Source organism: Flavobacterium sp., assembly GCF_965262375.1.
GTDB lineage: Bacteria > Bacteroidota > Bacteroidia > Flavobacteriales > Flavobacteriaceae > Flavobacterium.
Genome location: NZ_OZ253527.1, coordinates 2,020,344 through 2,077,712, shown reverse-complemented (window position 1 = coordinate 2,077,712; position 57,369 = coordinate 2,020,344). Strand labels below are relative to the sequence as shown.

At 34.0% G+C, this 57,369-nt stretch carries 61 protein-coding genes and 1 pseudogene (2 of these 62 running past the window's edge); 43 read left to right on the top strand and 19 right to left on the bottom strand.

The window, feature by feature from the left end; genetic code table 11:
* The 3 genes from ACQY29_RS09660 to ACQY29_RS09650 form a co-directional block, all read right to left on the bottom strand.
* Window positions 1-744 carry the 5' portion of an ABC transporter ATP-binding protein gene (locus ACQY29_RS09660; protein ID WP_428224987.1) on the bottom strand. 195 nt of this gene lie to the left of the window's left edge, so 744 of the gene's 939 nt are visible here — the first part of the coding sequence; its start codon is at window positions 742-744; its stop codon lies beyond the left edge, outside the window.
* A 158-nt stretch (window positions 745-902) separates the two neighbouring features.
* Entirely contained in the window at window positions 903-1,763 is an 861-nt protein-coding gene (prmC, locus tag ACQY29_RS09655; RefSeq protein ID WP_428225902.1) for a peptide chain release factor N(5)-glutamine methyltransferase, read from the bottom strand.
* Window positions 1,764-1,861: 98 nt separating this feature from the next.
* Window positions 1,862-2,338: a GNAT family N-acetyltransferase gene (locus ACQY29_RS09650; RefSeq protein WP_428224986.1), complete on the bottom strand. Its 477-nt coding sequence runs from the start codon at window positions 2,336-2,338 to the stop codon at window positions 1,862-1,864.
* A 57-nt stretch (window positions 2,339-2,395) separates the two neighbouring features.
* Here ACQY29_RS09650 and ribD point away from each other — a divergent pair, with 57 nt between their 5' ends.
* The 3 genes from ribD to ACQY29_RS09635 all read left to right on the top strand — a co-directional run bounded on the left by ribD (window position 2,396) and on the right by ACQY29_RS09635 (window position 4,742).
* Entirely contained in the window at window positions 2,396-3,403 is a 1,008-nt protein-coding gene (ribD, locus tag ACQY29_RS09645) for a bifunctional diaminohydroxyphosphoribosylaminopyrimidine deaminase/5-amino-6-(5-phosphoribosylamino)uracil reductase RibD (RefSeq protein WP_428224985.1), read from the top strand.
* Window positions 3,396-4,004, top strand: a complete 609-nt coding sequence (locus ACQY29_RS09640) for an HAD family hydrolase (protein ID WP_428224984.1) — start codon at window positions 3,396-3,398, stop codon at window positions 4,002-4,004. Before ribD ends, ACQY29_RS09640 begins: the two co-directional genes overlap by 8 nt.
* Before the next feature lie 129 nt (window positions 4,005-4,133).
* The gene (locus ACQY29_RS09635) at window positions 4,134-4,742 is read left to right on the top strand and encodes an IMPACT family protein (RefSeq protein WP_428225901.1); all 609 of its coding nucleotides are present in this window, start codon (window positions 4,134-4,136) and stop codon (window positions 4,740-4,742) included.
* Here ACQY29_RS09635 and ACQY29_RS09630 read toward each other — a convergent pair.
* On the bottom strand, window positions 4,739-5,140 hold the full coding sequence (locus ACQY29_RS09630; RefSeq protein WP_428224983.1) for an acyl-CoA thioesterase: 402 nt from the start codon (window positions 5,138-5,140) through the stop codon (window positions 4,739-4,741). The genes ACQY29_RS09635 and ACQY29_RS09630 overlap by 4 nt on opposite strands.
* Window positions 5,141-5,326: 186 nt before the next feature.
* Between ACQY29_RS09630 and dnaA the strand changes: the two genes are divergently transcribed.
* From dnaA to ACQY29_RS09610, 4 genes and pseudogenes are all read left to right on the top strand, one after another.
* Complete coding sequence (gene dnaA / locus ACQY29_RS09625) at window positions 5,327-6,754, top strand: chromosomal replication initiator protein DnaA (RefSeq protein WP_428225900.1); 1,428 nt, start codon at window positions 5,327-5,329, stop codon at window positions 6,752-6,754.
* 1 nt (window position 6,755) lies between these two features.
* A pseudogene (locus ACQY29_RS09620) lies at window positions 6,756-7,207 on the top strand (low molecular weight protein-tyrosine-phosphatase).
* Between the two features lie 47 nt (window positions 7,208-7,254).
* Window positions 7,255-7,845, top strand: coding sequence for a Uma2 family endonuclease (locus tag ACQY29_RS09615; RefSeq protein ID WP_428224982.1), 591 nt, complete (start codon window positions 7,255-7,257; stop codon window positions 7,843-7,845).
* A gap of 148 nt (window positions 7,846-7,993) precedes the next feature.
* Complete coding sequence (locus tag ACQY29_RS09610; RefSeq protein ID WP_428224981.1) at window positions 7,994-8,719, top strand: SAM-dependent methyltransferase; 726 nt, start codon at window positions 7,994-7,996, stop codon at window positions 8,717-8,719.
* A gap of 72 nt (window positions 8,720-8,791) precedes the next feature.
* Here the strand turns inward: ACQY29_RS09610 and ACQY29_RS09605 are convergent, their stop codons facing one another.
* On the bottom strand, window positions 8,792-11,422 hold the full coding sequence (locus tag ACQY29_RS09605) for a valine--tRNA ligase (protein WP_428224980.1): 2,631 nt from the start codon (window positions 11,420-11,422) through the stop codon (window positions 8,792-8,794).
* 309 nt (window positions 11,423-11,731) lie between these two features.
* On the opposite strand from ACQY29_RS09605, the gene ACQY29_RS09600 reads away from it, so the two are divergent.
* On the top strand, window positions 11,732-12,109 hold the full coding sequence (locus ACQY29_RS09600) for a DUF1573 domain-containing protein (protein ID WP_428224979.1): 378 nt from the start codon (window positions 11,732-11,734) through the stop codon (window positions 12,107-12,109).
* Window positions 12,110-12,264: 155 nt separating this feature from the next.
* On the opposite strand, the gene ACQY29_RS09595 is transcribed toward ACQY29_RS09600, so the two are convergent.
* Both ACQY29_RS09595 and ACQY29_RS09590 read right to left on the bottom strand, forming a co-directional pair.
* Entirely contained in the window at window positions 12,265-13,725 is a 1,461-nt protein-coding gene (locus ACQY29_RS09595) for an aminoacyl-histidine dipeptidase (protein ID WP_428224978.1), read from the bottom strand.
* Window positions 13,726-13,802: 77 nt separating this feature from the next.
* Entirely contained in the window at window positions 13,803-14,564 is a 762-nt protein-coding gene (locus ACQY29_RS09590) for a response regulator transcription factor (protein WP_428224977.1), read from the bottom strand.
* 85 nt (window positions 14,565-14,649) lie between these two features.
* On the opposite strand from ACQY29_RS09590, the gene ACQY29_RS09585 reads away from it, so the two are divergent.
* The 4 genes from ACQY29_RS09585 to ACQY29_RS09570 all read left to right on the top strand — a co-directional run bounded on the left by ACQY29_RS09585 (window position 14,650) and on the right by ACQY29_RS09570 (window position 17,761).
* On the top strand, window positions 14,650-15,366 hold the full coding sequence (locus ACQY29_RS09585; RefSeq protein ID WP_428224976.1) for a DUF3667 domain-containing protein: 717 nt from the start codon (window positions 14,650-14,652) through the stop codon (window positions 15,364-15,366).
* 18 nt (window positions 15,367-15,384) lie between these two features.
* Complete coding sequence (locus ACQY29_RS09580) at window positions 15,385-16,248, top strand: DUF5694 domain-containing protein (RefSeq protein WP_428224975.1); 864 nt, start codon at window positions 15,385-15,387, stop codon at window positions 16,246-16,248.
* A 72-nt stretch (window positions 16,249-16,320) separates the two neighbouring features.
* The gene (locus ACQY29_RS09575) at window positions 16,321-16,569 is read left to right on the top strand and encodes an FUSC family protein (protein ID WP_428224974.1); all 249 of its coding nucleotides are present in this window, start codon (window positions 16,321-16,323) and stop codon (window positions 16,567-16,569) included.
* 130 nt (window positions 16,570-16,699) lie between these two features.
* Complete coding sequence (locus tag ACQY29_RS09570; RefSeq protein WP_428224973.1) at window positions 16,700-17,761, top strand: DUF3810 domain-containing protein; 1,062 nt, start codon at window positions 16,700-16,702, stop codon at window positions 17,759-17,761.
* Between the two features lie 33 nt (window positions 17,762-17,794).
* Here the strand turns inward: ACQY29_RS09570 and ACQY29_RS09565 are convergent, their stop codons facing one another.
* From ACQY29_RS09565 to ACQY29_RS09555, 3 genes are all read right to left on the bottom strand, one after another.
* Window positions 17,795-18,385, bottom strand: coding sequence for an NAD(P)H-dependent oxidoreductase (locus ACQY29_RS09565; RefSeq protein WP_428224972.1), 591 nt, complete (start codon window positions 18,383-18,385; stop codon window positions 17,795-17,797).
* A gap of 69 nt (window positions 18,386-18,454) precedes the next feature.
* On the bottom strand, window positions 18,455-19,015 hold the full coding sequence (locus ACQY29_RS09560) for a Crp/Fnr family transcriptional regulator (RefSeq protein ID WP_428224971.1): 561 nt from the start codon (window positions 19,013-19,015) through the stop codon (window positions 18,455-18,457).
* A gap of 37 nt (window positions 19,016-19,052) precedes the next feature.
* Complete coding sequence (locus ACQY29_RS09555; protein ID WP_428224970.1) at window positions 19,053-20,357, bottom strand: NAD(P)/FAD-dependent oxidoreductase; 1,305 nt, start codon at window positions 20,355-20,357, stop codon at window positions 19,053-19,055.
* A gap of 172 nt (window positions 20,358-20,529) precedes the next feature.
* Here ACQY29_RS09555 and ACQY29_RS09550 point away from each other — a divergent pair, with 172 nt between their 5' ends.
* Complete coding sequence (locus ACQY29_RS09550; protein WP_428224969.1) at window positions 20,530-21,024, top strand: RNA polymerase sigma factor; 495 nt, start codon at window positions 20,530-20,532, stop codon at window positions 21,022-21,024.
* A 19-nt stretch (window positions 21,025-21,043) separates the two neighbouring features.
* Window positions 21,044-21,688: a hypothetical protein gene (locus ACQY29_RS09545; RefSeq protein WP_428224968.1), complete on the top strand. Its 645-nt coding sequence runs from the start codon at window positions 21,044-21,046 to the stop codon at window positions 21,686-21,688.
* Between the two features lie 37 nt (window positions 21,689-21,725).
* Here ACQY29_RS09545 and ACQY29_RS09540 read toward each other — a convergent pair whose 3' ends face one another.
* Window positions 21,726-22,547, bottom strand: a complete 822-nt coding sequence (locus ACQY29_RS09540) for a lysophospholipid acyltransferase family protein (protein WP_428224967.1) — start codon at window positions 22,545-22,547, stop codon at window positions 21,726-21,728.
* Window positions 22,548-22,586: 39 nt separating this feature from the next.
* On the bottom strand, window positions 22,587-23,228 hold the full coding sequence (locus ACQY29_RS09535) for an NUDIX hydrolase (protein WP_428224966.1): 642 nt from the start codon (window positions 23,226-23,228) through the stop codon (window positions 22,587-22,589).
* Between the two features lie 99 nt (window positions 23,229-23,327).
* On the opposite strand from ACQY29_RS09535, the gene ACQY29_RS09530 reads away from it, so the two are divergent.
* The 7 genes from ACQY29_RS09530 (at window position 23,328) to ACQY29_RS09500 (ending at window position 28,874) form a co-directional block, all read left to right on the top strand.
* Window positions 23,328-23,771, top strand: coding sequence for a DUF4268 domain-containing protein (locus ACQY29_RS09530; protein WP_428224965.1), 444 nt, complete (start codon window positions 23,328-23,330; stop codon window positions 23,769-23,771).
* A gap of 289 nt (window positions 23,772-24,060) precedes the next feature.
* A complete protein-coding gene (locus ACQY29_RS09525; RefSeq protein ID WP_428224964.1) occupies window positions 24,061-24,525 on the top strand; it encodes a DUF4870 domain-containing protein in 465 nt (154 codons plus the stop codon).
* Window positions 24,525-25,013: a hypothetical protein gene (locus tag ACQY29_RS09520; protein ID WP_428224963.1), complete on the top strand. Its 489-nt coding sequence runs from the start codon at window positions 24,525-24,527 to the stop codon at window positions 25,011-25,013. The genes ACQY29_RS09525 and ACQY29_RS09520 overlap by 1 nt, the downstream gene beginning before the upstream one ends.
* 78 nt (window positions 25,014-25,091) lie before the next feature.
* Window positions 25,092-25,421: a PadR family transcriptional regulator gene (locus ACQY29_RS09515; RefSeq protein WP_428224962.1), complete on the top strand. Its 330-nt coding sequence runs from the start codon at window positions 25,092-25,094 to the stop codon at window positions 25,419-25,421.
* 5 nt (window positions 25,422-25,426) lie between these two features.
* A complete protein-coding gene (locus ACQY29_RS09510) occupies window positions 25,427-27,166 on the top strand; it encodes a PspC domain-containing protein (protein WP_428224961.1) in 1,740 nt (579 codons plus the stop codon).
* A 70-nt stretch (window positions 27,167-27,236) separates the two neighbouring features.
* Window positions 27,237-27,962 carry a head GIN domain-containing protein gene (locus tag ACQY29_RS09505; RefSeq protein ID WP_428224960.1) on the top strand — a complete coding sequence of 242 codons (726 nt, stop codon included), beginning with the start codon at window positions 27,237-27,239 and terminating at the stop codon, window positions 27,960-27,962.
* Between the two features lie 78 nt (window positions 27,963-28,040).
* Window positions 28,041-28,874: a GIN domain-containing protein gene (locus ACQY29_RS09500; RefSeq protein WP_428224959.1), complete on the top strand. Its 834-nt coding sequence runs from the start codon at window positions 28,041-28,043 to the stop codon at window positions 28,872-28,874.
* Window positions 28,875-28,923: 49 nt separating this feature from the next.
* On the opposite strand, the gene yaaA is transcribed toward ACQY29_RS09500, so the two are convergent.
* The gene (gene yaaA, locus ACQY29_RS09495; RefSeq protein ID WP_428224958.1) at window positions 28,924-29,682 is read right to left on the bottom strand and encodes a peroxide stress protein YaaA; all 759 of its coding nucleotides are present in this window, start codon (window positions 29,680-29,682) and stop codon (window positions 28,924-28,926) included.
* A 700-nt stretch (window positions 29,683-30,382) separates the two neighbouring features.
* Between yaaA and ACQY29_RS09490 the strand changes: the two genes are divergently transcribed.
* The 6 genes from ACQY29_RS09490 to ACQY29_RS09465 all read left to right on the top strand — a co-directional run bounded on the left by ACQY29_RS09490 (window position 30,383) and on the right by ACQY29_RS09465 (window position 37,920).
* Complete coding sequence (locus tag ACQY29_RS09490) at window positions 30,383-31,597, top strand: RsmB/NOP family class I SAM-dependent RNA methyltransferase (RefSeq protein WP_428224957.1); 1,215 nt, start codon at window positions 30,383-30,385, stop codon at window positions 31,595-31,597.
* 12 nt (window positions 31,598-31,609) lie between these two features.
* The gene (locus tag ACQY29_RS09485) at window positions 31,610-32,731 is read left to right on the top strand and encodes an endonuclease (protein WP_428224956.1); all 1,122 of its coding nucleotides are present in this window, start codon (window positions 31,610-31,612) and stop codon (window positions 32,729-32,731) included.
* 54 nt (window positions 32,732-32,785) lie between these two features.
* Complete coding sequence (locus ACQY29_RS09480) at window positions 32,786-33,844, top strand: endonuclease (RefSeq protein WP_428224955.1); 1,059 nt, start codon at window positions 32,786-32,788, stop codon at window positions 33,842-33,844.
* Between the two features lie 100 nt (window positions 33,845-33,944).
* Window positions 33,945-36,779, top strand: coding sequence for an endonuclease (locus tag ACQY29_RS09475; RefSeq protein ID WP_428224954.1), 2,835 nt, complete (start codon window positions 33,945-33,947; stop codon window positions 36,777-36,779).
* 74 nt (window positions 36,780-36,853) lie between these two features.
* Window positions 36,854-37,423 carry a pentapeptide repeat-containing protein gene (locus ACQY29_RS09470; RefSeq protein ID WP_428224953.1) on the top strand — a complete coding sequence of 190 codons (570 nt, stop codon included), beginning with the start codon at window positions 36,854-36,856 and terminating at the stop codon, window positions 37,421-37,423.
* Between the two features lie 5 nt (window positions 37,424-37,428).
* Window positions 37,429-37,920, top strand: a complete 492-nt coding sequence (locus tag ACQY29_RS09465; RefSeq protein ID WP_428224952.1) for a GNAT family N-acetyltransferase — start codon at window positions 37,429-37,431, stop codon at window positions 37,918-37,920.
* A gap of 430 nt (window positions 37,921-38,350) precedes the next feature.
* On the opposite strand, the gene ACQY29_RS09460 is transcribed toward ACQY29_RS09465, so the two are convergent.
* The 3 genes from ACQY29_RS09460 to ACQY29_RS09450 form a co-directional block, all read right to left on the bottom strand.
* Window positions 38,351-38,935 (bottom strand): tetratricopeptide repeat protein, encoded by a 585-nt coding sequence (locus tag ACQY29_RS09460; RefSeq protein ID WP_428224951.1) that lies wholly within the window; start codon window positions 38,933-38,935, stop codon window positions 38,351-38,353.
* Complete coding sequence (gene prfH, locus ACQY29_RS09455; protein ID WP_428224950.1) at window positions 38,928-39,677, bottom strand: peptide chain release factor H; 750 nt, start codon at window positions 39,675-39,677, stop codon at window positions 38,928-38,930. The genes ACQY29_RS09460 and prfH overlap by 8 nt, the downstream gene beginning before the upstream one ends.
* Before the next feature lie 151 nt (window positions 39,678-39,828).
* Window positions 39,829-41,220 (bottom strand): RtcB family protein, encoded by a 1,392-nt coding sequence (locus ACQY29_RS09450; RefSeq protein WP_428224949.1) that lies wholly within the window; start codon window positions 41,218-41,220, stop codon window positions 39,829-39,831.
* Window positions 41,221-41,626: 406 nt separating this feature from the next.
* Between ACQY29_RS09450 and ACQY29_RS09445 the strand changes: the two genes are divergently transcribed.
* The 16 genes from ACQY29_RS09445 to ACQY29_RS09370 all read left to right on the top strand — a co-directional run bounded on the left by ACQY29_RS09445 (window position 41,627) and on the right by ACQY29_RS09370 (window position 55,385).
* Window positions 41,627-42,445 carry an alpha/beta fold hydrolase gene (locus ACQY29_RS09445; RefSeq protein WP_428224948.1) on the top strand — a complete coding sequence of 273 codons (819 nt, stop codon included), beginning with the start codon at window positions 41,627-41,629 and terminating at the stop codon, window positions 42,443-42,445.
* A gap of 12 nt (window positions 42,446-42,457) precedes the next feature.
* A complete protein-coding gene (locus ACQY29_RS09440) occupies window positions 42,458-43,048 on the top strand; it encodes a GNAT family N-acetyltransferase (RefSeq protein WP_428224947.1) in 591 nt (196 codons plus the stop codon).
* A gap of 39 nt (window positions 43,049-43,087) precedes the next feature.
* Complete coding sequence (locus ACQY29_RS09435; RefSeq protein WP_428224946.1) at window positions 43,088-43,699, top strand: hypothetical protein; 612 nt, start codon at window positions 43,088-43,090, stop codon at window positions 43,697-43,699.
* A gap of 73 nt (window positions 43,700-43,772) precedes the next feature.
* Complete coding sequence (locus tag ACQY29_RS09430; protein WP_428224945.1) at window positions 43,773-44,675, top strand: AraC family transcriptional regulator; 903 nt, start codon at window positions 43,773-43,775, stop codon at window positions 44,673-44,675.
* Window positions 44,676-45,089: 414 nt separating this feature from the next.
* A complete protein-coding gene (gene hemN, locus ACQY29_RS09425) occupies window positions 45,090-46,454 on the top strand; it encodes an oxygen-independent coproporphyrinogen III oxidase (protein WP_428224944.1) in 1,365 nt (454 codons plus the stop codon).
* Window positions 46,455-47,510: 1,056 nt separating this feature from the next.
* Window positions 47,511-48,371, top strand: a complete 861-nt coding sequence (locus ACQY29_RS09420; RefSeq protein WP_428224943.1) for an alpha/beta hydrolase — start codon at window positions 47,511-47,513, stop codon at window positions 48,369-48,371.
* Between the two features lie 30 nt (window positions 48,372-48,401).
* Window positions 48,402-48,815 (top strand): hypothetical protein, encoded by a 414-nt coding sequence (locus tag ACQY29_RS09415; RefSeq protein ID WP_428224942.1) that lies wholly within the window; start codon window positions 48,402-48,404, stop codon window positions 48,813-48,815.
* A gap of 285 nt (window positions 48,816-49,100) precedes the next feature.
* Complete coding sequence (locus ACQY29_RS09410; protein WP_428224941.1) at window positions 49,101-49,781, top strand: Crp/Fnr family transcriptional regulator; 681 nt, start codon at window positions 49,101-49,103, stop codon at window positions 49,779-49,781.
* Between the two features lie 80 nt (window positions 49,782-49,861).
* On the top strand, window positions 49,862-50,452 hold the full coding sequence (locus ACQY29_RS09405) for a peroxiredoxin-like family protein (RefSeq protein ID WP_428224940.1): 591 nt from the start codon (window positions 49,862-49,864) through the stop codon (window positions 50,450-50,452).
* Between the two features lie 216 nt (window positions 50,453-50,668).
* A complete protein-coding gene (locus ACQY29_RS09400) occupies window positions 50,669-51,058 on the top strand; it encodes a thioredoxin family protein (RefSeq protein ID WP_428224939.1) in 390 nt (129 codons plus the stop codon).
* Window positions 51,059-51,062: 4 nt separating this feature from the next.
* A complete protein-coding gene (locus tag ACQY29_RS09395; RefSeq protein ID WP_428224938.1) occupies window positions 51,063-51,521 on the top strand; it encodes a YHS domain-containing (seleno)protein in 459 nt (152 codons plus the stop codon).
* The gene (locus tag ACQY29_RS09390) at window positions 51,512-51,922 is read left to right on the top strand and encodes a DoxX family protein (RefSeq protein WP_428224937.1); all 411 of its coding nucleotides are present in this window, start codon (window positions 51,512-51,514) and stop codon (window positions 51,920-51,922) included. The genes ACQY29_RS09395 and ACQY29_RS09390 overlap by 10 nt, the downstream gene beginning before the upstream one ends.
* Window positions 51,919-52,407: a DinB family protein gene (locus ACQY29_RS09385; protein WP_428224936.1), complete on the top strand. Its 489-nt coding sequence runs from the start codon at window positions 51,919-51,921 to the stop codon at window positions 52,405-52,407. The genes ACQY29_RS09390 and ACQY29_RS09385 overlap by 4 nt, the downstream gene beginning before the upstream one ends.
* Entirely contained in the window at window positions 52,395-53,105 is a 711-nt protein-coding gene (locus tag ACQY29_RS09380) for an NRDE family protein (RefSeq protein WP_428224935.1), read from the top strand. Before ACQY29_RS09385 ends, ACQY29_RS09380 begins: the two co-directional genes overlap by 13 nt.
* A complete protein-coding gene (locus ACQY29_RS09375; RefSeq protein WP_428224934.1) occupies window positions 53,106-54,140 on the top strand; it encodes a D-alanine--D-alanine ligase in 1,035 nt (344 codons plus the stop codon).
* Between the two features lie 537 nt (window positions 54,141-54,677).
* Window positions 54,678-55,385 (top strand): hypothetical protein, encoded by a 708-nt coding sequence (locus ACQY29_RS09370; RefSeq protein WP_428224933.1) that lies wholly within the window; start codon window positions 54,678-54,680, stop codon window positions 55,383-55,385.
* On the opposite strand, the gene msrA is transcribed toward ACQY29_RS09370, so the two are convergent.
* From msrA to ACQY29_RS09355, 3 genes are all read right to left on the bottom strand, one after another.
* Window positions 55,325-55,927, bottom strand: coding sequence for a peptide-methionine (S)-S-oxide reductase MsrA (msrA, locus tag ACQY29_RS09365; protein ID WP_428224932.1), 603 nt, complete (start codon window positions 55,925-55,927; stop codon window positions 55,325-55,327). The genes ACQY29_RS09370 and msrA overlap by 61 nt on opposite strands.
* A 5-nt stretch (window positions 55,928-55,932) precedes the next feature.
* Entirely contained in the window at window positions 55,933-56,448 is a 516-nt protein-coding gene (gene msrB / locus ACQY29_RS09360; protein ID WP_428224931.1) for a peptide-methionine (R)-S-oxide reductase MsrB, read from the bottom strand.
* A 132-nt stretch (window positions 56,449-56,580) separates the two neighbouring features.
* Window positions 56,581-57,369, bottom strand: partial view of a hypothetical protein gene (locus ACQY29_RS09355; RefSeq protein ID WP_428224930.1) — the 3' portion only. The gene runs 591 nt beyond the window's last position; the window shows 789 of its 1,380 coding nt (coding positions 592-1,380); its start codon lies off the right edge, out of view — the gene reads right to left on this strand; the stop codon is at window positions 56,581-56,583.

Genomic DNA, 57,369 nt, shown 5'->3' with positions numbered 1-57,369 from the left:
AACTCCATCTCTATTAATCACTAACTCATTTACTTCTCCAAACAAAGAAGCAACGTATTTATGTTTCGGATTAGTATAAATATCTTTTGAAGGTGCTTTTACAATCATAGCACCATCTCGTAGTACAATAGTTTCATCAGCAAAAGCAAGTGCATCTGTACTGTCATGAGTAGCAACCACAACCGTTATTCCTTTAGACTTTAAATAAGCAAAAAGATTTCTTCTTAATGCATTTTTTCTAAAATTATCAATATGACTAAATGGTTCATCTAACAATAAAACTTCAGGTTCTAAAGCTAACACACGTGCTAAAGCTACACGCTGCTGTTGTCCTCCACTTAGCTCACTTACTTTTCTACGCGAAAAATCCGCCATTTCAACAATATCTAATAACTCTTGAATACGCAATCTTTTAATTGCCAATAGCTGGTTAGATAAAAACTTACCCACACTCTCAGAAACTGTTTCATAAGGCATCAATCCAAAATCCTGAGCCATATATTTCATAAAAGGCATTCCTGGAACTAAATTAAATTTAGGTCCTAAAACCTGGGTATTATTCCAAAAAATTTCTCCTTCATTTAAGTTATATAACCCGTAAATCAATTTCAGAAGTGTACTCTTTCCACAACCACTTTCTCCAATCAAAGCAATATTTTGTCCTTGCTGAACTTCAAAATCTATCGATTTAATAATTGGATTTTCTGTAGTATATCCGAATGAAATATTTTTTACTTGAAGCATTCTTTCTATTTAAGGGATGCAAAATTAATAAGTTTATCTCACAATAGCGCAAAACTACTGTAGAAAGGATTGAAAATAATTGGATTTATCTCATTTTAACACTCCTAAAAAATAAATAAAACGAATAAATCGCATCACTTTTTTTTAAGCTGTATCAATCAACATTTTTTAACACCTAAAATCATTCTATCATTACCATAAATATCCTTGCGCAATTCAATGGCATCAAAATTCATAGATTCCAAAAGCGCAATCATTTCCTTTCCTAAATATTGATTGATTTCAAAAAACAACTGCCCGTTTTCTTCTAAATTTATTTGTGCTAATTGTGCTATTTTTCTGTAAAACAACAAGGCATCGGTATCTTCTACAAACAAGGCCAAATGAGGTTCATAAGCCAATACATTTTTTTTGATTTCTTGTTTTTCTAGATTCCGAACATAAGGCGGATTCGAAACAATTATATCAAACGATTGATTCAAAATAGCTATATCCAATACACTTTGATGCAAAAACGTAATAGAAACCTCATTGAGCTTAGCATTTCTTCGAGCTACTTCTAACGCTTTAGCAGAAACATCCATTGCATACACTTCTGCGTGCGGAAGATTTTTGGCTAAGGCAATAGCAATACACCCTGTTCCTGTACCTATATCTAGAATTTTAACTTTCTCCTTCGAAGACTTTTCTTTTACAGTTTGAAGAATCCACTCAACTAATTCTTCCGTTTCCGGTCTTGGGATTAAGGTATTTTCATTAACATAAAAAGGCAAACCATAAAACTCAGTTTCACCCAGAATATATTGAATCGGTTTTTCCTGTTGTAATTGTCCAAGTACAGTTTCCCATTGAAAAAGTTGCATTGCATCTAATTCAAAATCAGACTGCAACGCTAAATCGATTCGTTTCATTTGATGAAAAGCATCTAATACTAAAATAAAGAAACTTTCTATTTCTTTTTCATCATAAATAGGCAATAGCGCTTCAGTAAATTGAACTTTGTATTCTCTTAACAACATGTCGTTTTTCTTATTCAATCAAAAGTAGTCAGTTTACAATAAAAGTCAATAGCTTTCCTTAAATATCTTTTTTACAAAAAGACATATTACAAACAAAACTACAGTTCTTTAAGCATCCACACTGGACAAGCCCCATGACCTGTACACCCCATAGGCGCCTCTAAATACGCAAACCCTGACTTTACATATAATTTTTGCGCGCTTTCCATATACGGCATGGTTTCTAAATAACATTTTTCATAACCAAAAACTTTAGCTTGTTCCAAACAAATCTGCATCATAGCAGAGCCCAAACCTAAACCTCTAGTTTCAGTTAAAAAGTACATTTTTTGCAACTCGCACACCTCAAAACTTCCATTAGCTAAAGGTGCAATTCCGGCACAGCCTACAATTTTCCCTTCCTTTTCAATTACAAAATAAGCCGAACGCGCTTCTTGATACGTTTCATACATACGGTCTAATTGCGGGTCAGCATAAGCGGTTCCAACTTTAGGCACATTAAATTCTTCCAAAACAGTTCGAATAACTTGTGCTACTTGTTCATTATCTGAGGGAGCAATTTTTCTAATTTCCATTTAAATCCAAATTATAAAACAACTTCAAAACTAATTCCTTTTAATTATTTTTGTACGGTGAAGATACATGAAAAATACATCGCTCGTTGCATAGAACTTGCTAAAAATGGTTTAGGCAACACCTTTCCTAATCCTTTAGTAGGCAGTGTCATTGTTCATAACGACCAAATCATTGGAGAAGGTTGGCATCAAAAAGCAGGCGAACCCCATGCAGAAGTGCATGCGATAAATTCTGTTAAGGACAAATCACTTTTAAAGAAGGCTACCATTTATGTTAGTTTAGAACCGTGTAGTCATTTTGGCAAAACACCTCCTTGTGCAGATTTAATTATAACCCATCAAATTCCAAAAGTAGTTATAGGCACGATTGACCCTTTTGCTAAGGTGTGTGGCGCAGGAATTCAAAAATTAAAAGATGCAGGCTGTGAAGTAACTATTGGCGTTTTAGAACAAGAAAGCCAACAATTAAACAAACGTTTTTTCACTTTTCATCAAAAAAAACGCCCTTACATTATTTTGAAATGGGCAGAAACCGCTGATGGCTTTATCGCTCCAGCATCAAAAGAAGAAAACAAACCTGTTTGGATAACTAACACTTATTCTAGACAACTAGTTCATAAGTGGCGCACCGAGGAACAAGCCATCCTCATCGGCACTCAAACAGCTATATACGACAACCCACAATTAAACGTACGAGATTGGACGGGGAATAATCCTACAAGAATAGTTTTAGACCGAAATTGTAAAATTTCAAAAGAAAATCATATATTTGATACATCAGCTCCAACTTTCATAATGGATGCATCCATTATTGACCTAACAAAAAACAGTGTACATCAAATAACGCAATGGTTATTTGACAACAATATACAATCGGTCATTATCGAAGGAGGAAGCCGTACCTTACAACATTTTATTGAAGAAAACACTTGGGATGAAGCACGAATTTTCAAAGGAAAAAACACCTTTGGTACAGGAATTCAAGCCCCAAAACTTTCAGGACATGTTGTAGCAAAAAAGCAATTACTAGATGACGAACTTTTAATTATTTCGAATTATGATTAACAGCATTATTTTCGATTTCGGCAATGTTTTTATGAATCTTGACAAAAATGCTTCCCTTGAAGCATTAAAAAATCTTGGATTGGCTTCATGGGATGAGAATGTTGATAAAATCAATCAAGAATTTGAAAAGGGAAAAATGACCGAAGTACATTTTATGATTGAAATGAAAAAACTAATGCCAGGGGCTTCTATCGATGACATCCGCGCGGCTTGGAATGCGGTCATCCTAGATTTTCCCTTATCAAGACTCGAATTTCTTCAAAAACTCTCTCATAAATACAACTTATTTTTACTGAGTAATACCGATGAAATCCATATTGCTAAATTTGAGCACCGTGTAGGAATGACCTTTGCACGCGAATTCTATCAATGTTTTGAAAAAGTTTATTTTTCCTCAGAAATTGGTTTCAGAAAACCTGAAAAGCAAGCTTTTGAATTCATCTTAAAAAAACATGAATTAAACCCTAAACGCACCCTTTTTATTGACGACCAAAAAGCCAATACCGATATGGCCGCCTCTTTAGGAATGCACGTATGGAATATTCAAATTGACAAAGAGGATGTAACCGATTTGTTTTCTAAAAAAGAATTCCCTTTTTAAATAAATATTACAAAAAAAACTACCCGATGATTCCAATACATCGGGTTTTTTATTAGAATCTAAACACGCCACAACTTGCTGCACCTCTGTTTTTAAAAAATAATACTATTTTTGCGTCAAATTTTGATTTTGGACACTAAAGACACTTATAAAACCTTAGCCGAAGCTTCTCCCGAAGTACTTTTTAAAGAAAAAAACAGTAAGTTTTATGGCTATGCTTTTCCCGTTAGTTCAGAAGAGGAAATCAAATTACACTTAGAAGAACTTAAAAAGCAACATTATAGCGCCAGACATTGGTGTTATGCTTGGCAAATAGGCACTACAAAAATCCAATACCGCGCCAACGATGACGGAGAACCTAACAATAGCGCAGGAATGCCTATATACGGTCAAATTCAATCTTTTGAAGTAACCAACACTTTGGTTGTAGTTGTTCGTTATTTCGGGGGGGTAAAATTAGGGGTTGGCGGATTGATTTCGGCCTATCGCGAGGGGGCAAAACTCGCCTTAGATGCTTCACACATCATAGAAAAAACAATCGATATTCATTTTCATGTAACATTTGACTACAAAAACATGAATAAAGTGATGCGCATTATCAAAGAGAAAAATTTAACTATCGTTAAACAAGAAATGAACGAAAGCTGTTTGATAGAAATTGCCACTAGAAAGAAAAATGCCGAAATGGTTTTCGACATTTTTTCAAATTTATTTGAAGTAGAAATTAAAGAAATCTAGATTTTACTCATTAACTCTACAAAATAATCTGGAGGCATCACGGGACGTCCCGTTTCAATAGACACAAACACCAAAACTGAGTTCGCCGTTGTTAATAACTCTCCTAATTCATTGTACACTTCATAATCAAATTCAAGCCTTACAGACTTCTGAGATTTCAAAAAAGTTTTAACAGTAAGTACTTCATCATACTTCGCGGGTTTTTTGTATTGCATACTTAAAGAAACCACAGGAAGCATTACACCTTTTTTTTCCATACTTTTATAGGAAACCCCCAGATTTCTAAGCCATTCCACGCGTCCCATCTCAAAATATTGCGCATAATTACCGTGATACACCACTCCCATTTGGTCAGTTTCTGCATAGCGCACACGTATTTCTATATCATGATTATTCATAGTTTTTTTCTTACTTTTTCAATACTTAATTTCTATTCTTACAATAAAATTTCTACAAAATCAATAGCATAAAAATTTTTTTTAAACGTTTTTATCAACCATATTTGCCATTCCAATCTACCCAAAATCTTGACCTCAAAATTGTCAAGTAAAACCATAAAAAATTAACATTTAAGAATGCATACAATGAATAAAACTGCGGAATCGGTGTGGGAAAATTGTCTCTCTTTCATAAAAGACAATATTCAGGAGCAAGCTTACAAGACTTGGTTTGAACCCATCAAGGCTGTTGAGCTAACTGATAGCGCATTATACATTCAAGTACCGTCTAAATTCTTCTACGAATGGTTAGAAGAGCATTATGTTAAATTATTAAAGGTTGCATTACAAAAAGAACTTGGAAAAAGTGCGAAGTTACTATATAAAATTAAAATGGAAAATCCATATGGTAACAAGCTCCCTTTTACAGAACAAATCCCCAGTGCGGACAAAGCACCTGTAAAAACACAAGAGATTGATGTTCCAGTACAACAAAAAAATCCAGAGTTAAAAAATCCGTTTATTATCCCTGGCATTAGAAACATCAAAATCGAATCGCAATTAAATTCGAACTATAGTTTTGATAACTTTTTAGAAGGTGATTCAAACCGTTTGGCTCGTAGTGCTGGTATGGCTGTTGCTAACAAACCTGGAGGAACTTCATTCAATCCTTTATTGATTTTTGGTGGTGTAGGTCTTGGAAAAACACACTTAGCACACGCTATTGGTGTAGAAATCAAAGAAAAATACCCAGACAAAACCGTATTATATATATCTGCGGAAATTTTCACGCAACAATACATCGAATCAGTTAAGAAAAATACACGTAACGATTTTATCCACTTCTATCAATTGATAGATGTACTTATCATCGACGACGTACAATTCTTATCGGGTAAAGCAGGAACTCAGGATGTATTTTTCCACATTTTCAACTATTTACATCAAAACGGCAAACAAGTTATCTTAACTTCTGACAAAGCACCTGTTGACATGCAAGATATCGAACAACGTTTGTTATCTCGCTTCAAATGGGGACTTTCAGCCGAATTGAATCAACCGGATTACGAAACACGAGTAGCTATTGTAAAAAGTATTCTATTCCGTGATGGTGTTGAAATGCCCGAGGATATTATTGAATATGTAGCTCGCAATATTAAATCTAACGTAAGAGAATTAGAAGGCGCTATCATTTCGTTAATTGCTCAATCTTCTTTTAACAAAAAAGAGGTAACGATTGAATTAGCAAAACAAGTCGTTGAGAAATTCGTTAAAAATGTAAAACGAGAAATCTCTATCGATTATATACAGAAAGTAGTTTCTGATTATTTCCAATTGGATGTATCTACACTACAATCGTCAACACGCAAACGCCACGTAGTTCAAGCACGTCAATTAGCTATGTTCTTTGCTAAAAAGTTCACCAAAGCTTCCTTAGCAAATATCGGTTCGCAAATAGGTGACCGCGACCATGCAACGGTATTACACGCTTGCAAAACGGTTGACAATTTAATTACCACAGACAAACAATTCAAAAAGTTTGTCGATGACATTCATAAAAAACTTTCGTTATAATATGTCCAAAAAAATCTTGATGGTATGCTTGGGGAATATTTGCCGTTCCCCTTTAGCGGAAGGAATCATGCGTTATAAACTTCCTCAAGATTTCATTGTAGATTCCGCAGGAACTGGTGGTTGGCATGCTGGCGAACAACCTGATAAGCGCTCCATCACAACGGCTCGCAATCGAGGAATCGACATTACACAACAAAGAGCAAGAAAGTTCAAAAAATCTGATTTTGATACTTTTGACCTCATCTATGTGATGGACAACCAAAATTATAAAGATGTACTCGCTTTAGCCGAATCGGAAAATCAAAAAAATAAAGTACAAATGATTTTGGAAGAAATTTTCCCAGGCGAACGTGTAGATGTCCCAGACCCATATTATGGTGGTTCAGAAGGTTTCGAAAATGTATTTGACAGCTCGATGAAGCTTGCGAGAATATTGCAAGGAAATTACTTTAAAACATTTTTAATCTATAAATTTCTTATTTTTGTAAAAAGGCACTCTAATGAAGACCGTTACAAAATTTGAAGATTTAGACCTCACGAAACAGTACACCTACAGTGATTACTTATTGTTTCAGTTTCAAGAACGCGTAGAATTGATAAAAGGTTTTATCAAGAAAATGAGTCCTGCACCCAGCAGAAATCACCAAACCATCTCTCAAAACATAAATAAATACTTTTTAAATTTCTTTAACGACCATTCTTGCAGTGTTTATGTAGCTCCATTTGATGTTAGACTTCCTATAAAGTCTGCAAAAAAAGACACCACTGTAGTACAACCAGATTTATGTATCATTTGCGATGAAAACAAATTAGACGACAAAGGGTGTAATGGCGCTCCAGACCTAATCGTTGAAATTCTACCACAAAACAACTCCAAACACGACATAGATACTAAATTTAATCTATATCAAGAAAGTGGCGTATTAGAATACTGGATAGTAGAATCAGTTGACAAAATTGTTTTGGTTTACACGCTTCAAAACGGAAGTTATATTGGACTAAAACCTTTTGGCGAAGGTGAAATTATACAAAGTAAAATCTTTCCCACTATGAAAATCTCTATTGATGAAGTTTATGCTAAAATAGTTTAAACAAAAAAGGGCTTTTTTTAGAAGCCCTTGAATACCATCGCATAAATAAAAAGCAATACCAAAAAACCTATTGCTATACTTCTACCTATTTCTTTTATTCTATCTTTGTTCATAGTTAAAACATTTTAGACAAAAGAATACAAAATCTATGAAACCAACAAGTTTTCTTGGAAAATTATACCTTATCCCAACCACTTTAGGCGAAATGACACCTGAAGATGTATTACCTCATACGGTCAAAAGAACCATAGACTTCATAGACCATTATATCGTTGAAAACGAAAAAACAGCGCGTCGTTTTATCAAATCAGTTCATCCTGAAAAGAAACAACCCGAACTTAAAATCAGTGTTTTAAACAAGCATACCGAAGACCACGAACATTTAAGTTTCATACAGCCTTTATTAGAAGGGCAAAACATCGGTTTGATGAGTGAAGCAGGTTGCCCCGGTGTAGCAGACCCAGGAGCGGTAATTGTAAAATTAGCCCACGAAAAAGGCATACAAGTAGTACCGCTGGTAGGCCCAAGTTCTATCTTATTAGCCTTGATGGCTTCAGGCATGAACGGACAAAGTTTTGCTTTCAACGGTTATTTACCAATTGATAAAGGCGAGAAAAAATCGGCATTAAAAAACTTCGAAAAACTTTCTTTTGAGAAAAAACAATCACAGTTGTTTATCGAAACGCCGTATCGGAACAACAAACTCCTAGAAGATGTATTACAAATTTTACAACCTAACACTAGTGTTTGTATTGCTTGCGACATTACGCTACCTACAGAATACATCAAAACTATGACGGTAAAAGAGTGGAAAAAACAAAAGGTCGATTTACACAACCGACCTTGCATTTTCATTATTCATAAATTTTATTAATATTCACAAAAAAGTCGGTAATTTCAAAATACCGACTTTTTTTATTTAAATAACAAACTACATTTATTTCATTTACGATTGCAGCCCAGCTAAACTTTCCTCTAAAGTGGTAATTTTAGCTAAAGCATCTGCTTCTTTTTTACGTTCGTTAGCAATTACTTGTTCTGGTGCTCCCGAAACAAACTTTTCGTTAGCTAACTTACCTTGAACCGATTTTAAGAAACCTTTAGTATAATTCAATTCCTCTGTTAATTTCTTGATTTCTGCCTCAAGATCAATCCCCTCACCTACAGGAATGAAATATTCATTTGATTTAACACGATACGATAAAGCGCCATTTACTTTTTCAGAAACATAATTTAGAGTAGCTATATTCCCTAATTTAACAATAACACTATCAAAAGCAGCGGAAGCCTTTTCGTTATTCACTACGTTTAAATCGATAGTTTCTTTAAATGAAATATTTTTATCTTTTCTTATAGTTCTTATTCCAGAAATTACTTCAGTTGCAAAATCAAAATCTGCGATTAATTTCTCGTCATACGATTTGATTTCTGGCCATTGCGCTACAATCAAGGCTTGCTCTGGAGTTCTCTCAGCAATGTACTGCCAAATTTCCTCTGTTAAGAACGGCATGAATGGATGTAGTAACTTCAAGTTCGCTTCTAACATTTCGATAGCTTTATCAAAAGTAACGCTATCAATAGGCTGTTGATATCCTGGTTTAATCATTTCAAGGAACCAAGAACAGAAATCGTCCCAAACCAATTTATAAATCGCCATTAACGCATCAGAAATACGGTATTTATCGAAATTATCTTCGATTTCCGCTAATGCTTTTTGCAGTTTTGCTTCGTACCATTCGATAGCTACTTTAGAAGATTCAGGTTGCGCAATGTCAGCTACTTCCCAACCTTTAATCAAACGGAACGCATTCCAAATTTTGTTCGCAAACCCTTTACCTTGGTTACATAATTCTTCATCAAATAAAATATCATTTCCTGCAGAAGAACTCAATAATAATCCTACACGAACACCATCGGCACCAAATTTTTCGATTAGTCCTAATGGTTCAGGTGAATTTCCTAACGACTTAGACATCTTACGCCCTTGTTTGTCACGTACCAATCCTGTTAAATATACATTTGAGAATGGCTTTTCACCTGTGTACTCATAACCAGCAATAATCATACGCGCCACCCAGAAAAATAAAATATCTGGACCAGTAACTAAATCGTTGGTTGGATAGTAATATTTGAATTCTTCATTTTCAGGATCCATCATACCACCAAAAACGGATATTGGCCATAACCAAGAAGAAAACCAAGTATCAAGTGCGTCAGGGTCCTGGCGCAAGTGTTCAGTGGTCAGTGAGGAGTTGGCAGTTTTAGTTTTCGCAAGTTCAAGAGCATCTTCGATGTTTTCTGCTACTACAAAATCTTCTTTACCATCACCATAATAGTACGCTGGAATTTGTTGTCCCCACCACAATTGGCGTGAAATGTTCCAATCTCGAATATTGTTTAACCAATGTGCGTACGTATTATTGAAACGAGAAGGATGCAATTTAATTTCATCGGATTCTAAAACCGCTTTGATAGCTGGTTTTACTAACTCATCCATTTTTAAGAACCATTGATCTGATAATCTTGGTTCGATTACCGCCTTGGTTCTTTCAGAAGTACCCACATTATTGGTATGTGTTTCCACTTTAGCTAAAGCGCCTATCGATTCTAATTCTTTTTCAATCGCTTTACGCACTTCAAAACGGTCTTGCCCTTCATAATGCAAGCCAAATGAATTTAAAGTAGCATCTTCATTAAAAATATCGATGATTTCTAATCCGTGTTTATCCCCTAACGTTTTATCATTTACATCATGAGCAGGCGTCACTTTTAAACAGCCTGTACCAAATTCCATATCTACATATTCATCAAAAATGATAGGAATTACTCGATTACAAATAGGAACTATGGCTTTTTTACCTTTCAAATGAAAATAACGTTCATCTTCTGGGTGGATACAAATAGCTGTATCTCCTAGAATAGTTTCTGGACGTGTTGTGGCAATAGTTACAAACTCGTTTGTCCCTTCGATTTGATATTTTAAATGATATAATTTCCCTTGACGTTCTTCGTAAATAACTTCTTCGTCAGATAAAGTTGTTTTTGCTTCAGGATCCCAGTTAACCATACGGTACCCACGATAAATCATGCCTTTGTTGTACAAATCCACAAACGATTTGATTACAGAACCCGACATATCATCATCCATGGTAAACTTAGTACGATCCCAATCACAAGAACAACCTAATTGTTTTAATTGTTCTAAGATGGTTCCGCCATACTTTTCCGTCCAATCAAATGCGTGTTTTAAAAACTCTTCACGCGTTAAATCAGATTTATTAATTCCTTCTGATTTTAATTTAGCTACTACTTTTGCTTCGGTAGCAATAGAAGCATGGTCTGTTCCTGGTACCCAACAAGCATTGAATCCTTTTAAACGCGCACGACGAATTAAAACATCTTGAATAGTATTGTTTAACATGTGTCCCATGTGTAACACTCCGGTTACATTGGGTGGTGGAATAGTGATTGTATAGGGTGTACGGTGGTCTGGCGTAGAATGGAAATATTTATTATCCATCCAGTAGTCATACCATTTTTTTTCTACTGATTTTGGATCAAACTGTGCTGGTATCATTTTTTTTCTTTGTTTAAAGTTTAAAAGTTTAAAAGTGTAACGAAAGTTTTACTTTTAAGATAGATTACAAAAATTATATGGATAGCTGTCTAGCCCCGATGGAAGCAACTACCGTGTAGTGCGGACAGCGGGAAAAGGGACAACTGAGACTAAAGACAGACTCGCTCCTGAAGTATAAAAAATAAATTATGGTACACTTTTTGTAATTTTGTATGCAAAAGTAAGTAAACTGCTTAAATATAAAAAGAATAAGATTTTTTTTGTGTTGTGCATAAAAGGAACTAAATTTACTTTTAACAATAAATTGATATGAAAAAGATAGTAACATTTATAGTGATGTTCTTATTGAGTTTGAGTTTCAAAGCCCAAACGGGTGCGAAAATAGAATTTAAAGAACAGGAAATTGACTATGGCAATGTGAGTAAATCAAGTGATAATGGGGTTCGCTATTTTGAATTTACAAACACAGGTGATGCTCCTTTGATTATTAAAAATGTCCAATCTACATGTGGTTGTACAATACCTTCTTTTTCAAAAGAGGCGGTAGCTCCCGGTGGAAGTGGCAAAATTGAAGTAAAATATAATATGGCTCCCGGTCCTATACGAAAAAGTATCATGGTGGAAAGTAATGCCGTGAATACGGAAGGTGGTCTGATTTCGTTGAAAATAAAAGGGACGGTGAATTAGATGGTGTGCTAAAAAATAAAAAGAGGGTGTCCTAAAAGTCGAGCTCAGTTTCAGAGAATCGCTTATACGAAAACTATCTCCTATAGGTGTCCGAATATTTTAGTAAAGAAAAAGGCTGTCCTTAACTTTTTGGACAGCCTCTTTTTATTTACCATTTATTTCACCGGAATATTCTCTAAAATCTCCAACACAAACTTCCAATATTTTTGAGCGGAAGAAATACTAGCTCTTTCGTCTGGACTGTGTGCTCCGTGAATAGTTGGTCCAAAAGAAATCATATCCATTCCAGGATAATTAGTACCTAAAATACCACATTCTAAACCTGCGTGACAAGCTACAACTTTTGGTTTTTCTCCGTTTTGTTTTTCGTAGATAGAAGTCAACACATCTAAAATAGGTGAATTAACATTAGGCGTCCATCCTGGGTAACTTCCTGCAAATTCTACTTCGCAACCGAATAATTCGTAAGCTGAGCGTAAGGCATTAGCCAAATCAAATTTAGAACTTTCTACCGATGAGCGTGTTAAGTTTTGGATAGATATTTCACCCTCTTTAACCACTACTCTAGCGATATTATTTGACGTTTCTACTAAATCTTCCATATCGGCACTCATACGGTACACCCCATTGTGAGCAGTATAAATAGCACGTAATAAACCTTCTTGCACCCCTAAATCCATCACTTTAGCGGGTACCTCTGATTTTTCGATCACGATTTCTAATTTAGGTTCCGTTGTTTTGAACTCCGCTTTGATATCACCAATTACTTCTTGCATATCAAACACAAAAGCCTCGTCATACATACCTGCGATAATCACTTTAGCCACACTCTCGCGCGGAATTGCATTACGCAAACTTCCTCCATTGATTTCAGCAATTTGTAACCCGAAGTTTTCAAATCCGTCAAACAACAAACGGTTCATGATTTTGTTGGCATTTCCTAAACCTTTATGGATATCCATCCCTGAGTGACCACCATTTAAACCTTTTACCGTAATCGTGTATCCTACAGCACCTTCAGGAGTTTCTTCTTCTTCATAGCCACGAGTTGCAGTTACATCTACACCACCCGCACAACCGATATCAATTTCATCATCTTCTTCTGTATCTAAATTTAAAAGAATTTGTCCTTCTAACAAACCGCCTTTTAAACCTAAAGCACCCGTCATTCCTGTTTCTTCATCAATGGTAAACAAGGCTTCAATAGCTGGATGCGCAATATCAGTACTTTCTAAAATAGCCATAATCGTAGCTACTCCTAAACCGTTATCAGCTCCTAAAGTGGTTCCTTTAGCACGAACCCAGTCACCATCCACATACATTTCAATACCTTGTGTATCAAAATCGAAAACTGTATCGTTATTTTTTTGACACACCATATCCAAATGCGATTGCATTACAATGGTTTTTCTCTTTTCCATACCTGCCGTAGCTGGTTTTTTGATGATAACGTTTCCTACCTCATCATTAATGGTTTCGAAACCTAATTTTTGTCCGAATTCCATCATAAAAGCAATCACACGCTCTTCTTTCTTAGAAGGACGAGGCACCGAATTTAAATCGGCAAACTTGTTCCAAAGCGCTTTAGGCTCCAGATTTCTTATTTCTTGGCTCATTATTTTAGATTTGATTTTTTAAAGCTTCAAATTTACGAAGTTTCACTTGTTTGCACTTAATCGATTTTAAAATATTCTTATATAATTTTGTGTTGCAAGGCATAACCAAGGGCTTCTTGCATATTTTTCACTTCAAATTTTTCAAATATTTTTCTGCGATAATATTTCACGCTATCCAAAGAAACATAAAGATGTTGGGCAATTTCTTCAATAGAAAATCCTTGTGCGTATTTTTTTAGGGTCTCCAATTCCTTTTCGTTCAACTCAGGCTTTAGTAATTTAGACCATACTTTGGTTTCTAAATTCAATGCCCAACCTTCGTTTGAATTATGTTTAGAAATCAACACATTTCCCGCCTCTGTATTGATGGCTGTTTTCATCATACACATGGCTTTCCAAAGTTCACCATTTTCAGTAAGCAACAAAGGCGTTAACTGATGATTGACTAATTTTTTATTTCCATTATTATGTACCAAATGAAAGTCATAGGAAATAGCATAGTGAAGTCGTTCTTCCACTGGGATTTTTTGGTAAAAATTAAATCCTTCTTCGTTAATCACATGCAACATCTCCAGTTCATTCTCTGGAATATGTTTAAAATAAAAGGCATAGCCCATTTCTTTTACTTCCTCGACTGTATTACCACATAAAAACAACGGATGGGGCGAAACATATTCAAAAGTCATTGTAGTATAGTCAATTATATACAAACAAGTGAACGACATTCTGGAAAAAGCTTCAACCAATTGTTGCGTCCAACCCATCACCCCATCAGACTGATGTAATGCCGTTTTTAAATGATTTTTTGAAACTAATTCATTTTTTATCCAATCTTCCATACCTAAATTTTAAACTTTAGTGTAAACAAAACTCAAAAATAGGCTTTTAATTTTGCTTTATCCAATTAACCAAAAAAATATAGAGATGAACTGTACTAGCTGTAATCCTGAATTATCCACTAATTTTTGTCCAGATTGTGGGCAACCTAAAAATATTAAACGAATCAATGGACAATACATCCTTCACGAAATTGAACATGTCTTGCATTTTGAACGCGGAATCTTATATACCATTCGAGAACTCATTACAAATCCTGGGCATAACATTAGAAAATACTTGAATGAAAACCGAAGCAGGCTCGTAAAACCCATCCTTTTTATCATCATCACTTCGCTAATTTATTCGGTATTGACCCATTTTTTTCACATAGAAGAAAAATACGTTAGGCTTGAAGGCGCTGAAAAAACCTCACTTTTTAAAATTTTCCAATGGATTGAAGCCCATTATGGCTATGCCAATATCATTATGGGGATTTTTATTAGCATGTGGCTTAAATTATTCTTTAACAAATTTGGCTATAATCTCTTTGAACTATTGATTTTACTCTGTTTTGTCATGGGAATAGCAATGCTCATCTTTTCCTTATTTGCAGTTTTACAAGGAATGTTAGGCGTCAAATTAGTAAATATAGGAGGCATTTTAGGCATAGTGTACTGTGCTTGGTCAATAGGTCATTTTTATGGAAAAGACAAAATTTCAAATTATATAAAAGCTTTGCTTGCCTATTTGTTGGGTATGCTAACCTTTTCAATTTTAGCATTTTTTTTAGGGTTAGCCATAGACACACTAGTAAAACATTAACTATAAAACTTTATACAGATGAAAAACAAACTTATACTCTTGAGCGTTTTGTTTAGCTTGTACGCTTGTCAAAGCATAAAAACTACGGCGAGCAAACCGGAAGAATCATCAAATTTAAACATTGACCGTCACACCACCGCTGAAATCACAAAAATTCCAGTGCTAAATTTGGGGACTTTTCACATGGGAGAAACTTCTGATGTACATAAAACAGAATTTGATGAAAATGATAAAAAAAATCAGAATTCGATAAAAAACATTGCTATCAAATTAGCCCAGTTCAAGCCTACAGTAATCATTGTGGAAACACCTCCTTCGTTTGACGACAAGCTACAAGCGGAATACAACTCTTATCTGACTAACCCGAAAATGACCTTCAAAAATCCATCTGAAATTGAATTCTTGGCTTATGAAATAGGACGATTATGCGGAACCAAAAAAATTCATGGTATTGACCATAAAATGGAATACAACTTTTTCATTGGCAAAGAAATTCCTAATGCGATAGATGCTTCTTGGCATGATAACTTTTACAAAGACCCTTTTAAATTTTATCCAGAAATAAATGTAGATGACAGCAAACTAAATCTTTTAGATAAATTAAGATTAACAAACAGTAATACTTATTTAAATTTTCTCATTGAAGCTAATGCCGAAATGCTTTCGCATGTGGGTACCCAAAATGGATTTGAAGGAGCCGATGAAGCTACTAAATATTACCAACGCAATATGCGTATGTATTCCAACCTTAACCGCTTACAATTAACTCCCAACGACCGTGTATTTATCCTTCTAGGCGCCAGTCATTCGGCTTATTTCAGAGATTTCATCAGCCGAAGTCCAAAATACAAAATGGTTAACACTTTTGACTATTTGAAATAAAAAAAGTAAAATTATTTTCTATTACAAATATGTATTTTTGAAATTGTAAGATAACTTAAAAAAAACAGCTTTATGTCCAACAGAAAACTATCCGATTTAAACGAACAAGAATTACAAGAAATGCTAAAAAAAGCAAAGAGAAACGATATAACCCATGCGGTATTAATAGGTGTATTTGTGGGTATTGCTTTTTATAGTAGTATAAAAAATGGATTTGGATTTTTCACTATTTTCCCACTCTTCTTTGCGTATTTCTTATTCAAAAATTCGAAAACTAAAAAAGAGATAGAAGCTGAGCTGAACTCTCGAAAAACAAACTAAACTATTACCCCCAACCTGCATATTGTGCCGTGAACAAATATGCAGGTTAATTAAAACAAACATTATGATAAAAGTTATTCTTACACTCGTTCTAAATTTATTACTTTTAATTTTCCAATTTAAGTAACAAATGCAAATCACCAACCGAAAATACTTTTTAGTTTATTTTTTTATCTTTCAAATTCTACTCTTAAAAGTAATTGCTCGCTTTCCTGTCCAAGTTGAAAAATATTATAGCAATGGTATATACCCCTATATTGCCCGTTTTTCAAGAAGTGTATTCGGATTATTTTCATTCTCCGTTGGGGATATCCTATATAGCGGACTGATAATTTGGCTGTTGGTTTGGTATTATAAAAACAGAAAAGCGTCTTGGAATACAAAAATTTTAGCGTTTGTAAACCTACTTTCCATAAGTTATTTTCTTTTTCATTTTTTATGGGGATTGAACTATTACAGAGTGCCACTATATGACAAAATGCATCTCAAAACGGATTATTCTCAAGAGGAATTAGTCCAATTCACAAAAAAACTCATTGTTAAAACCAATGCAACGCATTTTTTAATTACCCATGACACGGCTAAAAGTGTTAAATTTCCTTATCCCCTAACCTCTATTTATAAAGACAGCGACAAAGGTTATAATGCTTTAGTTTTGAAACATCCCTACTTTAACTATGAGACGCCTAGCATTAAAAACTCATTGATAAGCTATCCGTTGACTTATATGGGTTTTGGCGGCTACATAAACCCTTTTACCAATGAAGCTCAGGTTAATTATTTACCACCAAAATACAATCTTCCCGCAACCACGGCACACGAAATGGCACATCAAATGGGGTTTGCCAGCGAAAGTGAATGTAATTTCATAGGTTATTTAGCAGTTACCTCGCATCCTGACAACTATTATAAATACGCTGGCTATACCTATGCGTTGCGTTATTGTTTGAAGAGTATAAGTCTACAAAATGAAGAATTAGCACATTCGCTTTTACAAACCATTCATCCAGGAGTGCTGAAAAATTTTAAAGAGAATCGAGATTTTGCTTTAAAACACACTAGTGTTATCGATAAATTTTTTGAATGGTTTTACGACCATTTTTTAAAACTGAACCAGCAAGATGATGGTATAGAAAGTTATAGCAAGTTTTTGGATTTGCTAGTGAATTATGAATTTAAAAACAAAACTTAAGCTAAATATACGAAACCTTTATGACCAATTTTTCTAAAATTTAGCAAATTTAGCTTCCAGTTGTACTAACCATTTTTCTCTTTTTTTTTGAGAAACCATTTTTACACGGTTAAAACTGATCCATTTCCGATTGATGTAACCTAACTTCCAAAAAGTACCTCTAAGCAAGGCTTTTTGAATTGCATTACCAAAGATTAGACGATACAGAATTCCAGGCGTATTCATAGTTGTAATAACAGTTACTCCAGAAATATTTTTTAATAGCGGCTTCATTCTGGTATTACTAGCATTGCTATAATCATAAGCGACCCCAGGAAAGATTACTTTATCAACAAATCCTTTAGTCATAGCAGGCATTAATTCCCACCAAATAGGGAAAATAAAAATAAGATGATCTACTCGTTGTAAGCGTTGTTGATACTCCAAAACTTTGGGATCAATAGCTGATTTATCCCTAAAGGCTCTCAAATCAGCAGCAGACATTACAGGATTAAATCCTTCATTATCTAGATGTATCAAATCAAACTGATGACTTGCACGAGTCAAACCTGCTTGAACCGCTTGCAAAATAGCATTGCAAAAACTTCCTGAATAGGGATGATTATAAATTATGGCTACTTTCATAAGTTTACGTTTAATTACAAACGCAAAATTGAATTTTTATGAAAAAAAACAATTAACAAATGTTAAATATTATATCCTTATTCTTCCCCTAATTCTACTTAAAGAAACTGTGGTTATTCCTAAATAGGAAGCAATGTATTGTAAAGGAACACGCTGTAATATATAGGGTTTATTTTTTAGCAATTCAAAATAACGTTGTTCAGGTTTTTGTTGTATAAATGCTAAAAGATGATTGATATAATCCATAAAACGATTAGTTGTTATATCAAAATGTTTCTCTTTTAATTGGGGATTTTCGGCTAAAATTCGTTTCCAAAGTTCTTTTTCTATTTTAAGTACTTTGCACGCTTCAATCGTCTCTATTGTAAATTGACTGGGAGTTTCTTTCAAAAAACTTTCAATTGAAGCTACAAAACTATTTTCAAAGAAGAATTGCAGTGTAATTTCCTTGCCATTCATATTACTGTACAAACGCATCGCTCCATTTACTATAAAATACATAGACTTTGAAACAGCACCTTCATGAAGAAGTATATTTTTAGGTTCAATATAGACTTCTTTCCAATACGATTCATAAGGTTTAAGTTGTGCAGCAATTTGGGGATAAGCTTTTAATAACGAATTGTACATACTCTAAACTAACTTTAAGATCAATAATAAAACAAATTTAAATTTCATCACTCGTAAAAGTAGTAAAACTCTTCTTTTTATAAGGTCGGATAATCAATCGTCCTTCGCGGTCAAAACGAATGTAATTATAAACCCAATTTAGGAAAACTACAGCTTTATTTTTAAAACCTATCAAGGAAAATAAATGCACAAACATCCAAACAAACCAAGCAAAAACACCATTAAAATGATATTTAGGCAAATCTACCACCGCTAAATTACGACCAATAGTAGCCATAGAACCTTTGTCGTTATATTCAAAAGCTTGCATCAATTGTCCTTCAGCTAATTTCATCAAATTATCCCCTAACAATTCCCCTTGTTGAATTGCGGGTTGTGCCATCATAGGATGTCCTTGCGGATAAGCCTCACTTTCCATCGAAGCAATATCTCCAATAGCAAAAATATTTTCAAACCCTTTTACTTGGTTATAAGCATTGACACGAATACGAGCTACTTTATCAATAACCGATTCAGCGGGTAAACCATGTACACAAGCACCTTGGACTCCTGCGGTCCAGATTACCGTTGCCGATTCGAGGCTTAAGTTTGAATTAGTAGAAATGGTGCGACCATCATAATTAGTTACTCTAACATTTTTCCAAATTTTAACACCTAAACTATTCAAAAACTTTTCAGAGGCTTCAGAAGATTTTTCAGTCATGGTATTCAAAATTCTGTCACCACTTTGAATCAAGTGAATTTCCATTTTTTGTATATCTAAATCAGGATAATCTTTCTGAAAAATCGCTTTTTTCATTTCAGCCAAAGCCCCTGCCAATTCTACTCCTGTTGGGCCTCCGCCTACAAGCACAAAATTCATTAAGGCTTTCTTTTCAGTCTCGTCTTTTGTTAGCACTGCTTGTTCAAAATTTTCTAAAATGAGACTTCTAATGTTCAACGATTGTGGAATCGTTTTCATTGACATAGAATGACGTTCAATTTCTTTATTCCCAAAATAATTGGTTTTAGAACCTGTAGCTATCACCAAATAATCATAATGTAAATCGCCAATTTCAGAAATTACCTTTTGATTTTGCGTATCAATCTCTTTAACTGTAGTCAATCGAAAATAAAAATCATGACAGCCTTGAATTACTTTTCGAATAGGGTAAGCAATAGAACCTGCTTCTAAACCACCCGTTGCAACTTGATATAATAAAGGCTGGAATGTATGATAATTGTGTTTATCTAATAAAACCACTTGTAGATTTTTGTTTTTAAGCTTTTTTGCCAAAGCAATGCCTGCAAAACCACCACCTATTATTACCACTCTTTTTTTTGAAGTATTAGGGATATTCATGCTGTATTTTAGATTGAAAGATTTACGGATTTAAAGATATAAATATCAATTACAAAATTCAATCAAAAGCCCAATTACTTATTATTTTTAGATTTTAAAATTTGACATTGCTATTCCCATTGAATTTTAATTCTTTTGTAACAAAAATCAAATAAACACTACTAACTCTTATATGAGTACCGAAATTGAAAAATCGTTTGTAACCCAACTCAAAGAGAATCAAAATCTTGTACACAAGATCTGTCGCTTGTACACCAATAATGAAGAGGAACACAACGACCTTTTCCAAGAAATTACCATACAATTATGGAAAGCATTTCCTCAATTTAGAGGGGAAGCTAAGTTTTCTACTTGGGCATATCGAGTGGCATTAAACACCGCCATAACCTTGTATCGTAAATCGACCAAAACTGTAAATACTATTGAATTTGAAACGGGCAGACATTTTGTACTCCAAGAAGAATACAATTATGAAGAAGAAGAGCATATCAAACTTCTCTACAAAGCGGTACATCAACTCAATGACATTGAAAAAGCTTTAGTTTTTATGTATCTAGAGGATAAAGATTATACCGAGATAGCCGAAACACTTGGAATTAGCGAGGTGAATGCAAGAGTAAAAATGAATCGTATTAAAACAAAATTGAAACAAATTATTAATCCATAACGAAAACGCAGGACAACTTATGAATGAATTGGATTTATTAAAAAAGAATTGGAATAAAACAGAAAACTACCCTACATTTTCTGAAGAAAAAATCTATGCCATGTTGCATAAAAATTCTTCTTCAGCGGTGAAATGGATATTTATTATTAGTGTAATTGAACTTGTATTAGCCATCTTGTTAAACATTTATTTTAGCATTGATTCCAATAAACAAGAAATTGATTTCCTTAGTAAAATAAAACATGGGGAGTTGATTACTAATTTACTAACTTCTATCTCCTATTTAATCGCTATTACCTTTGTATTTTTAACCTTCAGAGCTTACCGATTGATACAAACCAATACGAGTACTAAAGCACTCATGAGTAGTATTTTTAAAGTGCGAAAAATTGTTAAGCTTTATATCATTATCAATTTAAGCCTATTCTCTATTCTACATGCTAGTCTTTTTGGTTACGGCTTATATTTAGGTTTAAAAGAGCATTTAAACAATTTCAACTCGTTTAATCCTTACACAGTATACACTATAATTAGTATTTTTTCGCTAGTAATCACAGCTATAGTTGTAGGGATATTTTGGTTTATTTATAATCTATTTTATGGACGATTACTAAAAAAACTAAAGAAAAATTATGAAGAACTAAAGAAAATTGATCATCGATAATCAAAAAAAAACTCAGGCACATTACCTGAGTTTTTTTTTAATTTTCTAATTTCCACTTACGTAATTTATTAAGTTCTTCTTGTTCTTTAATTTCCTCTACCGATAGAACTTTCAAAAATGAGGGATGTTGCTCGATAGCATATTCAATTTTTTCAACTATTTCTTCGATACTTTCATTATCGTAATCAATTTGCAAAGGTTCTTTGATGGTAAAACTTTGTAAAATACCTTTCTTTTTAGGCATTAATCCTTTTTTATCAAACGAGCGTCTAAAACCATCAATTACAATAGGAACTACTAGAGGCTTATGATTTTTAATAATATGAGCAGTTCCTTTTCTAACAGGTTTAAAAGATTTAGTTGTGCCTTGCGGGAAAGTAATTACCCAACCATCATTCAAAGCAATTCCTATATTGGCGGTATCATTTGTATTTACCTCTTTTTGTTCTTCCTTAGCTAAATCTTTTCCGTCTGCTCTCCAAGTACGCTCTACAGAAATAGCACCTACATAAGCCATAATTTTAGTTAACAAGTTAGCCTCTAAAGTTTCTTTAGCCCCTATATAGTACACATTCAATTTAGGTTTCCATAAGTAACCCACATTTTTAATATTATCTTCACGTCCTTTTAAACTAGCATTAAACACGTGAAACATAGCCACTACATCAGCAAAATAAGTTTGATGATTAGAAATAAACAACACATTTGTATCAGGCAAAGATCGGATAATTTCAGAACCCTCAATTCGTAATTGATTGAACCCTCTATAACGTTTGTGCGTAAAAATTCCAAAAATCAGAATTAACCAACGCTTAATAAAAAGTATATGTCCGAAAGGATTTCGCTTTAACAATCCCATAATTTCATTTTTGAAGTCGGCAAATGTAGTAAAAAAATTTTACAAGACTTTTTTTATAATTTCTTTAAGTTCACTCAACATCATTGCAGTTGCTCCCCAAATTAAATGTTCATCCATTTGAAATGCTGGCACACTGATATCCTCAGCATAAGAAGTGGTCATTTTTACCTGAGTTACATTTGCTTCGTCTAAAACACGATTCAAAGGCATTTCAATAAGCCCAGAAACTTCATCAGGACACAAATCAAAAAAAAGTTCTTCATAACTTACGCCTAAAAAAGGAGCAACTAAATAGTTACTAGGCGGAATATAAACCTGACTAAATGCCCTAATTACATTGATTTTATCTTTCCCTACCCCTATTTCCTCATGCGTTTCCCGCAAGGCAGTTTCTGACAAATCTGAGTCAAATAACTCGACTTTACCTCCTGGAAAAGCAACCTGAGAGGCATGTATTCCTGGATAGGAATTCCGAACAATTAAAGCCAAATGTGTCAATTTATTTTTTGGGTATAAAAGCATCATGACGGCTGCTTTTTTAGGAACCACGTTTTGCATATTTTGTTTTTGTAAAAACTCAATTCGTTCTGGTGGTACCATTTTTGCGTGAGCATGCGTTGCAGGTAGCGATTCTTTTGCTATTTTTGGAATGTATTTTAAAAATTCAGAAAAGTCCATCATACCTAGTTTTTAACCCTAATTATCGCATTAATTATTATTGATCAATTCAATAAAGTTAAAACTTTTTTTTGGATACACCACCATTAAACATTCAAAACTATGTATAGCAAAGAAGAAAGCTTATTCATAAAGAAAGAATTTTGGACCCAATTTGCCGAAGCCTATCCTCGCAAATGGTTATTGTATAATACTAAGATTAAAGATGTTGCCTTTAAATTTTATGTTGACAACAAAAAAGCGCAAGTACTTCTTGAAATTGAACCTCGAGATGAAGAAAAGCGAAAAATTTATTTTGAAAAAATAGAATCACTAAAAACTATTTTAATTGAGGACTATTTGCCAGAGGCCATCTTTGAACGCAACTTCTATTTAGAAAATGGAAAAGTAGTAAGTCGTATTTGGGTTGAATTATTAGGAATAAGCATTAATAGAAAAGAAAGTTGGCAAACCATTTTTGATTTCTTTGCCGTACACATGGAGTCTTTTGAGCTTTTTTTCTATGAAAATGAAGACTATATAAAAGACCTCGAAATTAATACTTAAATAAACAGAACTAAAAAAAATACTGAAGCTTTAGAGTTATTTGAACTTTAAAGCTTCCCTTTTTTTACAAAACACTCATTAACAACCACTTTAAAAACCCATTACCTTTAAAATAGCTTTAAACTTGAATAAACAAAATTTGTTAATATTTTGTTAAATTCAATTACTTTGTTTTGCATAGTACCTGCTTTTTACCTTATCTTTGTATAAGAAATTAATAAGCTATAGAAAGTATTATCTAATTACTATAACTATTTAAAACATCATTAATCAAAAAAAATCAATCATCATGGAAACTTTAGCAATCACCAAACACGAAAAAAACTATGCTTCAATTACACATTTAAGCGCATTTTCAAAATTCTTTGTTCCTTTTGGAAACTATATCATTCCAATTATTTTATGGACGACTAAAAAGAAAGAATCGGCATTTGTAGATTTTCACGGCAAGCAAATCATCAATTTCCAATTAAGTGTATTATTATATACTATCATTATGGGTATTGTAGCTATACCTGCTATCGTAGGAACTGTTTTAGGAAACTTTTCTTGGAATGAAATTGAAAATGGCAATATCGTATTAGACCATATGGAAATCAACAATTTTGTAGGCTTAGGCATTTTTGGATTTATTTGTGGTGCCTGCATTGTAATTTTAAAAATCATTGAGTTTTTCTATATTGTATATGGTGCCATTAAAGCAAGCGAAGGGCAGTATTACAATTACCCATTCACCATCAACTTCTTAAAATAATGAAAGGGCTATATTTTATACTAACTGCACTATTCGTCAATTTCGGACTTCTAAGTCAATCGGATGAAACTGGAGTAATCGCTAAAATAAAATCGTTGGATAAAGAATTTTGGAGTGACTATAATAATTGTCAGATAGCAACTTTGAAAAATCATTTGGATGAACAGATTGAGTTCTATCATGATAAAGGAGGAATGCTTGTAGGGGCAGATAATTTGGTAAATTCCATCAAAAAGAATCTTTGCAGTGTAAAAAATTATAAAATCAGAAGAGAAGTGCTACCCAATACCGAAAATTTCTCAATACTTCGCAACCAAGGCATTATATATGGCGTCATCTACTCGGGAGAACACCTCTTTTATTTGACTTTGGAAGAAAAAAAAGAATTCGCAGACGGCAGAGCAAAGTTTTTACATCTTTGGATTTTAGAGAATAATCACTGGAAAATGAAAAGAATTTTAAGTTATGAACATAAGGCAGTAAATTAGGAGTTTCAATCATCAAAATCAATCAATCAATCAATCAGAATCAAAAAATGAACAGTTTAACAACAAAAAAGTAATCGTATGAATATTGAGAACACAAAAGCTCAGATGCGCAAAGGAGTTTTAGAGTTCTGCATCTTATCGGTATTAAAAGAAAAAGACGCATATACATCTGAAATTTTAGACACCCTGAAAAACGCAAAATTGTTAGTGGTGGAAGGCACCGTATATCCTTTACTAACAAGACTCAAAAACGATGGGCTACTCACCTACCGTTGGGAAGAATCAACCTCGGGACCTCCAAGAAAATATTATGGATTAACCGATGACGGAAAAGATTTTTTAAAAGAATTAAGTATTACCTGGAACGAACTGGCGGGAGCCGTTAACACTATAACATCACAAAACTAAGAGCTATGAACAAGACAGTAAACATAAATTTAGGTGGTTTCTTCTTCCATATTGATGAAGATGCTTATCAAAAATTAAATCGTTATTTCGATGCGATACGCAATTCGCTTTCTGCTGATGGTCGTGACGAAATTATGAACGATATCGAAAGTCGTATTTCGGAATTGTTTTCTGAAAAATTGGCTAATAACAAACAAGTCCTTAGCCTTAGCGATGTAGACGATGTAATAGCCATTATGGGACAACCCGAAGATTACAAAATTGAAGACGAGCCTAACACTACTAACAATTTTACAACTCAAACAAGTAGAAGTAAAAAATTATACCGCGACAAAGAAACAGGAATGATTGCTGGGGTTTGTTCTGGTTTAGGACACTATTTTGGAGTTGAAGTCGTTTGGATACGTTTAGCCCTAGTATTATTATTCTTTGCCTCTGGAACTGGTTTATTAGCTTACATCATTATGTGGTTAGTAACCCCTGAAGCGGTAACTACTTCTGAAAAATTAGAAATGAAAGGCGAGCCTATCACTATTTCAAATATCGAGAAAAAAGTAAAGGAAGAATTTGAGTCGGTTTCAGAACGTTTTAAAAGTGCCGACTATACCCAAATGGGCGAAAACGTAAAACAAGGCGCACAACGTGTGGGAAGTACTTTAGGAGATGTGATTGTAAACATCATGAAAGTATTTGCAAAATTCATTGGTGCCATGATGGTATTGGTATCCGGAGTCACTATCATTTCATTCTTAATCGCTTTAATGATTCCTGGTTCGGCAGATGTAATGAAACTACCTTGGATAGACTATTTCGAAACCTTTAACTACACAGGCACATCACTTTGGGTTATCTGTTTATTATCCTTCTTTGCCGTAGTAATTCCGTTTTTCTTTGCCTTGATTTTAGGATTAAAAATATTAATCCCTACATTAAAATCGATTGGTAACGTAGCTAAATTAACTTTAGTAGGTATTTGGGTTTGTTCTATCATTGCATTAATTGTATTAGGAGTAATGACTTCTAGCGAATTAGCTTATGAAAATAAAAATGTATATAAATCGTATTTAAATCAAAATTTAAAACCAAACGATACGCTAACCATCAAATTCCGTCATAGCGAATACTACGCAAAAGATGTAGACAGAAGAACAGACTTTGAATTGGTACAAGACTCTTTAGGACACAACTATATTTATTCAAACAATGTAGCCTTGGAAATTTTACCAACTGACGAAAGCCGTCCGTATGTGCAAATTGAATCGACTGCAAAGGGAAAAACCTTATCTGATGCACGCAAAAATGCTAAAGAAATTGGTTATACTTTCAGAAACGACGATAGCAACCCGAATGAACTTGTTTTTGACAACTATTTCACCATAGATAGCAAAAATAAATTCCGTGACCACGAAGTACGCATCTTCTTATACTTACCAAAAGGAATGTATATCAAACCACATTCTTCTATGAAACACTATGATATGACCGATAGCGATTATTTTACATTCTACCCTTCTTCTGACGATTATGTTTTCAAAGTAGGTGATGACAAAATAAAATGCATCAACTGTCCCAAAAACATTTTAAATGAAGATGAGGATGAAGATATCGAATGGGAAGATGAAAACACTTCTGTTATCATTAATGAGGATGGTGTAAAAATCAAAAAAGATACCACCATCACCAACTCAAAAGAAATTAAAGAGTTAAAAATAAGTGAAGACGGTATCATCATCAAAACGAAATAACTAATTTAGTCGTGATTTTTTCAAAATCACGACTATCTAACAAACAAATCGAACTAACATGATAAAATTAATGATACACTTAGTAAAAATAGTGGTTACAGCCATTGTAGCCTTACTATTTGGAGCTTGCACTTTTACTGTGGGTGGGGAAACCGTAAAAGGGAATGGCGATGTAGTTACCAAAGAACGTGACTTGACTAACTTTACCAAAGTTGAAGTTTCTAAAGGATTAGATTGCGAAATTACACAAGGAGAAACATTTAAAGTTACTGTAGAAGCGGATAGCAATATCCATCAATACATTAAAACTACCGTTACCAATGGAGTATTAAAAATCACTTCTAAATACGGAAATTATCGTAATGTATCCTCTAAGAAAGTATATGTAACAATGCCTGTTATTGACCAATTAGAAACCACTAGCGCCTCTGATTTGACAACTAACGGCATTATAAAAAGTAACAACATTCTTTTAAAATCTAGTAGTGCGAGCGATTTAACCGCCAATATTGAATCACAACAAATTACCTTAGAAGCCAGCAGCGGAAGTGATTTGAATGTGAGTGGCAAAGCCATCAAATTATTTACCCTTTCCTCTAGTGGTAGCGATATAGATGCGAAAGATTTATTAGCAAACGAAGTGGATGCACAAAGTTCTAGCGGTAGTGACACTAAAGTTTCTCCATTATTAGCTTTAAAAGCACACGCTTCAAGCGGAAGTAGTATTGATTATTACACAAAACCAAAACACAAAGCTATTGAGAGTTCTTCCGGAGGAAGCATTAGTGCACAATAATTTTTACATTTCTTTATAAAAAAATCATTCCCTTTGGCGAATGATTTTTTTATATTTGTCTATTACCAAATCTTGCATATGAAAAAAATCAATCTCTTAGTTCTAAGCCTATTGGTAACCGGACTAACTTTTGCTCAACAAAAAGAAAAAATCAAAGGCACTAAAATTGTAAAAACCGAAAAATATGAGGTCGACGCTTTTCAAGAAATTGAAATTGAAGACAATTTAGAAGTTTACCTTGTAAAGTCAGATAAAAATGCCGTTGAAATTGAAGCCGATGATAATCTACACGCAGCCATTGACCGCAAAACCTATGGCAAAACCTTACGTTTGAATACCAATAAAAACATTTCGACGTATAAAAAAATAGATGTACGTGTTTTTTATACCGATAGTTTGAAATTAATCACCGTGAAACACGAAGCTAAACTGAATGCTTTTAATGATTTGAATGTAAAAAATCTTACAATCAAAACCTTAGATTATTCGAAATCGCAACTTAATGTTACAGCTCCTCATTTTACTTTAATTAGCAACGACAAGTCTAAAATTGATTTGAATTTAAAAAGTGAGGACGCCATCGTTGAAATGAGTAAAAACTCTGAATTGAAAGCATTAATCAATGCTGGAAAGCTAAAATTTGATATGTATCAAAAAGCATCTGCAACCATTGAAGGAGAATCTAACGATTTAAAATTACGTTTGGACAACAATACGAAGTATGTAGGCAAAAACTTAAACTCTAAAAACACCACCTTAACTATTGAAGGATATACTGACTGTGATATTGCAACCAATGGTAACTTAGCCATTTCAGCCTCAGGTAAAAGTAAATTAGCTATTTATGGCGAACCAAAAATTGAAATTATAAAATTTACCGATGAAGCTATCTTACAGAAGAAAATGAAATAAACTAATAAAGCCACAAAAATATTTTTGTGGCTTTATTCTTTTTACACAATTATCGGGTAAAAACCAGTTTATTTGCTATTGAAAGATTTTCATCATACTGATACCCTTCATAATTAAAAGCTTTTAGCTCTTCTAAGGTTTCCACATTTTGATCTATAATATAACGAACCATCAAACCTCTTGCTTTTTTAGCAAAAAAAGAAATCATTTTGAGTTTTCCGTCTTTATAATCTTTAAATTCAGGCGTTATCACAGGTACTTTTAGTGCTTTAACATCAACTGCCGAGAAATATTCTGTACTGGCAAGGTTAACAAACAACTCGTCTTTTTTTAACTCTTTATTTAACGAATCGGTAATAATAGTTTTCCAATACGCATATAAATTTTTCTTCTCACCTATTGCTAGCGAAGTCCCCATTTCTAATCGATACGCTTGAATTAAATCAAAAGGCTTCAATAATCCGTATTGCCCAGATAATATTCTTAATTTTTGTTGCAATACTTCGATTTTATCCGTTGGAAGTGTATAAGCATCTAAACCTTGATAAACATCACCATTAAAAGCATAAATAGCCTGTCTAGCATTATCCAAATGAAATGGGGTTTTAAAATCTTTGTTTCTTTGCCAATTCAATTGTGCCAGAGCCGGTGAAATATGCATTAAGTTTGACAAATCATTTGGAGTAAGTTGTTTTAGAACAGCAACAATTTCTTTAGAATTTTTCAAAAAAGCAGGAGTTGAATAAAAGTGAGTAGGGACTTCTTTATCAAAATCTAATGATTTTGCTGGGGATATAACAATCTTCATAATATAGGGGCTGATCTTTATTTACAATTACACAAATATATAAAGCTTTTCTATTTCTTGATGAAGAAACCCGAAAACTACAATCAAACAAAAAAAGAATCTTCTAAAAAAACACAATTAGCATTAGCTGTAAAATATAAATTAAGAAACCCTTAATTTCAGACAAAAAGAATTGATTTTCAATCCAAATCCTCTGAAAATAAATCCAAAAGCATTGATTTCAGAGAAAAAGCATTGATTTTCAATCCAAATCCTCTGAAAATAAATCCAAAAGCATTGATTTCAGAGAAAAAGCATTGATTTTTAACCCAAATCCTCTAAAAATAAATCCAAAAGCATTGATTTCAGAGAAAAAGCATTGATTTTCAATCCAAATACTCTAAAAATAAATCCAAAAGCATTGTTTTCAGAGAAAAAGCTTTGATTTTCAATCCAAATCCTCTCAAAATAAATCCAAAAGCATTGTTTTCAGAGAAAAAGTATTCAATATCATAAAAAAATTTAAAGTAAGAATAAACCTTTTCCAACAGGCAAACTTTCAAAATAGAACTTCTCTATCAACTTTAAAAAGGATCAAAATGAATTAATTTCATTTTTGAACTATCCATTCACAACCAATTTAAAGATTTTAAAATAAATCCTAACTACAAGAGCGAGTCTAGTAACTTTATCTTATCTTTGCACCCTCAAAATTTAGATTATGCGCTTACATAGAAACCTAGTTTACACCACCATAGACTCATTGAATGCTATATTTAATGAAGGAGAATATGCCGATAAAGTTGTTGCACGTGCCTTAAAGAAAGATAAACGTTGGGGAAGTGCCGACCGAAAATTTGTGGCTGAAACTATTTATGAAATTGTAAGATGGAAGCGTTTATATGCTGAGATTGCTGAAGTAAAAGAACCTTACAATCGTGAAAACTTATGGCGTATGTTTGCCGCTTGGGCTGTTTTACGTGGTTATCCTATTCCTGATTGGACACAATTGCAAGGAACACCAGAACGAAAAATTAAAGGTCGCTTTGACGAATTGTCTAAAAACAGAGCTATTAAAGAATCAATTCCTGACTGGATGGATGCTTTGTGTGCCAAAGAATTAGGCGAAACGGTTTGGGCTAAAGAAATAAAAGCACAAAACGAACAGGCAAAAGTTATTTTGCGTGTTAATACCTTAAAAACTACCAAAGAAAAATTACGCGCTATCTTGATGGATTTAGACATTGAGACCGAGTTTTTAAAAGATCAAAACGACGCATTAGTTTTAAAAGAAAGAGCTAATGTATTTTTAACACAAGCTTTCAAAGATGGTTTTTTTGAAGTACAGGATGCCTCTTCACAATTAGTTGCACCTCTATTAGACGTAAAACCGGGTATGCGCGTGGTGGACACTTGTGCTGGTGCTGGTGGAAAAACACTACATTTAGCTTCTATCATGCAAAACAAAGGACAATTAATTGCTTTAGATTTATATGAAAGTAAATTAAATCAATTAAAATTACGTGCACGCCGTAATGGGGTACACAATATAGAAACTCGTGTTATTGAAAACTCAAAAACCATTAAAAAACTTCATGGTACTGCTGATAGAGTTTTGATAGATGCACCGTGTAGTGGTTTAGGTGTTTTAAAACGCAACCCTGATAGCAAATGGAAATTACAACCTGAGTTTATAGACAACATTCGTAAGGTTCAGGCGGAAGTTTTAGAAAATTATTCTAAGATTGTTAAACCTGGAGGAAAACTAGTATATGCCACTTGCTCTATCTTACCCTCTGAAAATCAAGAACAAATTGAAAAATTTCTAGCAACAGAAAGCGGAAAAAACTTTACCTTTGTAGAAGACCATAAAATTTTAGCGCATCAAACTGGTTTTGATGGGTTTTATATGGCTTTATTAGAGCGAAAACTTTAAAAAAAACACACTATGAAGAAGCTATTTATAACTTTCCTGACTTATCTGATAGCTTCTCAATATACACAAGGACAAGCGGGTACTCCCGCTAGTCCTTACTACAACGGTTTTAATTGGACACTTACCAGCACTTCATTAAGAGACGCTTTGTCTTCTAAAATCACACTTACCCACACCAACAAGATTAGTTACACACCAGGAGTATGGGAAGCTAGTAAAATTACCGACTTAGACCCTGAAGATCCTACAAACACCAATGTGCTGCTTATATACGGGTATGACAATACTTCTATTTGTCCTACTTCCACTTTAGACACCCACCGAAGAAGAGATAAAAATGCTAATGGTGGCGGAAATTCATGTCAATGGAATCGTGAACATGTATATGCAAAATCCTTAGGTACCCCAGCATTAATTGATGGAGGATCAGGAGCAACTAGCGATGCTGGCGAAGATGCACATCACATAAGACCTGCTGACGTAGACTGGAATGGCAATAGAGCAGATGAAAAATATACTGATTCCTCAGGAAACTCAAGAGATATTACGACTACCACTTGGTATCCCGGAGATGAATGGAAAGGTGATGTTGCCCGAATGATTCTTTATATGTATTTGCGATACCCTACCCAATGCTTACCTATAAATGTAGGTGTAGGTACTCCCATGACAACGGACAGCAACATGATTGATCTATTCTTGAAATGGAATGCTGAGGATCCTGTTTCACAAGTAGAAGACAATCGTAACACGTATCATGATTCTTTAGAAACTTACGCACAAGGCAACAGAAACCCTTTTATTGACAATCCCTATCTTGCAACAGTTATTTGGGGTGGTCCAGTAGCACAAAACAGATGGCCAAATGTATTTTTAGACCAACCAGAATTTAGTCTAACCCCAATATTCGACCTCTACCCTAACCCAACGGTAAACGACAAGGTCATTTTGCAATCAAATCAAAACATTGATCAAATTGAAATTCTATCTATACAAGGACAAATTATAAAAACCATCATTAATCCTCCATTAGAAAACCATCAGTTTGCTCTAGAAAATTTAAACAAAGGTTTATTTTTTATTAACGTTAAATCAAAAAACAACACTTCTTGCAAAAAACTGATTATCAATTAACTTACAAAATATTTTTTTTCCTATATTTGCCATCCCAAAAATCAAGAACCAAATATGAAAGGAAAAATTACCCTACTTTTTTTAGCACTAACTAGCATAGGTTATTCACAAATTCCTAATGGTTATTACAGTACTGCAACAGGTACAGGAGCTACTTTAAAAACGCAATTATACAACATTATTAAAGGGCATACAGATGCCACTTATGATGGATTATATTCAATATACCAATCGTCAGACATTGATAATTTCTACGAAAAAGACGGAACTATCATGGATATGTATTCGGAAAACCCAACTAACACAGACCCCTACAACTATGCTTCAGGAAGTACACAGCGTTGTGGGAATTATCAAAATGAAGGAGATTGTTACAACAGAGAACACATGATTCCTCAATCTGTTTTTAGTAAAAAAGCACCAATGGTATCCGATGCGCATCATATTACTCCTACAGATGGAAAAGTAAATGGCTTACGAAGCAACTTTCCGCATGGAATCGTAAATACAGCCTCTAAGGTTACCCAAAATGGAGGAAAACTAGGTTCTAGTGGAATATCTGGCTATTCAGGAACCGTGTTCGAACCCATAGACGAATTTAAAGGAGATATCGCGCGTATCTATTTTTACTTCGTAACTCGTTATGAAAACACCGTATCAAGCTATCCTTATGATGCTTTTAATAGCACAAGTTTCCCAGCTTTAAACCCTGCTTTTATCGAATTATTTGCACAGTGGCATAAACAAGATCCTGTAAGTGCTTTTGAAATTCAGCGAAACAATGCTATTTATGCTACCCAAAAAAACAGAAACCCTTACATAGATCATCCTGAATATGTAACTGCTATTTGGAGTGCCTATTTATCCAATGAAGAAAACACACTTAGCTTTGATACTTCCGTTTATCCAAATCCAACAGAAGGAAAATTTACGATTACCTGCAAAGAATTTGGTAAGTATGAAATAGAGATTCTTTCAATTGTAGGTCAAAAAGTAGCAACTCAAACTTTTGATGGAAACGAAACAAGTATTGACAATTTGCCTAAGGGAGTTTATCTAGTTAAAATTTCGCATGCAAATCAATCAACGACAAAAAAAATAATAATAAATTAAATAGAAAGTGGCTGCGCGCCACTTTTTTTATTTTAACACAATAGCTAAAACGATATAAATCAATAATTTAATATTTTTTTTTCAACACTAAACAACCCCAATGAAAACCAAATTTACATTAATTGCACTGATTAGCGCGATGGCAGGAGTAGCACAAGCTCCTTCAGGGTATTATAGTACAGCTACAGGTACTGGTTACACCTTAAAAACACAATTGTACAACATTATCAAAGGACATACCGACAAAGGGTATAACGGTTTGTACACAACTTATCAAACTTCAGACATTGATAATTTTTACGAGAAAGATGGAAGCATCATGGATATGTATTCCGAGAATCCAAATGGAGTAGATCCATACAACTACGGTTCTGGAAGCACACAACGCTGTGGGAGTTATCAATCAGAAGGAGATTGTTACAACAGAGAACACATGATTCCTCAATCTGTTTTCAACTCTTTAGCTCCTATGGTTTCAGATGCACATTTCATTACACCCACTGACGGAAAAGTAAACGGAATTCGTTCAAACTATCCCCATGGAAATGTAAGTAGCGCTACTTATACCGCTAAGAATGGTGGTAAATTAGGTTCAAGTGCTGTTTCTGGATACAACGGAACGGTGTTTGAACCCATCAACGAATTTAAAGGAGATATTGCTCGTATGTATTTCTATTTTGCAACTCGCTACGAAAATACAGTTGCTGGTTATACTACATACGCAATGTTTAACGGAACATCTAATCAAGTTTTTACCACAGCTTTCAGAGACATGCTTTTACAATGGCACGCTCAAGATCCTGTTAGTGAATTTGAAAGAGCTAGAAACAACGCTATTTACAACCAACAAGGAAATCGTAATCCTTATATAGACAATCCTAATTATGTAAATTTAATTTGGGGTGGTACAATTGCCGACACTACAGCACCTACAGCACCTACTGCCTTAAGCGCCAATGGTGTAACTACCACAAGCTTTACACTTTCTTGGAGTCCTGCAACTGATAACGTGGCAGTTACAAGTTACAATGTATATCAAAATGGCGTTTTAAAAACCTCAGTTACTACCACTTCAACCACTATCTCTGGATTAACAGCTTCTACATCTTACAATTATACTGTAAAAGCAAAAGATGCAGCGGGTAATTTATCAACTGCTAGCACTTCGCTATTAGTGACCACAACGACACCTAGTGTTGACACAACTGCTCCATCTACCCCTACAAACATAGTAAGTAGTAACATTACAACTACTGGATTAACATTAAGTTGGACTGCTGCAACTGATAATATAGGAGTAACAGGATATGATATTTATCAAGATGGTCTTTTAAAAACGACTACTTCGGCAACAGCCATTGCTATAACAGGATTATCATCAGGAACTTCTTATAGTTATACTGTAAAAGCAAAAGACGCCGCAGGAAACATTTCTCTTGCAAGCACACCTCTTGCCGTAACTACAATGATTGCAACTGGCACTACTTATTGTGCATCAACCAGTAATAATACAAATGATGAACGCATAGCAAACATAACTTTAAACACTATTAATAATAGCTCTACAGGCGCAAATGGTTATGAAGATTTTACTGCGATCAGCACTACGTTAAACAAAAATTCAGCTTACACTTTAACAATTACCCCTACTTGGACAGCATCAGTGTATGCAGAAGGTTATGCTGCATGGATTGATTTTAACAAAAATGGTGTATTTACTGATGCAGGTGAACAAGTTGCTTCGATAGCTGCAACTTCTACAACACCTGTTACTAGCACAATCACTATCCCTAGTACTGCCGTGAATGGCTCGACAAGAATGCGTGTATCTATGCGTTATAATGCCATACCTACTGCTTGTGAAACTTTAGATTATGGTCAAGTGGAAGACTACACTATAACTATTGCAGATGCAATTACAGATACTGCAGCTCCTAGTACACCTACAAATTTAAGTTCGTCAAATGTTACAGCGAATTCTTGTACGCTAACTTGGACAGCAGCCACTGACAATGTAGCAGTAACTTCTTATGATGTGTATCAAGGTACTACGTTAAAAACAACAGTTACAAGTACAAGCGCTTCTATCTCTGGACTTACAGCTTCAACTGCCTATACCTTTACCGTTAAAGCAAAAGATGCTGCTGGAAATATCTCAAACGCAAGTAATACAGTTACGGTAACTACTACAGCAACTACAGCTGTAAGTGACTTATATTTTTCGGAATATGTTGAAGGTTCATCTAACAATAAAGCTTTAGAAATTACCAACAAAACAGGAGGAACTATCAACCTTGCTGCTTATACAATAAAAAAACAGACTAACGGTTCTGGAGCTTGGAGTACTGGTTTAGCCCTTACTGGCTCATTAGCTAATAATGGTAAATATGTAATTGTAAACAGTTCAATAAGCAGTACTTGCTACTCAACAGCCACTGCCAACCTTGCAACTGCTGCCGGAGAAATGGCATATAATGGAAATGATGCTATAGGATTATTCAAAAACGGAACACTAATCGATATTATTGGTACGTTCAATGGAGGTACTGCTGATTACTCAATTGATGAAACTATGCGAAGAAAAGCTACTGCTGTAGTGCCCAAAGCGACTTTTAATAAAACAACAGATTGGGACATTTATGGCGTAGATATTTGCTCTGGATTAGGTAATAAAATGATCTCTAACTCGAGCAAAAAAGCTTCTTTCGAAGTTACTATCTTCCCTAATCCATCAAATGGAAATTTTGAATTGACTTTTGAAGATCGTAATCAAAACTATAGTATCGAAGTATATACTACTATTGGACAAAAAGTTTTAGAAATCAACGAAATTCATTCAGGATCGGTTGGAATTAACCATTTAAATTCTGGAATTTATTTAGTAAAAATCAACCACAACGAAGAAAGCCTTATCAAACAAGTGATTGTAGAATAAGTCAAAATAATTTAATTAAAAATGGCAACCAAACTACGGTTGCCATTTTTTTATTTCTTTAATTTGCATAAAAAATGCAAGACTTTATTTTCGATAAAAATTTCGAAGCCGTTCATTATACCCCTTACGAATTAACACAAAAAGAATTTGAAAATTGCACTTTCACCGATTGTGATTTTACACAAGCCTTTTTTACAGGATCAACCTTTGTAGATTGTACTTTTAAAAACTGTAATTTTAAAGAAGCAAAAGTTGGACACGTAAGTTTACGCAACGTGATGTTCACAGACTGTAATATGACCAGCGTGAATTTTGCCATGACAGACCAAGTCATTTACGAATTTCATTTTACAAATTGCTTACTTGATTACGCACAATTTTATAAATTGAAATTAAAAGGCATACAATTTAGCAATTGCAGTATGGTAGCCGTTGATTTTATGGAAACTGATCTTACGGAAGCTTTATTTGATAATTGCAACTTGAGATTAGCCGTTTTTTCTAATACTAATTTACAGAAAGCTGATTTTTATAGCAGTCAAAATTTCTCCATAGATCCTGATAAAAACAAACTAAAGAAAGCCATATTTTCTAATGAAAACATCAAAGGCTTATTAGACAAATTTCAAATTATCATAAAATAAGCAACATGAACCATTTGCCTGTAACAGAAAGAATTTCGATTCGTGAACTTATTGCCAGTGATACTGACACACTTTTCCAGATGTATTCTGACAAAGAAGCAATGAAATTCAGAGGTAGCAAACCCTTTGAAACCCGCGAAGAAGTTGAAAAGTTACTCACAGAAATAAATCAAAAAATCAAGATGGGTTCTGAATTCCGATATGGAATTATTCTGAAAGAAACCAATCAACTTGTAGGCACCTACCTCTATGCTCCTATTTCAAATACGCATTGCAAAGTAGGTTTATCTTTTTGCAAATCATTTTGGGGATTGGGTTTAGGTACAGAAGTCATGCAAATCATGACATCGTATTTAAAAGATTTAGGTTATAAAACGCTTGTAGGCTATATCAGTCCTCAAAATTTCCCATCCTTAAAAATGATTGAAAAACTAAATTTTGAACGTCAAAACCATTCAGAATATCCTGAATATTTAAAATATGAAAAATCTATTTAATTTCTGCAGCATACCAATTTAGCTCTTATATTAAAAAAAGGCTTAGATTGTAAAACCCAAGCCTTAATTTTTCAACTTACACTCTTTTTAGAATAGTATCTCCACAGAATTTCACAGAGTTTTAATTTAAAATATCTTAACACTAAGTTCTTAAAACTGAACACTGAATATGTATCACAATGTATCACGAAGTTTAGCACAAAGTCACACTAAGTTTTTGATTTAAAACAACTAAATACAGCGACTGATTACTAAATACTGATTACTAAATACTGAATACTGATTACTGAATACTGAATACTGATTACTGAATACTGAATACTGAATACTGAATACTGAATACTGAATACTGAATACTGAATACTGATTACTGAATACTGAATACTGATTACTGAATACTGATTACTGAATACTGATTACTGAATACTAATCACTTCTTACTTTTCTTTTTCTCTACTTTCTTTTTCTTCGACTTTTTAGGTTTGAGCAATTCTTTTTTACTTTTTAAACGTTTTTCTAATTGGTCAATTTCATAAGAATCGTTGGTAAAGGAAATTAATTTTACCTCTTTAATCATTTTCAAAGCGGCTTTAATATCCTGTTGCCTTTCTAGCAATTGGATTTTCTTTATCCACATTTGAACTTTGTTAATTCCTTTTATTGTCAATGAGAAATCGATTAGCTTTGCCGCTTCTTCGTAATCTTCATTCAATAATAAAACCTCAGCATAATATGGATATATCGCCAAGGCGTGAATATCAGCAGCCAACGCTTCTGCATAATATTGCTTTGCCGATTCATAATCCTGCATTTGTTCGGCATACAAGCGTCCGTACAATCCTAATGCCATTACGTTTTTGTTATCATACGCCAAGGCATATCCTAATGACTCTAAGGTTCCTTCAAGCCAATAGGGATAATTATCTAAGGCTTGTACTACATATTTATCTATTGATTGCATTTTTTGAATTTGTTGGGTGACAGATGTAGGATGATGGATGAAACTACTAATCATATAAACTATCGTTTATCATCTTCTTTCCTTCTTGTCGTTCTTTTTTATTGTTTTTACTCTTCTTTTCTTTTTTAAAATCAGAACCTTCAAAAGTGCGAGTTGGGTTTCCTCTTTCCACCGCCATTTGATTAGTCCACTGGTTTTGCACTTGCAGTTGGAGTTGGTCGTACTGCGTTTCTTTTAGTTTAGCTAATAATCGTTCTGTAGCCAATTTTTTATTTTGGTGCTGCGAACGAGAATCCATACTCACTACACTTATTCCTGTAGGAAGATGTGTGGCACGAATGGCAGAACTCACTTTGTTTACGTGTTGTCCTCCAGCTCCTGAACTACGCATCGCTTGATATTGAATATCTTTTTCTGAAAATGTAGGCAGGATGGTTAGAGGTACTTCAAAAATTCCGATAAACCAATTTTTACGTTTGTGAAACTTTCGAAACGTACTTTTCCCAATCCATTGAATGGTGCCTGTCCAACTACTGACAAACTCGTTGGCATTTACTCCTTTTATAGTCACTAATGCTGAAACTACAGTCCCGTTTTCAGGCCCTGCTACTCGATTTAGAACTTCTGCTTTCAGATTCATTTCCTCAGCTTCGACTAATACTCTTTTGAGCACTTGTGCGACTACCCAATCGCATTCGGCTGGTCCTCTTCCTGAGGTGATTTGTATGATAGCCTCCCAACCCCCTCCATCAGGATGGTAGTTAGAGACTTGATTTGATTTTATTTTTGTTTCCATTTTATTTTTACTTTTCAAAAAATCCTAAAGTGTATTTTATAGCCCTGATTATAGTGAAAATCCTCGCCTTTTTTTGGCGAGATTGTAACGGAAAGCAGGAATATGGATGGCTGAAATGAACCAAGCCATTCGCTACAAAAAAACTTCATTGTTATTTATCCATTCGCACAAATTTTGGTGTGAATGTTCCTAATACTTCTACTAATTCTTCTTGAAGTGCCATTACTTTATGAATGTCTTTATACGCCATAGGTGCTTCATCGATACTACCGCCAATCAAATCGACTTCCTTGTCTTTTAGAACTTTTTTGATATCGCTTTGGGTGAACTTGGCTTTACACTTGGTTCTGGAATGCAATCGTCCTGCTCCGTGTGATGCCGAGTTCAGGCTGTTTTCATTTCCTTTGCCTCGCACGATAAAACCAGGCGCTGTCATTGAACCTGGAATAATTCCTAGCTCGCCTTTTGCAGCGGGCGTTGCGCCTTTGCGATGTACTATACATTCTTGTCCGTTTACCATTTCTTTCCAAGCAAAATTGTGATGGTTTTCGATAGTTACTAACACTCGTTTCCCGATGGCTTTTGCAATTCGTCTGTGAATATCTTCGTGACACGCCTTAGCGTATTCGCCCGCTAAGTTCATTGCGATCCAGTATTCTTGTCCGTCGTGTGTGTTCATATCTAACCAAGCCAAATGCTGCACATTTTTAGGTAACGGACATTGTTTAGTAGCCAAATAGGTGTAATGTTTTGCGATATTGGCACCCAAACCTCTGGAACCACTATGCGATAAAACCGCTACATATTCGCCTACGTCTAGTTTCCATTCGTTCATAGGGGTGTCGATTTTTACGATTCCTATTTCGACAAAATGGTTTCCTCCACCGGAAGTCCCTAATTGTTTGTATGCTTTACCTAACAATTGTTTTAGCAATGGAATTTCTGAAAAAGCAACGTTTGAAAACACTTCGTGATCTGATTTGATTTTGTGTGTATCATTCATCCCGAACTTGGTGTTATCCAACAGAATTTTTCTCCATTGATGATCTTTCCCTTTGAGGTACGAAGCGGGTAAATCGAATATAGACAAGCTCATTCGACAACCTATATCCACTCCTACTCCGTAGGGGATCACCGCATTATCTGTGGCTAACACACCGCCTATAGGCAATCCGTAACCAGAATGCGCATCAGGCATTAAGGCTCCTTGCACGGCAACTGGCAATTTCAAAGCATCATACAATTGAAACTTAGCTTGTTCTTCGATTTCATTTTCTCCAAAAATCGAAAATGGTGCTCGTGTGTTTCGCAATTCGTTGAACTTTACTTTTACTGGATTTACTAACCCTTCAGCTACTTTGCCCCAAGTTCCGTGATTTTTGAACTTTTCTGGTGTTGATAAAACTTCTTTGGCTTCAGTTAATATGCTTTCTTTTTTTTCTTTTTTGCGATATCGGTTGATTTGCCCTAAGGCTATATTGATAGCATTATTTTTTGGAAAACCTATTTTAATGAGGTCTTTCCCTAATAATTTATTTCCCATAAATTTAAATTTTGAATAATAGACAGCTCTTCCAAATGCTAGAGCACTTGGTTGAAATCAAACTTTGAAGTTATCGGGAAATTTTAAGGCATAAAAAAACCCGAAACTAAAGGTCTTCGGGTTTTAACATATAGTGAAGTTTTTGAATCTAACTTAAAGTAAAACCACGAAGCGCAGTTACACCAGCTCCCGCTGATTGATAACCTAAAAGTGTTACATTGAATACAAACATTTTTTCTTCGTTTAAATAGTTAATAATTTTCGAGTACAAATTTTGCGAATTATTTATTTAATACGCAAATTTTTGAGTAAATTTTTATTCAGTCTAAAAAAGCAAAACTATTCACGTCCAATTTTTTTATCTTGAACACGAACACTAAAAAAGTGCTACATTTATCAAAAAAAAATGCATTTAAACAAACTTGTACTCTTCTTTTTACTTTTCAAATTTAGCCTAGTTGCACAAACCAATTATGGATCAAACAATGGTACTTATACCACCCTACTCGATACCAAAATATATTATGAGACCTATGGAGAAGGCACTCCTATTTTACTCCTCCACGGAGGATTTGGTAGTATTCGTGATTTTGAAAAAGTAATCCCCATTTTATCACAAAACCATAAAGTAATCATCCCTGACGCCCCAGGTTTAGGCAGATCAGCATATGCTTCAAAGCCATTAGATTACGCATTACTCGCTGAATTTAGCGAAAAATTTATTGAAATTTTAAATCTCAAAGAAATCAATGTAATTGGCTGGAGTGATGGCGCTATTACAGCACTTATTTTAGCTCAAAACAAACCAGAATTGGTGAAAAATTTAATCATTGTAGGAGCGAACTATAAATCGGAAGGCTTTAAAAATATAGAAGAAGTAAAAAAATGGTCCAATCCTGAATGGATCGCCAAAAATTGGCCTCGTTGGGTCGCTAATTATCAAAAAATAGATCCCAATAAAGATTGGAAAAGGTACGTAGTGGAAACAAAAAACTATTGGTTTCAAAAACAATATTTCCCTCAATCACATCTAAAAAAATTAAAAGCTAAAACATTAGTTGTTTATGGTGATCAAGACCTGTATACTATAGAACATGGTTTGGAAATTCACAAGGCTATAAAAAATAGTCAATTTTGTGTCCTACCCAACTGTAGTCATGAAGTTTTCGAAGAAAAACCCGAATTAATAAGTCAACTCACTATTGATTTTATAAATAACAAATAATTAAAACAGACCATGCTTGTATTTACACAAGATTACATCTTACAAAACGAAAAAGTCCTTTTACGTCCTTTAATGGAAAGTGATTTTGAATTACTGTTACCCTATTCAGAAAATGAACCTGAAATTTGGCAATACAATGCTTTCGGTGCTAATGGTGCAGAGAATCTTAAAAAATATATACACACGGCCTTAGAGAACAAAAAACTTCAATTGGAATACCCTTTTGCAGTTATTGATAAAAAAACAGGCAAACTCATTGGTAGCACAAGGTATTATGCCATTAATCAGAATTACAATCATTTGGAAATTGGATTTACTTGGTACGGAAAAGAATACCAAGGAAGCTATGTGAATAAGAACTGTAAATATTTACTTTTAGAATTTGCTTTTGAAAAATTAAACGTAAGCCGTGTTGGTTTTAAAGCAAACAATGCCAACTTAAGAAGTATTCAAGCCATGAAAAGTATAGGTTGTCAAGAAGAAGGCATTCTACGTAATTTTGCTACAGATGCAAAAGGACAACGTATTGATGTTATCGTTTTGAGTATCCTTCAATCAGAATGGCAGGAAGAGGTAAAACAAAAATTACAATCAAAAATTTAAAAACTTCTTTTATTTTTACATTTTAAAACTAAAACTATTATGACCAACAAATTTTTCGCTGTAAACGGAAACAAAATTTCTAGTTTATATATAGATGAAGGCGCATTAAAATTATCCAGTCAAGAACATGATACAGCTGAAAAATTTCTTGAAGCTTGGGATAAAAAAATTACCTTAGCTACTAAAACTGAAATTAAATTTGAAAACATCAAATCCATCAGCAAAGAACACCATGACGAGGAAGTAAAAGTAAAATATAAAACTTTTGCTGGTTTATCGATGGATTGTGAATTCAGTTTCACCCATGAAGAAGATTGTGATACTTTCTTGAATCTCATCGAAAACCAGTTACAATTTGAGAAAAAAGAAGCTGTTCTTTCCCCGTTTAAAGCTATACAAGGTTATTTACTAGGATTTGCTTTTACGGTTGGAATGACTTATTTTTCCTACACTGAAGCTCTAGCCTTAGCTGATGGTACAGCTACTGAAGCAACAAGCAGAAAAAGCCGTGGCTTTCAAAACATCATTGGTATGTTAGGCGATAAAGGCGTATTACTTATAGGCGCAGCCATTACAGCTTATATAGGATATCAAATTTGGACGCGTTATAAAAATCCACCAACACAAATTCAATTAGTACCACAAAACTAATCCATATCAAACACGAATATTTTCTAGTTATTCGTGTTTTTTTTTTATATATCCATACAAACATCGCTGTAATATGCAGGAAGAATACCTCAAACGCTTGAATAAAGTTTTTTTATACATCGACCAAAATCTGGACGAAACCTTATCCTTGGAGCAAATAGCTCAAGTAGCAAATTATTCTCCGTATCACTTACATCGCTTGTTTAAAGCAATAACTAACGAAACGCTTCATGAATATATAATTCGAAAAAAAATAGAAAAATCTGCAATTGCACTCCTTAATCGAAAAAAAATGACCATTAGCGAAATTGCTTTTCAAAATGGTTTTAAAAGCGATGCTGTTTTTTCAAGAACTTTCAAAAAAATTTACCAGCAGAGCCCCTCCGCATTTCGGAAAAACAATCCACACCATCTTAGCAAGATGAGTCAAACGCTTAGCAAGATTGGTCAAGAAAACGTCCTACCCAACCCTTACCTTTGTCATGTTAATCAACTTAAAGAATGGACACGTATGCAAGCTAAAATTGAAATCAGAACCAATCCCGAAATGCATTTTGCCTTTGTAACTCAATTAGGGACTGAGGGTATTCCGCAGGCTTTTGAAAAAATAGTTAAATGGGCACAACCTAAGGAACTACTTAACAAGGAGCAACATTACCTTTGCAGAGTTTTTCACGACAGTTTTAAAATCACTGATACTGATAAAGTACGTATGAGTATTGGATTACTCACCCCAAGCCTCACAACAGTTAGCGGTGAAATCAGTAGTACTGTATTAGCTGCTGGTAAAAACATTGTAGGTCGTTTTACCATTGTACCCGTCGAATTTGAAAAAGCTTGGAACAGTATGTTTTTATGGATGACAGAAAACGGATATACAAAAGCTGACCGCAATCCGTTTGAAATCTATTTAAACGACAGTCGCACGCATCCAGAAAACAAATGCATCGTGGATTTGTATATTCCAATCATATGAATTCTATGACCTAATAACTTTAAGCTATTAGGTCATTACAACTGTATTTATTAGCATTCATATAATCTCCTCACTTATTTAGGGTCTGCTGAAAAACTATAATCCTCATAAAAACCAGTAATTCAGAGCTTGAATTTTATTATTAGGTGCAAGGTTTTTACACAAACACCTTCAAAAACCTTGCACCAAAAAATCAAATGTTTGCAATTTATAATTTTTAAACTCAAATTTACAAGCTCTAATAGAATTAATAACTTTCAAAAGTTACTAAAATTGAAGATTTTTAGTAGAAAATGATAGGATTTTACGTTGAGTTAGTTTTTCAGCAGACCCTATTTAAAATCAAAGCTGACAATTATCATTTCCTACTGGCATAAACCGACTTATTTTTGAAATTGAAAAATAGTATTCTATATGGCGATTTCCTTGATTCAAAAATATAATGTCCCAGGTCCACGTTACACCAGTTATCCTACGGTGCCGTATTGGGAAGAAAACAGCTTTAGCTCCCAAAAATGGCAACACACCTTAGTACAATCCTTCAACGAAAGTAACGATACCGAAGGCATTAGCCTATACATACACCTCCCTTTTTGTGAAAGCTTGTGTACCTTTTGTGGGTGTCATAAACGTATTACCAAGCGTCATGAAGTAGAACAACCTTACATTAAGGCAGTACTAAAAGAATGGGATTTATACTGCCAGTTATTTGGCAAAACACCCCTCATCAAGGAAATTCATTTAGGTGGCGGCACTCCCACTTTTTTTTCAACAGAACATTTAACCCAACTTATCTCAGGTATTCTGGCTAAAGCTAAAGTAGCCCCCGAATACGAATTTAGTTTTGAAGGACACCCTAACAATACCACTAGAGAACATTTACAAACCCTGTACGATTTGGGTTTTCGTCGTGTAAGTTTTGGCGTACAAGACTATAGCGAAACGGTACAAAAAGCCATTCACCGCATTCAACCGTTTCAAAATGTAGCCAAAGTAACCTATTGGGCTCGCGAAATAGGATATACTTCCATTTCGCACGACTTGGTGTTTGGATTACCTTTTCAAGGTATAGAAAACATCGTAGATACTATTGAAAAAACCAAATCCCTAGCTCCTGATCGACTGGCATTTTACAGCTACGCCCATGTGCCATGGATAAAAGGCAGTGGCCAACGCGGTTTTAACGACGAGGATGTGCCTAAAGACGAAGAAAAACGCAAACTTTACGAAATAGGCAAAACCCTTTTAGCTAAAAAAGGGTATCACGAAATAGGCATGGATCACTTTGCTAAGAAAAACGACAGTATGTATAACGCCTTTCAGGAAGGCAAATTACACCGCAACTTCATGGGGTATACCGCTTCTAAAACCCAAGTAATGATAGGGCTGGGCGCTTCTTCCATTAGCGATAGTTGGTACAGCTTTGCCCAGAACGAAAAAACCATAGAGGATTATTATGCTCGACTTGATCAAAACGAAATCCCTGTTACTAAAGGACATATTTTAAGCCCCGAGGACCTTATCGTACGCAAACACATCTTAAACTTGATGTGCCAATTTGCCACCTCTTGGGATGCTCAACACTTGTTTTTTAAAGAACTCCCTGAGGTACTTGCCCAATTAGAAGAAATGGAACAAGACGGTTTGCTTATCCTCCAACCCAATGCCCTGACCGTAACCGAAAAAGGCAAACCTTTTGTACGCAACATTTGTATGGCCTTTGATATGCGTTTAAAACGCAAGGCCCCTCAAACACAATTATTTTCAATGACGGTATAAACACTAATATTTGTTAGAATTTTTCAAAAAAAATAAAAATATTCACAGTGTTGTGAGAAATATTTTTGTGGCAAAAAAAATCTAATAGAAATTTTGCCACAAACTTTGTGGCAAAAAAATATTATAAAAAAAATTGACACAAACTTTGTGGCAAAAAAATATAATATTTTTTTTTTTTAATCCAATCACAAGGAACTTGACTTCGGAAAAATCAACACGCAGTTAAGCATATTTTTTTAAAAAAATTTGCACTTATTAAGCTATCAACAAGTTCATAACATGTGTTCTGTATATTCAGGATACACGCAGCAGTTTTCTGAAAATGCTGGCATAAGCTGGTTTGGAAAATCTTACGAATTTTCAATTCGTTTTCCTATTTTTGTAAAAGTCATCGCTTAGAAAATTGTGAGACGTTAGCAAATATTTATTAACCCAATAGACATGAACCAAGGTATAATTATTGCAATTCTCGTTTTTGTATGTTTCATATATCTTTATTTTAAACCTTTAATTCAGTTAGGAAAAGATAGAAAAACTCAAGAATCTTTGATGAATCCAAACGATTTACAGACTGATGATATAATGATATCGTCGAAATATTATAGAAGTATTCTTTATAACTTTGGAAGTGAATATGATTACTTGAAATTTCAGTTTACGAATAACGAAGTATTTGTATTTATGAGAGATTCATTTCCTGGTATTTACCATGGACCAATTCTAATTAAAGAAAAGTCATCTAGAAATTATTCATACTTAGCTAAGCTTAATTTGACAAATTTTTCGGTTAATGGCAATAATGTTAAAATAAGCTTTAGACATAAAAACATAATTAGAATGAGTTATACCTTTAATTTAAAAAATGTAAGTGATAATGACATCAATTTATTAAAATTAAATCTCAGCTAATCACCTAGACTCCCCTGCTCAATAAGAACTGAGAGATCCACTCCTTTTAGCAAAGCGGTATTTTAAAATCCAAATAGCATCAGTTCAGGCTGAAATCGGCGATTACCTACACTACTTTAACACAAACACCATTTGCTCTCTAAAATTATGTATAAAGAAGAACTAATTAAAATAACAACCGATGATTTTGAAGAAATAGCACTATGGAAAGTTTATAATAAAAAAAACAGTAGTAATGTTAACCTATTTCTGACTCATGGTACTTTTTCCAACAAAAAAATTTGCCTCGGCATTTCAGCTTATTTAGTCAATTTAGGTTACATCTGTTGGATAATGGAATGGCGAAATCATGGTGAAAGCGCTAAACCAAAAACAAAATTCAACTTCGAAACTATTGCTCAATTTGATATTAAAGCAGTATTAACATATCTTTTAGAAGATTTAAAAATTAACCAACTTCACTGTATAACGCATAGTGGTGGGGGGATATGCTTAACCATGTGTTTGCTAAACAATGAAAAATGGGTTCCAAAAATTAGTTCCATGACTCTATTCAGTTGCCAATCTTTTGGTGCCTGCCACACTTTTAAAAACAGAATTAAAATTCAAATAAGTAAATTCATTAGTTCCCTACTTGGTTATATTCCTGCAAAAATCATAAAACTTGGTCCCCATAATGAATCATATTTTACCATGAAACAATGGTATAACTGGAATCTGACTAAAAATTTTAAAGGCGATACAGGACTCAATTACCTAGCAGTCATGAAAAACATCAAAATCCCCATCTTATCCATTAGTGGTGAGGCTGATAAATTTATTGCTCCTAAAGAAGGCGTTGCTGCTTTCCTTAATGCCTTTGAAAACTCAAAAAACAAGTTAATTCATTGTTCCATATCAAACGGCTTTGCCGAAAATTACAACCACAGCAGCGTTATTTATTCAAGAAATGCCAGTTTAGAAATTTGGCCTCTAGTAAAAGATTGGATTGAAACTACAAATACCTAGCATTTTTTTTCAATAAAAACCATTCAACTTATGCTAAACTATAAATTTAAAATTGGAACTAAAATCCAATGCAGTAACGAAATACCTACTTCATTAATTGATAGTAAGGGATACGCTTTGAAGTTCTATTGTACTAATTGTCAAACCCCAAATAAATTCCTCATCAAGCCCTATGAAACTGGTTATTCAATCGATCATCTTTTTTTAGAAAACAAGTATATTTCGAAAGCTGAATTATTACAGAATAAAGTCGTACAAATACCTCCAAAGGGATATGAGTATTTGGGAGAATTACTTCTCGATAAAATCAACGCCTTGTATGAAATTTGCAATTGTGCAAACTGTTCAAAAACTTTTATACTCGTTTTTGGCTGTGGTGAATTACAACCAGGAAGGGAAAGTTTGCTTATTTCTGGAATTTGGAATATAGAAAAATCCGACTAATACCCCATTCCCTAATCGAGTAAACTGCATTGCTCAATAAACATAGTAGAGCTTATCAAACTGCTAAAAATAATGATTAGGTACACTTTCATCTTAAACTCTTTGAGATGGTTTGCGTAATAAATGGGGAAAAAATCCTCTTGTTAAAAGTTATTTGAAGTAAGACCCTTTCAAAATATTTATACTTTATGAAACGTTTAACATGATTTTTATTAAATTTCAGTAATTTGTCCCCTTGAAAATAAATACTTTTAATCTTTTAATTTTTAATCTCCTTTCCTGCTTATGTACGACGAACTCAAATACTGGTATCTGCGTGACCACAAACTCTTCCGAGCGTTAAGTATGTCACAACTCAAGCAATTGTGTATCATTACAGGTTTTAAAAAAGCAACAAAAGGAGAAATCATATATTTTTCAGATTCAGAAACCCCTCGAGTTTTTCTTTTGAAAAAAGGGAATATTAAAATTGTATCTGTCGATGAAAATGGCGAAGAAACCATCAAAGACATCATCCTGAAAGGGGATTTGTTTGGGGAACTGACTTTGGAACAAGACAAAACGGTTAATGAATATGCAATGGCGCTTACTGATGAGGTTTCTATTTGCAGTTTCTTGCTCTCTGATTTTGAAAATCTCATGCTCAAACATCCTGATTTGGCGTTGAGTTATACCAAATTTGTGGGTTGGAAACTCAAACGCATCAAAAACAATTATGCTAATTTGATGTCCAAAGATGCTAAAACCCGTTTGAAAACCTTTTTGAAAGAATGGGCAGAACGTGAAGGAAAAATTGAAAAAAACGCTACGATACTTGAAAATTATTTGACCCAAACGGATATTGCGCAGATTATTTGTACTTCTCGCCCCACAGCAACCAAATTACTTATTGAATTAGAAGAGGAAGGACTTATTCAATACACACGAAAAGAAATTTTGATACAAAATATAAACGCTTTGCAATAATTAGCCCGTATTGTAAGCAAGCTTACAAAATACATTTTTCAGCTGGTTTAATTTTACCTTATCATTAAAATAAATCGCTCATGAAAAATGTATTTTTTTATTTACTCCTTTTCCCCTTATTCACTTTGGCTCAAAAGCAAATAGCTACGAAGGCGGAAAATATAAGTCCTTTACTAATAGGTGCTGAAATTCCGAATGCTAAAATTCAAAAAACGGATAGCACTTTTGTTAATGTACACGACCTCACCTCAAAAAAGAAAACCGTTTTAGTGGTGTATCGCGGAGGTTGGTGTCCGTATTGCAACCAACATTTGCGTAATGTAGCAACGGTAGAAGATGAAATTCTTAAACTGGGCTATCAAATTTTGGCAGTTAGTCCTGATGCACCAAAAAAGCTTACCCATACGCTAGACAAAATCGAATTGAAATACACCTTGCTATCTGATAGCGAAGGAAATCTTTTGAAAAATTTAGGCATCACATTCGAAGCGCCCTTGGTTTACAAACCGCTTATCAGTAGCAGTTCGAACAAAAAAAATAAAGAATTTCTCCCAGTGGCCTCCTTATTTGTAATTGATGAAGCTAATAAAATCGTTTTTGAATATATAGCTCCTGATTATAAACATCGAATCTCAGAAAAATTGCTACTAGCCGTTTTGAAAAATTTATAATTTAAACAGAATACGTTTTATAAATCGATACTATTCAAAGTTTCCGTCTGTTTACTATTTTTTTGTAATGATATGAAACAGAAAATGTATCTAGAACTAAACTGATACTTCTCGATACAATTTCCCTTCGTTTCTCTACGGAAAATCACTCGAAGTCACGGATATTCAAATCAGAACCCATTTAAATCAAACTCACGATAATTTAAAAATTTGACCATGAAATTGAAACTCTTAATCCTAATAATACTAAGTCCTTTGTTCGTACTGGGACAAAGCAATGCAAAATCTAAAACGACGCATAAAAATAGTAAACTCGAACAATTTTCCGTTCATAAATTCAATCAATTAATCGCTCAGGAACCCGCTGTACTTGTTGACTTCTATGCCGTTTGGTGTGGTCCTTGCAAAAAACTTGCCCCTATACTCGAAAAAGTAGCAACTGAGAAAAACATCAAACTCATCAAAATTGATGTGGATAAAAATCCAGCATTAGCGCAGAAATTAGGCATTGAAGGTTTACCTACCGTGCATTTTTATCGCAAAGGACAATTAGAGTGGGAAAACTTAGGTTTTATACCCGAAACCGAATTAAATAGTAAATTATAAGGCTATGAAAAAAATATTCATCTTATGTTTTAGTCTTTGCTCGGTTCTTATGTTAGGTCAAAACACCTCCAAAAGAATCAAGCAATTTAATCTAGAAGCAGGTGTTGCCTTACAAGGTTACGATGCCGTTGCCTATTTTAAATCTAACAAAGCATTAAAAGGTAGCGCAGCACTAAGTAGCACCTACGATGGCATACGGTATTTCTTTTCTTCCAAAGAAAACAAAGAAGAATTTGTGAAAAATCCTCATAAATATGAACCGCAATATGGCGGTTGGTGTGCCTATGCTATGGGAACTTCGGGGGATAAAGTAGAGATTAATCCCGAAACTTTCAAAATCATAGATGGTAAATTATATCTTTTTTACAATGCTTTTTTTAATAATACCTTAAAATCTTGGAACAAAGACGAAAAGAATTTGAAATCAAAAGCAGATACAAATTGGAAAAAAACATGGAACTGATAAAAACAAAACCTATAGAACTATCCCTAAAAATAGTCATGACATTGATACTGATTCAAACCCTATTTTTCAAATTTACAGCCAGTCCTGAATCGGTATATATATTTACCAAACTTGATGCCGAACCCTTCGGTAGAATTTCTTCGGGAATTATTGAATTAATTGCAAGTTTTTTAGTATTTTACCATAGGACAAAAATATATGGTTTTCTACTAATTTTTGGAACCATGACCGTGGCCTTGCTGTCGCATATTTTTGTGCTAGGCATAGTAATCATGAACGATGGCGGTCTTCTTTTTATATTAGGAAGCTTTTGTTTTATCGTTAGTGGCTATTTCTGTTTTAAATATAAAAATGATTTTACCCCATTTATCAAACCTATAAAAAAGAACGGACTATGAATTTTGCCTCTACCAAAAACACCTTGAAAGAACTGAAAGACGTCATATCTCAAATCACTGACGTAGAATTTACAACGCCTATTCCTGCATTGAGTCAAGCCACAATAGGTGAACATTGTCGTCATATTATTGAATTGTATCAAGCTTTGCTCCATAGTTATACCACTGATGTTTTGAATTATGACAACAGAGCGCGAAACGTGAGCATACAAACCCAAAAGATAACCGCTATAGATGCTATGGAACAAATTTTAGAGGCTATCGAAAAAAACGATAAAAAAATCATGTTAGAACATCTCATTTCAGGGGTACCTACCGTGATGGAAACTACTTATTTTAGAGAAGTTTTATACAATTTAGAACATTGCATTCATCATCAAGCCTTGATAAAAGTAGCCTTAATACAGTTGGGCACCATTACTGTTTCGGAAAATTTTGGGGTAGCACCCTCCACCCTTGAATATCGTAACGCATGTGCACAGTAAGTTTTGTTTATAGCCATGGCAAAGTCTTCATCACCTCGAATCGAGATGAAAAAGTAGCACGCCCTAAAGCTATTATTCCTAAAAGTTATAGCGGTAAATGCAAAAACCTTTTTTTTCCAAAAGATGCCAAAGCGGGAGGTACTTGGTATGTGATTGATGACAAAGGAAATGTGATGGTACTTTTGAATGGAGCAGATGAAAAGCATCAACCCAGAACAAATTATCGCAGAAGTCGCGGGCTCATTGTCTTGGATATTTTTGACACCCCTGATTGTATAGCGGCTTGGGAAAACATTGATTTAAATGCAATAGAACCTTTTACTTTGGTGGTTTATTTGGATAAAAAACTCTACCAACTCCGATGGAATGGTGAAGAAAAATCAAAAAAAAAACTCGATGAAAAAGGGAATTACATTTGGTCCTCCGCCACCTTGTATCCGCTGGAAATTAGAAAAGAAAGAGAATTTTTATTTCAGGATTTCATCATAAGTAAAAGTTTAATTACAGCTAATGAAATGATTGATTTCCACCAATATACAAAAGAAGAAGATAGCGACAATGGTTTAGTCATCAACAGAAACAACACCTTGCTTACCTTAAGTATTACGCAAACATGTATTGACCAAAATAAAATAACATTTATCCATAAAGATTTAGTAGCACAACAAACCTACCAAAACAATTTTATCCTGATTTAAATGCGACTTTTTTTACATAAACTCACCCACTGGGAATATTGGCCTTTTCAAGTAGTTTATATTCCCATTTATTTTCAATGGCTATATTATGCATGGCGTGCTAGGTCGTTGTTCTTTTTCAATGCTGTAAATCCAAGTATCAAAAATGGAGGTTTTTTTAATGAAAGTAAAAAAGAGATTTATGATTTGATTCCCCAACAATATTATCCCAAAACCAATTGGGTTGAGGCTTTTATCCCTTTTCAAAACGTGCAAGATTTGGTGGAACAGACTTCCCTCCCCTTTCCATTTATTGTAAAACCAGATGTTGGTTTGCGTGGAAGTGCGGTAAAACGCATTCACAATTGGGAAGAACTGAAAATATACCATGAGAACGCCAATTTCAATTATTTGATTCAAGACTTGATTCCTTACGCCAATGAAGTCGGTATTTTTTATGTTCGCTTTCCTGATGAAGTTAAGGGAACCGTTACTGGTATTGTGGCCAAAGAATTTATGATAGTAACGGGCGATGGTTCAAGCAGTTTAGAAATGCTCATAAAAAAAGACCCTCGATTTGAATTGCAATTAGAGGTTTTGCGTAAAGAACTAAATGAAAAAATTCACGAAGTACTCCCACAAGGCGAACAGATAAACTTGGTTCCTTATGGAAACCATTGTCGCGGGACAAAATTTGTGGATGTCAGCCACAAAATATCCCCAAAACTCATTGAAACCATTGATGCCATGTGTCAACAAATAGATGGTTTTTATTATGGACGAATGGATATTATGTACCAAACTTGGGAGGAATTAGAACAAGGCAAAAACTTTGCAATTGTAGAATTGAATGGCTCTGCTAGTGAACCCACACATATTTACGACCCGAAACATTCAATTTTCTTTGCTTGGAAAGAAATTGCACGGCATATCCGTTATTTATTCAAAATTAGTCAGCAAAATCATAAAAAAGGAATTCCTTATTTAAACTACAAGGAAGGTGTAGCAGAATATAAAAAACATCAAGAACATAGTGAATTGATAACTCAAGTTTAGAAGTACTTTTAAGGTAGTCAAGAGAATTTAAAAAATAAAACACAGATTAGCACAGATTAACACAGAAAATAGTATCAAGAATTTTAAATTCAACACGAATTACACTAATTGTTGAATTTGATTTCACAGAGTTACACAGAGTAAAGCACAAAGTCTTACAAAAAGTTACTTGTATTAACTTTACGAATTTCGCGGTTAAAAAATCGTGTTCTTTGTGCCTTCTTTATGTTCTTAGTGGTTAAAAAAATCTCATTTCAACACGAATCACACTAATTGTCACTAATTGTTGAATTTGATTTCACAGAGTTACACAGAGAGTAACCTGCGAACTTTGCAGTTAAAAATTAGTGTTCCTTGTGCCTTCTTTATGTTCTTAGTGGTCAAAAAAACTGTTTCCAACACGAATCACACTAATTGTCACTAATTGCTGAATTTGGTTTCACAGAGTTACACAGAGAGTAACCTGCGAACTTTGCGGTTAAAAATTAGTGTTCCTTGTGCCTTCTTTGTGTACTTCGTGGTTAAAAAAAAAAGAAAATGTTAAAAAACCTCAGCATAGGATTCTTAGTTAGCTTTATCGGTTCGATACCGTTGGGCTACCTCAACGTGATAGGCTTACAGTTTTATCAAGAAAATCATATCACTCCACTAATAACCTATCTTATCGGTGTGGTACTGATTGAAGTGGGCGTGATTTACCTGACATTAAAAGGAGCTAGTAGATTAGCCTATCACCACAAATGGAAGAAAGCAATAAGCCTTTTCAGCATCGCTTTCCTTTTCATCTTATCCTATAGTTTTTACGAAATACCTCAAAATGAAACTACATACACTGCAAAAGACTTGACAAGTTTGCAATTTGCACCAATTTTGGTTGGGTTATTGCTAAGTGCTTTAAATGTGGCTCAATTCCCTTTTTGGTTCAGTTGGAATCTATACCTTATCAATCAAAAGTATATAGATTCCTCAAAAAAAACAATCCCATTTTTCTTACTCGGAGCCGCAATAGGAACTTTCCTAGGGATGTTGGTTTTAATTTTAAGCATCCATAAAACCATTGATTACACTCAAACGAAAGCGAGTTTTTTTAATTATTTATGGGTATTGTTTTTAGGATTAGGTATCATTCAATTACTTGTATTTATAAAAAAAAGAATCAGTAAAAAACCGACTCCTTTAATAACTTATTTGCTCCTTTTCAACCTATCCTTAAACACCTTTTCAAACTTTTCTAACTTAGGTTGAATTACGTATTGGCAATAGCTTTTCGACTTATTGTTTTCAAAATAGTTTTGATGATACGCTTCAGCTTTGGTAAAACGATTTAAGGGTTCTAAAGTAGTGACTAACTTAGCTCGATACGCTTTAGAAGCATTTAACTGATTGATAATTTCCTGTCCCGCTTTCTTTTGAATAGCATTGGCATAAAAAATTACCGAACGATATTGTGAACCTTCGTCCGCGCCTTGACGATTTAACGTAGTGGGGTCATGCACGGTGAAAAATACTTTGAAAATCTCATCTAAATTTGTTTTAGAACTATCATATTTAATCTGCACTACTTCTGCAGCACCAGTGTTTCCTGAACAAACTTCTTCATACGTTGGATTAGACATATTGCCTCCCGCATAACCTGATTCGGCTGAAATAACGCCGTCAAGGTTATCAAAAACAGCCTCAATACACCAAAAACAGCCCCCACCTAACGTAATCGTTTCTATTTTAGGTTTAGATTGACCAAAACCAATTATTGAAAACAGAAATAACATACACATTGATTTTTTCATCTTCTTTATTTTTTACTTTTAACATCGGGTTCAAAATCTAAAGCAATCGAATTCATGCAATACCGTTTTCCTGTGGGTTCAGGACCATCATCAAACAAATGTCCTAAATGTCCACCACATCGTCCACATAAAGCTTCTATCCTATTCATTCCATAAGAATTATCAGGTTTAAAAACGATACTTTTTTTATTCATTTGTTCAAAAAAACTAGGCCATCCGCAAGAACTGGCAAACTTAGCATTTGAACGAAATAGCGTATGCCCACAAGCGGCACAATAATAAGTGCCCTTGCCTGCATTATCCCAATATTTACCAGAAAATGAAGCCTCGGTATGTGCCTTTCGAGAAACTAAATACACTTCTTCAGGTAATATCGCTTTCCATTCGGCATCGGATATTTTTACTTTATTAGTATCCGTATGCGAATAATATTTATGCTTCGGTAGTGTTTGGGCATAATGGGAACTGATTACTAATAAAAGTAATAGCCTTCCGTAAAATTTTATGTTTAACCGTATCATATTTTGTTCTTTATTTTTACACTACTAAAGTACAACTTCCCCAAGCACATTTTTGTAAGCTAGGTAACATATATACAGGCTTTAACAGAAATTTAGCAACTAAAAAGGGCTTCATTGCTGAAACCCTTTTCCTTAAAAAAACAATAACCTACAATACGACTCATTATCTGACTCAAGTACCCAAAATCCTTTTTTGGATATAAAGGATTTATAACTTAAAGATTTGCTTTTATCTCTGGCTTTTAAGTACTGCTGAAAAGTATCAGAGGTCTGCGATAAATACAACGATTCTTTATCAAATTTGAAATTTTTAAAGCTATTTTGAATCAAATCCGATTTTATCAAGGCATCCGCTTTAAAATTCTGATTCTCATCTATCCTTAGATTCGTGATAGTTTTCTTTTCACCATTATTTTTTTGTAAAGTAAGTACATTCGAATAGCTTTTTTCTTTTGAAAATACTTGACATAGGACTTCCTCATTACGCAAACGCAATGACAATTTGATTTTAGAAACATCTTGTTGTTGGTTGAAACCCGCTATATCAATTATATCCTGATGCGACTCCCAAATTAACTTCCCTCGTGCATCAAATTTGAAAACATATACCCCTAAAGGCACATTTGAAGTTTGAGTTAGCTCTTTACTTTCATTACCATACAATCCGTACACATAAACCTCATTAGTATTTTTATCGACCAAATAATTATTGACTGCCAATTCACTAACTTTTTTTTCTTTATCAGAAACTAAAGAAACACCACCGCCATTATCTGACAAAATCATGGCATGCTTAGGAGCATCAACCATATACGTATAATCCCCTAATTTACTCCCCGTTAAGTCATACACTGCGCGGTAAACAGTTGCGGATTTATAATTTTTATTGATTGATTTGGTCACAAAACTGATAGTACTTTC

What these genes read in the sequence shown, in the direction of transcription:
- ACQY29_RS09470 (WP_428224953.1), top strand. Translation starts at nt 36,854, where the DNA reads ATGCAAGACTTTATTTTCGATAAAAATTTCGAAGCCGTTCATTATACC.
- ACQY29_RS09650 (WP_428224986.1), bottom strand. Translation starts at nt 2,338, where the DNA reads ATGGAAATTAGAAAAATTGCTCCCTCAGATAATGAACAAGTAGCACAA.
- ACQY29_RS09445 (WP_428224948.1), top strand. Translation starts at nt 41,627, where the DNA reads ATGCATTTAAACAAACTTGTACTCTTCTTTTTACTTTTCAAATTTAGC.
- ACQY29_RS09585 (WP_428224976.1), top strand. Translation starts at nt 14,650, where the DNA reads ATGAACTGTACTAGCTGTAATCCTGAATTATCCACTAATTTTTGTCCA.
- ACQY29_RS09385 (WP_428224936.1), top strand. Translation starts at nt 51,919, where the DNA reads ATGAATTTTGCCTCTACCAAAAACACCTTGAAAGAACTGAAAGACGTC.
- ACQY29_RS09605 (WP_428224980.1), bottom strand. Translation starts at nt 11,422, where the DNA reads ATGATACCAGCACAGTTTGATCCAAAATCAGTAGAAAAAAAATGGTAT.
- ACQY29_RS09575 (WP_428224974.1), top strand. Translation starts at nt 16,321, where the DNA reads ATGTCCAACAGAAAACTATCCGATTTAAACGAACAAGAATTACAAGAA.
- ACQY29_RS09420 (WP_428224943.1), top strand. Translation starts at nt 47,511, where the DNA reads ATGTATAAAGAAGAACTAATTAAAATAACAACCGATGATTTTGAAGAA.
- dnaA (WP_428225900.1), top strand. Translation starts at nt 5,327, where the DNA reads ATGAATAAAACTGCGGAATCGGTGTGGGAAAATTGTCTCTCTTTCATA.
- ACQY29_RS09370 (WP_428224933.1), top strand. Translation starts at nt 54,678, where the DNA reads ATGTTAAAAAACCTCAGCATAGGATTCTTAGTTAGCTTTATCGGTTCG.
- ACQY29_RS09610 (WP_428224981.1), top strand. Translation starts at nt 7,994, where the DNA reads ATGAAACCAACAAGTTTTCTTGGAAAATTATACCTTATCCCAACCACT.
- ACQY29_RS09390 (WP_428224937.1), top strand. Translation starts at nt 51,512, where the DNA reads ATGGAACTGATAAAAACAAAACCTATAGAACTATCCCTAAAAATAGTC.
- ACQY29_RS09430 (WP_428224945.1), top strand. Translation starts at nt 43,773, where the DNA reads ATGCAGGAAGAATACCTCAAACGCTTGAATAAAGTTTTTTTATACATC.
- ACQY29_RS09520 (WP_428224963.1), top strand. Translation starts at nt 24,525, where the DNA reads ATGAAAGGGCTATATTTTATACTAACTGCACTATTCGTCAATTTCGGA.
- ACQY29_RS09500 (WP_428224959.1), top strand. Translation starts at nt 28,041, where the DNA reads ATGAAAAAAATCAATCTCTTAGTTCTAAGCCTATTGGTAACCGGACTA.
- ACQY29_RS09410 (WP_428224941.1), top strand. Translation starts at nt 49,101, where the DNA reads ATGTACGACGAACTCAAATACTGGTATCTGCGTGACCACAAACTCTTC.
- ACQY29_RS09540 (WP_428224967.1), bottom strand. Translation starts at nt 22,547, where the DNA reads ATGGGATTGTTAAAGCGAAATCCTTTCGGACATATACTTTTTATTAAG.
- ACQY29_RS09435 (WP_428224946.1), top strand. Translation starts at nt 43,088, where the DNA reads ATGACCAACAAATTTTTCGCTGTAAACGGAAACAAAATTTCTAGTTTA.
- prfH (WP_428224950.1), bottom strand. Translation starts at nt 39,677, where the DNA reads ATGGAAACAAAAATAAAATCAAATCAAGTCTCTAACTACCATCCTGAT.
- ACQY29_RS09475 (WP_428224954.1), top strand. Translation starts at nt 33,945, where the DNA reads ATGAAAACCAAATTTACATTAATTGCACTGATTAGCGCGATGGCAGGA.
- ACQY29_RS09595 (WP_428224978.1), bottom strand. Translation starts at nt 13,725, where the DNA reads ATGAGCCAAGAAATAAGAAATCTGGAGCCTAAAGCGCTTTGGAACAAG.
- ACQY29_RS09570 (WP_428224973.1), top strand. Translation starts at nt 16,700, where the DNA reads ATGCAAATCACCAACCGAAAATACTTTTTAGTTTATTTTTTTATCTTT.
- ACQY29_RS09415 (WP_428224942.1), top strand. Translation starts at nt 48,402, where the DNA reads ATGCTAAACTATAAATTTAAAATTGGAACTAAAATCCAATGCAGTAAC.
- ACQY29_RS09550 (WP_428224969.1), top strand. Translation starts at nt 20,530, where the DNA reads ATGAGTACCGAAATTGAAAAATCGTTTGTAACCCAACTCAAAGAGAAT.
- yaaA (WP_428224958.1), bottom strand. Translation starts at nt 29,682, where the DNA reads ATGAAGATTGTTATATCCCCAGCAAAATCATTAGATTTTGATAAAGAA.
- ACQY29_RS09590 (WP_428224977.1), bottom strand. Translation starts at nt 14,564, where the DNA reads ATGGAAGATTGGATAAAAAATGAATTAGTTTCAAAAAATCATTTAAAA.
- ACQY29_RS09545 (WP_428224968.1), top strand. Translation starts at nt 21,044, where the DNA reads ATGAATGAATTGGATTTATTAAAAAAGAATTGGAATAAAACAGAAAAC.
- ACQY29_RS09450 (WP_428224949.1), bottom strand. Translation starts at nt 41,220, where the DNA reads ATGGGAAATAAATTATTAGGGAAAGACCTCATTAAAATAGGTTTTCCA.
- ACQY29_RS09630 (WP_428224983.1), bottom strand. Translation starts at nt 5,140, where the DNA reads ATGAATAATCATGATATAGAAATACGTGTGCGCTATGCAGAAACTGAC.
- ACQY29_RS09580 (WP_428224975.1), top strand. Translation starts at nt 15,385, where the DNA reads ATGAAAAACAAACTTATACTCTTGAGCGTTTTGTTTAGCTTGTACGCT.
- prmC (WP_428225902.1), bottom strand. Translation starts at nt 1,763, where the DNA reads ATGTTGTTAAGAGAATACAAAGTTCAATTTACTGAAGCGCTATTGCCT.
- ACQY29_RS09440 (WP_428224947.1), top strand. Translation starts at nt 42,458, where the DNA reads ATGCTTGTATTTACACAAGATTACATCTTACAAAACGAAAAAGTCCTT.
- msrA (WP_428224932.1), bottom strand. Translation starts at nt 55,927, where the DNA reads ATGAAAAAATCAATGTGTATGTTATTTCTGTTTTCAATAATTGGTTTT.
- ACQY29_RS09565 (WP_428224972.1), bottom strand. Translation starts at nt 18,385, where the DNA reads ATGAAAGTAGCCATAATTTATAATCATCCCTATTCAGGAAGTTTTTGC.
- ACQY29_RS09510 (WP_428224961.1), top strand. Translation starts at nt 25,427, where the DNA reads ATGAACAAGACAGTAAACATAAATTTAGGTGGTTTCTTCTTCCATATT.
- ACQY29_RS09505 (WP_428224960.1), top strand. Translation starts at nt 27,237, where the DNA reads ATGATACACTTAGTAAAAATAGTGGTTACAGCCATTGTAGCCTTACTA.
- ACQY29_RS09485 (WP_428224956.1), top strand. Translation starts at nt 31,610, where the DNA reads ATGAAGAAGCTATTTATAACTTTCCTGACTTATCTGATAGCTTCTCAA.
- ACQY29_RS09465 (WP_428224952.1), top strand. Translation starts at nt 37,429, where the DNA reads ATGAACCATTTGCCTGTAACAGAAAGAATTTCGATTCGTGAACTTATT.
- ACQY29_RS09530 (WP_428224965.1), top strand. Translation starts at nt 23,328, where the DNA reads ATGTATAGCAAAGAAGAAAGCTTATTCATAAAGAAAGAATTTTGGACC.
- ACQY29_RS09640 (WP_428224984.1), top strand. Translation starts at nt 3,396, where the DNA reads ATGATTAACAGCATTATTTTCGATTTCGGCAATGTTTTTATGAATCTT.
- msrB (WP_428224931.1), bottom strand. Translation starts at nt 56,448, where the DNA reads ATGATACGGTTAAACATAAAATTTTACGGAAGGCTATTACTTTTATTA.
- ACQY29_RS09515 (WP_428224962.1), top strand. Translation starts at nt 25,092, where the DNA reads ATGAATATTGAGAACACAAAAGCTCAGATGCGCAAAGGAGTTTTAGAG.
- ACQY29_RS09380 (WP_428224935.1), top strand. Translation starts at nt 52,395, where the DNA reads ATGTGCACAGTAAGTTTTGTTTATAGCCATGGCAAAGTCTTCATCACC.
- ACQY29_RS09525 (WP_428224964.1), top strand. Translation starts at nt 24,061, where the DNA reads ATGGAAACTTTAGCAATCACCAAACACGAAAAAAACTATGCTTCAATT.
- hemN (WP_428224944.1), top strand. Translation starts at nt 45,090, where the DNA reads ATGGCGATTTCCTTGATTCAAAAATATAATGTCCCAGGTCCACGTTAC.
- ACQY29_RS09405 (WP_428224940.1), top strand. Translation starts at nt 49,862, where the DNA reads ATGAAAAATGTATTTTTTTATTTACTCCTTTTCCCCTTATTCACTTTG.
- ACQY29_RS09560 (WP_428224971.1), bottom strand. Translation starts at nt 19,015, where the DNA reads ATGTACAATTCGTTATTAAAAGCTTATCCCCAAATTGCTGCACAACTT.
- ACQY29_RS09460 (WP_428224951.1), bottom strand. Translation starts at nt 38,935, where the DNA reads ATGATTAGTAGTTTCATCCATCATCCTACATCTGTCACCCAACAAATT.
- ACQY29_RS09400 (WP_428224939.1), top strand. Translation starts at nt 50,669, where the DNA reads ATGAAATTGAAACTCTTAATCCTAATAATACTAAGTCCTTTGTTCGTA.
- ACQY29_RS09600 (WP_428224979.1), top strand. Translation starts at nt 11,732, where the DNA reads ATGAAAAAGATAGTAACATTTATAGTGATGTTCTTATTGAGTTTGAGT.
- ACQY29_RS09375 (WP_428224934.1), top strand. Translation starts at nt 53,106, where the DNA reads ATGCGACTTTTTTTACATAAACTCACCCACTGGGAATATTGGCCTTTT.
- ACQY29_RS09490 (WP_428224957.1), top strand. Translation starts at nt 30,383, where the DNA reads ATGCGCTTACATAGAAACCTAGTTTACACCACCATAGACTCATTGAAT.
- ACQY29_RS09535 (WP_428224966.1), bottom strand. Translation starts at nt 23,228, where the DNA reads ATGATGGACTTTTCTGAATTTTTAAAATACATTCCAAAAATAGCAAAA.
- ACQY29_RS09480 (WP_428224955.1), top strand. Translation starts at nt 32,786, where the DNA reads ATGAAAGGAAAAATTACCCTACTTTTTTTAGCACTAACTAGCATAGGT.
- ACQY29_RS09395 (WP_428224938.1), top strand. Translation starts at nt 51,063, where the DNA reads ATGAAAAAAATATTCATCTTATGTTTTAGTCTTTGCTCGGTTCTTATG.
- ACQY29_RS09615 (WP_428224982.1), top strand. Translation starts at nt 7,255, where the DNA reads ATGAAGACCGTTACAAAATTTGAAGATTTAGACCTCACGAAACAGTAC.
- ACQY29_RS09555 (WP_428224970.1), bottom strand. Translation starts at nt 20,357, where the DNA reads ATGAATATCCCTAATACTTCAAAAAAAAGAGTGGTAATAATAGGTGGT.